The 57239-nt window shown below is 69.8% G+C and carries 52 protein-coding genes (1 of these 52 running past the window's edge); 40 read left to right on the top strand and 12 right to left on the bottom strand.

From position 1 onward, the window contains the following. From ACYVKI_RS06505 to ACYVKI_RS06520, 4 genes are all read right to left on the bottom strand, one after another. Positions 1 to 167: alpha-amylase family glycosyl hydrolase (locus ACYVKI_RS06505; protein WP_460689736.1), on the bottom strand; the 167-nt coding region annotated here is incomplete at its 3' end. Positions 168 to 200: 33 nt separating this feature from the next. Next, positions 201 to 1091 carry a carbohydrate ABC transporter permease gene (locus ACYVKI_RS06510; RefSeq protein ID WP_460689535.1) on the bottom strand — a complete coding sequence of 297 codons (891 nt, stop codon included), beginning with the start codon at positions 1089 to 1091 and terminating at the stop codon, positions 201 to 203. A gap of 2 nt (positions 1092 to 1093) precedes the next feature. Further along, a complete protein-coding gene (locus ACYVKI_RS06515) occupies positions 1094 to 2035 on the bottom strand; it encodes a carbohydrate ABC transporter permease (RefSeq protein WP_460689536.1) in 942 nt (313 codons plus the stop codon). A gap of 25 nt (positions 2036 to 2060) precedes the next feature. After that, a complete protein-coding gene (locus ACYVKI_RS06520) occupies positions 2061 to 3329 on the bottom strand; it encodes an ABC transporter substrate-binding protein (protein WP_460689537.1) in 1269 nt (422 codons plus the stop codon). A gap of 118 nt (positions 3330 to 3447) precedes the next feature. Between ACYVKI_RS06520 and ACYVKI_RS06525 the strand changes: the two genes are divergently transcribed. The 7 genes from ACYVKI_RS06525 to ACYVKI_RS06555 all read left to right on the top strand — a co-directional run bounded on the left by ACYVKI_RS06525 (position 3448) and on the right by ACYVKI_RS06555 (position 12103). After that, a complete protein-coding gene (locus tag ACYVKI_RS06525) occupies positions 3448 to 4683 on the top strand; it encodes an ROK family protein (protein ID WP_460689538.1) in 1236 nt (411 codons plus the stop codon). After that, positions 4680 to 5621, top strand: a complete 942-nt coding sequence (locus ACYVKI_RS06530; RefSeq protein WP_460689539.1) for an SMP-30/gluconolactonase/LRE family protein — start codon at positions 4680 to 4682, stop codon at positions 5619 to 5621. The genes ACYVKI_RS06525 and ACYVKI_RS06530 overlap by 4 nt, the downstream gene beginning before the upstream one ends. Before the next feature lie 151 nt (positions 5622 to 5772). Beyond that, positions 5773 to 7068, top strand: coding sequence for an extracellular solute-binding protein (locus ACYVKI_RS06535; protein WP_460689540.1), 1296 nt, complete (start codon positions 5773 to 5775; stop codon positions 7066 to 7068). Positions 7069 to 7081: 13 nt separating this feature from the next. Further along, positions 7082 to 8002, top strand: coding sequence for a carbohydrate ABC transporter permease (locus ACYVKI_RS06540; RefSeq protein ID WP_460689541.1), 921 nt, complete (start codon positions 7082 to 7084; stop codon positions 8000 to 8002). Beyond that, positions 7999 to 8937, top strand: coding sequence for a carbohydrate ABC transporter permease (locus ACYVKI_RS06545; protein WP_460689542.1), 939 nt, complete (start codon positions 7999 to 8001; stop codon positions 8935 to 8937). The genes ACYVKI_RS06540 and ACYVKI_RS06545 overlap by 4 nt, the downstream gene beginning before the upstream one ends. A gap of 61 nt (positions 8938 to 8998) precedes the next feature. Further along, entirely contained in the window at positions 8999 to 11392 is a 2394-nt protein-coding gene (locus tag ACYVKI_RS06550; protein ID WP_460689543.1) for a glycoside hydrolase family 3 N-terminal domain-containing protein, read from the top strand. Between the two features lie 210 nt (positions 11393 to 11602). Then, positions 11603 to 12103 (top strand): Dps family protein, encoded by a 501-nt coding sequence (locus tag ACYVKI_RS06555; RefSeq protein ID WP_460689544.1) that lies wholly within the window; start codon positions 11603 to 11605, stop codon positions 12101 to 12103. A gap of 54 nt (positions 12104 to 12157) precedes the next feature. Here the strand turns inward: ACYVKI_RS06555 and xylB are convergent, their stop codons facing one another. Both xylB and xylA read right to left on the bottom strand, forming a co-directional pair. Continuing rightward, positions 12158 to 13618, bottom strand: a complete 1461-nt coding sequence (xylB, locus tag ACYVKI_RS06560; RefSeq protein WP_460689545.1) for a xylulokinase — start codon at positions 13616 to 13618, stop codon at positions 12158 to 12160. A 37-nt stretch (positions 13619 to 13655) separates the two neighbouring features. Beyond that, a complete protein-coding gene (gene xylA / locus ACYVKI_RS06565; RefSeq protein ID WP_460689546.1) occupies positions 13656 to 14831 on the bottom strand; it encodes a xylose isomerase in 1176 nt (391 codons plus the stop codon). Positions 14832 to 14949: 118 nt separating this feature from the next. On the opposite strand from xylA, the gene ACYVKI_RS06570 reads away from it, so the two are divergent. Next, the gene (locus ACYVKI_RS06570; RefSeq protein WP_460689547.1) at positions 14950 to 16431 is read left to right on the top strand and encodes an ROK family transcriptional regulator; all 1482 of its coding nucleotides are present in this window, start codon (positions 14950 to 14952) and stop codon (positions 16429 to 16431) included. A 29-nt stretch (positions 16432 to 16460) separates the two neighbouring features. Here ACYVKI_RS06570 and ACYVKI_RS06575 read toward each other — a convergent pair whose 3' ends face one another. Further along, the gene (locus tag ACYVKI_RS06575) at positions 16461 to 17387 is read right to left on the bottom strand and encodes an aldose epimerase family protein (RefSeq protein ID WP_460689548.1); all 927 of its coding nucleotides are present in this window, start codon (positions 17385 to 17387) and stop codon (positions 16461 to 16463) included. 188 nt (positions 17388 to 17575) lie between these two features. On the opposite strand from ACYVKI_RS06575, the gene ACYVKI_RS06580 reads away from it, so the two are divergent. Continuing rightward, complete coding sequence (locus ACYVKI_RS06580; RefSeq protein ID WP_460689549.1) at positions 17576 to 18454, top strand: HAD family hydrolase; 879 nt, start codon at positions 17576 to 17578, stop codon at positions 18452 to 18454. 12 nt (positions 18455 to 18466) lie between these two features. Here the strand turns inward: ACYVKI_RS06580 and ACYVKI_RS06585 are convergent, their stop codons facing one another. Genes ACYVKI_RS06585 through ACYVKI_RS06595 form a run of 3 tightly spaced genes read right to left on the bottom strand, consistent with a single transcriptional unit; the run spans position 18467 to position 21565 of the window. Next, entirely contained in the window at positions 18467 to 19543 is a 1077-nt protein-coding gene (locus ACYVKI_RS06585) for an ArsA family ATPase (protein WP_460689550.1), read from the bottom strand. Positions 19544 to 19557: 14 nt separating this feature from the next. Continuing rightward, the gene (locus ACYVKI_RS06590; protein WP_460689551.1) at positions 19558 to 19836 is read right to left on the bottom strand and encodes a cory-CC-star protein; all 279 of its coding nucleotides are present in this window, start codon (positions 19834 to 19836) and stop codon (positions 19558 to 19560) included. 10 nt (positions 19837 to 19846) lie between these two features. After that, positions 19847 to 21565 carry a carbon starvation CstA family protein gene (locus tag ACYVKI_RS06595; protein ID WP_460689552.1) on the bottom strand — a complete coding sequence of 573 codons (1719 nt, stop codon included), beginning with the start codon at positions 21563 to 21565 and terminating at the stop codon, positions 19847 to 19849. Between the two features lie 127 nt (positions 21566 to 21692). On the opposite strand from ACYVKI_RS06595, the gene ACYVKI_RS06600 reads away from it, so the two are divergent. Both ACYVKI_RS06600 and ACYVKI_RS06605 read left to right on the top strand, forming a co-directional pair. Continuing rightward, the gene (locus ACYVKI_RS06600) at positions 21693 to 22457 is read left to right on the top strand and encodes a GNAT family N-acetyltransferase (protein ID WP_460689553.1); all 765 of its coding nucleotides are present in this window, start codon (positions 21693 to 21695) and stop codon (positions 22455 to 22457) included. Between the two features lie 233 nt (positions 22458 to 22690). Then, positions 22691 to 23995: a DNA glycosylase AlkZ-like family protein gene (locus ACYVKI_RS06605; RefSeq protein ID WP_460689554.1), complete on the top strand. Its 1305-nt coding sequence runs from the start codon at positions 22691 to 22693 to the stop codon at positions 23993 to 23995. Between the two features lie 120 nt (positions 23996 to 24115). Here the strand turns inward: ACYVKI_RS06605 and ACYVKI_RS06610 are convergent, their stop codons facing one another. Beyond that, positions 24116 to 24673 carry a GNAT family N-acetyltransferase gene (locus tag ACYVKI_RS06610; protein WP_460689555.1) on the bottom strand — a complete coding sequence of 186 codons (558 nt, stop codon included), beginning with the start codon at positions 24671 to 24673 and terminating at the stop codon, positions 24116 to 24118. A gap of 71 nt (positions 24674 to 24744) precedes the next feature. On the opposite strand from ACYVKI_RS06610, the gene ACYVKI_RS06615 reads away from it, so the two are divergent. The 29 genes from ACYVKI_RS06615 to ACYVKI_RS06755 all read left to right on the top strand — a co-directional run bounded on the left by ACYVKI_RS06615 (position 24745) and on the right by ACYVKI_RS06755 (position 56351). Further along, the gene (locus tag ACYVKI_RS06615) at positions 24745 to 25734 is read left to right on the top strand and encodes a F510_1955 family glycosylhydrolase (RefSeq protein WP_460689556.1); all 990 of its coding nucleotides are present in this window, start codon (positions 24745 to 24747) and stop codon (positions 25732 to 25734) included. Positions 25735 to 25803: 69 nt separating this feature from the next. Further along, positions 25804 to 25947: a hypothetical protein gene (locus ACYVKI_RS06620; protein ID WP_460689557.1), complete on the top strand. Its 144-nt coding sequence runs from the start codon at positions 25804 to 25806 to the stop codon at positions 25945 to 25947. 202 nt (positions 25948 to 26149) lie between these two features. Continuing rightward, entirely contained in the window at positions 26150 to 26629 is a 480-nt protein-coding gene (locus ACYVKI_RS06625) for an inorganic diphosphatase (protein WP_460689737.1), read from the top strand. 163 nt (positions 26630 to 26792) lie between these two features. After that, positions 26793 to 28076, top strand: a complete 1284-nt coding sequence (locus tag ACYVKI_RS06630; protein ID WP_460689558.1) for a zinc-dependent metalloprotease — start codon at positions 26793 to 26795, stop codon at positions 28074 to 28076. A 1-nt stretch (position 28077) separates the two neighbouring features. After that, a complete protein-coding gene (tilS, locus tag ACYVKI_RS06635; RefSeq protein WP_460689559.1) occupies positions 28078 to 29097 on the top strand; it encodes a tRNA lysidine(34) synthetase TilS in 1020 nt (339 codons plus the stop codon). Between the two features lie 85 nt (positions 29098 to 29182). Further along, positions 29183 to 29734 (top strand): hypoxanthine phosphoribosyltransferase, encoded by a 552-nt coding sequence (gene hpt, locus ACYVKI_RS06640; protein ID WP_460689560.1) that lies wholly within the window; start codon positions 29183 to 29185, stop codon positions 29732 to 29734. 256 nt (positions 29735 to 29990) lie between these two features. After that, positions 29991 to 30626 carry a GntR family transcriptional regulator gene (locus ACYVKI_RS06645; protein WP_460689738.1) on the top strand — a complete coding sequence of 212 codons (636 nt, stop codon included), beginning with the start codon at positions 29991 to 29993 and terminating at the stop codon, positions 30624 to 30626. Between the two features lie 328 nt (positions 30627 to 30954). Continuing rightward, positions 30955 to 32424 carry a 2-hydroxycarboxylate transporter family protein gene (locus ACYVKI_RS06650; protein WP_460689561.1) on the top strand — a complete coding sequence of 490 codons (1470 nt, stop codon included), beginning with the start codon at positions 30955 to 30957 and terminating at the stop codon, positions 32422 to 32424. Positions 32425 to 32506: 82 nt separating this feature from the next. Further along, the gene (locus tag ACYVKI_RS06655; RefSeq protein WP_460689562.1) at positions 32507 to 33748 is read left to right on the top strand and encodes a FecCD family ABC transporter permease; all 1242 of its coding nucleotides are present in this window, start codon (positions 32507 to 32509) and stop codon (positions 33746 to 33748) included. Then, positions 33745 to 34557 carry an ABC transporter ATP-binding protein gene (locus ACYVKI_RS06660; protein ID WP_460689563.1) on the top strand — a complete coding sequence of 271 codons (813 nt, stop codon included), beginning with the start codon at positions 33745 to 33747 and terminating at the stop codon, positions 34555 to 34557. Before ACYVKI_RS06655 ends, ACYVKI_RS06660 begins: the two co-directional genes overlap by 4 nt. Before the next feature lie 74 nt (positions 34558 to 34631). Then, complete coding sequence (locus ACYVKI_RS06665; RefSeq protein WP_460689564.1) at positions 34632 to 35696, top strand: ABC transporter substrate-binding protein; 1065 nt, start codon at positions 34632 to 34634, stop codon at positions 35694 to 35696. Between the two features lie 180 nt (positions 35697 to 35876). Further along, positions 35877 to 38003: an ATP-dependent zinc metalloprotease FtsH gene (gene ftsH, locus ACYVKI_RS06670; protein ID WP_460689565.1), complete on the top strand. Its 2127-nt coding sequence runs from the start codon at positions 35877 to 35879 to the stop codon at positions 38001 to 38003. After that, complete coding sequence (folE, locus tag ACYVKI_RS06675; RefSeq protein ID WP_460689566.1) at positions 38000 to 38602, top strand: GTP cyclohydrolase I FolE; 603 nt, start codon at positions 38000 to 38002, stop codon at positions 38600 to 38602. Before ftsH ends, folE begins: the two co-directional genes overlap by 4 nt. A gap of 96 nt (positions 38603 to 38698) precedes the next feature. After that, entirely contained in the window at positions 38699 to 39640 is a 942-nt protein-coding gene (gene folP / locus ACYVKI_RS06680; protein WP_460689567.1) for a dihydropteroate synthase, read from the top strand. A gap of 289 nt (positions 39641 to 39929) precedes the next feature. Then, a complete protein-coding gene (locus ACYVKI_RS06685) occupies positions 39930 to 41465 on the top strand; it encodes a hypothetical protein (protein ID WP_460689568.1) in 1536 nt (511 codons plus the stop codon). Between the two features lie 222 nt (positions 41466 to 41687). Further along, positions 41688 to 42647 carry a 2-amino-4-hydroxy-6-hydroxymethyldihydropteridine diphosphokinase gene (folK, locus tag ACYVKI_RS06690; protein WP_460689569.1) on the top strand — a complete coding sequence of 320 codons (960 nt, stop codon included), beginning with the start codon at positions 41688 to 41690 and terminating at the stop codon, positions 42645 to 42647. After that, the gene (locus ACYVKI_RS06695) at positions 42644 to 43300 is read left to right on the top strand and encodes a DUF3180 domain-containing protein (protein ID WP_460689570.1); all 657 of its coding nucleotides are present in this window, start codon (positions 42644 to 42646) and stop codon (positions 43298 to 43300) included. The genes folK and ACYVKI_RS06695 overlap by 4 nt, the downstream gene beginning before the upstream one ends. Positions 43301 to 43308: 8 nt before the next feature. Beyond that, positions 43309 to 43818 (top strand): PH domain-containing protein, encoded by a 510-nt coding sequence (locus tag ACYVKI_RS06700; RefSeq protein ID WP_460689571.1) that lies wholly within the window; start codon positions 43309 to 43311, stop codon positions 43816 to 43818. Between the two features lie 11 nt (positions 43819 to 43829). Continuing rightward, positions 43830 to 45578: a PH domain-containing protein gene (locus tag ACYVKI_RS06705; RefSeq protein ID WP_460689572.1), complete on the top strand. Its 1749-nt coding sequence runs from the start codon at positions 43830 to 43832 to the stop codon at positions 45576 to 45578. Then, positions 45562 to 46482: a Rossmann-like and DUF2520 domain-containing protein gene (locus ACYVKI_RS06710; protein WP_460689573.1), complete on the top strand. Its 921-nt coding sequence runs from the start codon at positions 45562 to 45564 to the stop codon at positions 46480 to 46482. Before ACYVKI_RS06705 ends, ACYVKI_RS06710 begins: the two co-directional genes overlap by 17 nt. Before the next feature lie 172 nt (positions 46483 to 46654). After that, positions 46655 to 47104, top strand: a complete 450-nt coding sequence (locus tag ACYVKI_RS06715; protein WP_460689574.1) for a hypothetical protein — start codon at positions 46655 to 46657, stop codon at positions 47102 to 47104. Positions 47105 to 47268: 164 nt separating this feature from the next. Beyond that, positions 47269 to 48660 carry a hypothetical protein gene (locus ACYVKI_RS06720; RefSeq protein ID WP_460689575.1) on the top strand — a complete coding sequence of 464 codons (1392 nt, stop codon included), beginning with the start codon at positions 47269 to 47271 and terminating at the stop codon, positions 48658 to 48660. Between the two features lie 2 nt (positions 48661 to 48662). Then, complete coding sequence (locus ACYVKI_RS06725) at positions 48663 to 49331, top strand: ABC transporter ATP-binding protein (protein ID WP_460689576.1); 669 nt, start codon at positions 48663 to 48665, stop codon at positions 49329 to 49331. After that, positions 49324 to 50541, top strand: a complete 1218-nt coding sequence (locus ACYVKI_RS06730; RefSeq protein WP_460689577.1) for an ABC transporter permease — start codon at positions 49324 to 49326, stop codon at positions 50539 to 50541. Before ACYVKI_RS06725 ends, ACYVKI_RS06730 begins: the two co-directional genes overlap by 8 nt. Positions 50542 to 50598: 57 nt before the next feature. Beyond that, positions 50599 to 51579 carry a pantoate--beta-alanine ligase gene (gene panC / locus ACYVKI_RS06735; RefSeq protein WP_460689578.1) on the top strand — a complete coding sequence of 327 codons (981 nt, stop codon included), beginning with the start codon at positions 50599 to 50601 and terminating at the stop codon, positions 51577 to 51579. 97 nt (positions 51580 to 51676) lie between these two features. Further along, the gene (locus ACYVKI_RS06740; RefSeq protein ID WP_460689579.1) at positions 51677 to 53710 is read left to right on the top strand and encodes a M13 family metallopeptidase; all 2034 of its coding nucleotides are present in this window, start codon (positions 51677 to 51679) and stop codon (positions 53708 to 53710) included. 79 nt (positions 53711 to 53789) lie between these two features. Beyond that, the gene (gene lysS, locus ACYVKI_RS06745) at positions 53790 to 55406 is read left to right on the top strand and encodes a lysine--tRNA ligase (RefSeq protein WP_460689580.1); all 1617 of its coding nucleotides are present in this window, start codon (positions 53790 to 53792) and stop codon (positions 55404 to 55406) included. 65 nt (positions 55407 to 55471) lie between these two features. After that, entirely contained in the window at positions 55472 to 55696 is a 225-nt protein-coding gene (locus tag ACYVKI_RS06750) for a hypothetical protein (RefSeq protein ID WP_460689581.1), read from the top strand. A 352-nt stretch (positions 55697 to 56048) separates the two neighbouring features. Then, entirely contained in the window at positions 56049 to 56351 is a 303-nt protein-coding gene (locus ACYVKI_RS06755) for a histone-like nucleoid-structuring protein Lsr2 (RefSeq protein WP_460689739.1), read from the top strand. A gap of 207 nt (positions 56352 to 56558) precedes the next feature. Here the strand turns inward: ACYVKI_RS06755 and ACYVKI_RS06760 are convergent, their stop codons facing one another. After that, positions 56559 to 57239, bottom strand: the end of a protein-coding gene (locus tag ACYVKI_RS06760) for a proline dehydrogenase family protein (RefSeq protein ID WP_460689582.1). It continues 2928 nt past the right edge of the window; 681 of the gene's 3609 nt are visible here — the last part of the coding sequence; its start codon lies beyond the right edge, outside the window — the gene reads right to left on this strand; the stop codon is at positions 56559 to 56561.

Raw genomic sequence — 57239 nt, forward strand, 5'->3', positions numbered from 1 at the left:
GGGCTGAGCCAGACGGCGTCGATGCCGAGGTTCTGCAGGTAGGGGACCCGGGAGGTGATGCCGGCCAGGTCGCCGATGCCGTTGCCGTCGGCGTCGGCGAAGCTGCGGGGGTAGATCTGGTAGACGGTCGCCTGACGCCACCAGGTCGGGTCCTGGGTGAGACTCATGCAGGTGATTCCTTTCGAACGAGGCGGAGTGCGTCACTTCACCGCACCCTGGGTGACCCCGGAGAGCACCCAGCGCTGCGTGAAGACGAAGACCAGGATCGACGGCGCCAACGCCATCAGGTAGGAGGCGAAGGAGACGTGGTAGTTGCTGCTGAACTGGCTCTGGAAGAGCTGGTTCACCACAGGCAGCGTCTGCAGCGCGGGATCAGAGATGATCATCGACGGCATCATGAAGTCGTTCCAGGAGAACAGGAACGCGAAGATGCCCACCGTCGCGCTCATCGGGGCGAGCACCGGGAAGATGATCCTCCAGAAGGTCTGCCACGTGCTGGCGCCGTCGATGCGCGCCGCCTCCTCCAGCGCCGGAGGCATGTTGCGCAGGAAAGTGGTCAGCAGCAGCACGTTGAAACCGAGGTGGAACATGATGTGCAGGATGCCCACACCCAGCGGGGTGTCCAGCCCCACCATGCCGCTGAGCTTGATCTGGGACAGCGCCAGCACCGGGAAGGGCAGGAACATCGCCGCCAGGATGTAGAAGAAGGCGAACTTGAAGAACTTGCGCTCCCAGTTGGCATAGATGGCGTAGGCGGCCATGGAGCTGATCAGCACCGCCCCGGCGACGGCGATCGCCGAGACGAAGATCGAGATGGCGAAGCTGACCGGGAAGTTCGTCAGCTGCCAGGCCTCGATGAAGCCCTCGATGCTGACCGGATTGGGCAGCGTGAACGCCTCGCCCTGGACCGCCTGGGGTCCGCTCTTGAACGCCATGGAGACGGTGACGAAGAACGGCACCAGCACGGTGAGCGTGCAGACGGTCAGCAGGATCGTCAGCCGGAGATCGAACCGGCGTCGGGGCCGGATGATCGGCCGAGAGCGCCGAGTGGGGACGGTGCTGGAGGTCGAGGTGAGGTCCGGAGTGGACATGATCACTTCTCCTTTCGGCGCATCAGGCGCAGCTGGACGAGGGCGATGGCCAAGGTGATGAGGAAGAAGATGGTGGCCGTGGCCATCTGGTAGGCGTAGTCGCCGTCGGTGAATCCGGAGAAGATCGTCATCGCCACCGAGCGTGTCGAGGTGCCCGGCCCGCCGTCGGTCAGACCGACGATGATGTCGTAGGCGTTGAGGAAGTTCTTGAAGGTGAGGATCACATTGATGACGATGTAGCCCGCCATGAGGGGGATGGTGATGGTCAGCAGCTGCTTCCACGGTCCGGCCCCGTCGATGGAGGAGGCCTCATAGACGTCATGGGGGATGGCCACCAGTCCGGCGATGTAGATCAGCATCGTGCCGGGGATGGCCTGCCAGGCGGTGACGATCACGATCGAGATCCAGGCGAGGTCCGAATCGGCGAGGATGCTCGATTCCAGCGGGCCGAAGCCGACCGCCTGGGCCGCGGCCGGCAGCGAGCGGGCGAACAGGAACTGGAAGACGAAGGCGATGATGATCGGGGAGACCACCATCGGGATCACGAAGATGGTGCGCAGCACCACGCGGCCCCGGATCTGCGAGGTCAGGCCGACCGCGAGCAGGAAGGCGATGATGTTGGTCACCACCACGGTCACGGCGGAGAACCCGAGGGTGAAGCCGAAGGACCACATGATCGCCGGGTCGGTGAACATCAGCTGGTAGTTGGCCAGTCCCACGAAGTCCCAGTCGCCGTAGCCGACCGAATTGGTGAAGCTGAAGAAGATGCCCATCACCGCCGGCAGAGCGATGCACAGGGTGAAGACGACGAGCGTGGGCAGCAGGAAGAGCCAATGCGTCCGGTCCGGTCCGCGCTGGCGGGTCGACTTCGGCGAGACCGGCACAGTGGACCGTGTGGCGTCGGCGGAGGTGGACGTCGAGTTCTCAGACGTGGTGAGAGACATGATGCTCCTTGATCAGTCGGGCCGGTCAGCTGCGCTTGGCCAGGCGGGCCCAGTCGGCGTCGAGCGTGCTGAGCATGGTCTCGAGGTCAGCCCCGAACACGAGGTCCTGGCAGTAGCTCTCGAAGGGGATGGTCAGCGGAATGCCCTGGGACACTCCCTGGTAGATCGCTCCGCGGTCCACGTAGGGCTGCATCTCGGCGATGCGCTCATCGGTGACATCGGGCGCATCGGTGCGGACCCCGAAGCCGAGGGCGTGCTCGTTGTAGGCATCCTGGATCTCCGGCCGGGCGAAGAACTGGAGCAGCTCGCGGGCCTCCTCCTGATGTCTTGAGCCCTCGGGGATCCACAGGGCGAGGTCCAGGTTCACCCGGACCTTGTTGTCGGCGGGGTCTTCGGTCATGGGCAGGGGGAACGTGCCGACCTCGAGGTCCGGATTGATCTGTCCGATCTCGATCAGCGCCCAGGGACCCTGGAAGTACATGGCTGCCTCGCCGTTGGCGAAGGCGTTGTTGCCGTCGCCGTAGTTGCGGCCCAAGGCGTCGGACTGGGTGTACTGCGCGATCTGCAGCATCTTCTCCAGCGGCTCGCGCAGGACCTTGCTGAAGGAGACCGGTGAGTCGGGGCCGACGTCCGGACCCTGGGCGCGTAGCTGTTCGAAGAAGTCGAGGACGTCGACCATCCCGCCGACCGCATAGTCGACCAGTCCCTGCTTGACCGTCCACGCGTCGCCGTAGGTGCCGTAGACGGGTGTGACGCCGGCGTCCTGGAACGTCTCACAGGCGGCGATGAACTCGCTGTAGGTGGTGGGGACCTCGACGTCGTGCTCGGCGAAGATCTCCCGGTTGTAGATGACCGAGGCCGCCATCATGGAGTACGGCAGCACTGAGGTGCGTCCCTCGTACTGCGGGTAGATGTTCACCTGCTCCATGACCGGGGCGGCGATCTTCTGCGTCTCCGGCAGGTCCGAGAGGTCGCTGAGCTCTCCGCGCTCCACGAAGCGGGCCATCTCGAAGTTATAGAGCTGCAGGGCGAGGTCCGGCGGCGAGCTGCGCACGAACATGCCGTTGAGGGTGCCCTCGCTGGTGTCGTGGATGGGCCGGATGTCCGGGAACTCCTCCTGGAACTCCTGCAGCAGGTTCCGGACGTAGGAGATGACCTCGCGCTTGGTCTGGTAGAAGCGGATCTCGGTGGCGTCACCGCCGCTGCCGGCACAGCCGGCCAGGGAGAGGGTGGCGAGGCCGGCGGCTCCGGCGATGAGACTGCGCCGTGACACCGATGGTGGGGGTGCGCCCATGCGTGCCTCCTGAGGATCGAGTCGGGAGAAGTGAGGTGTGGAGAGGTGCAGTGACGCGCACCACACCATGTGGTGCCTAAATTTATCAGGTAAATCTAAGGGAGTCTATAATTTGTGCGTGAACGACGTCACAGAACCTCAGGCACTCGCAGCTCAGGCCTCGCAACGCACGATCAATGCCCGACGCCTGCTCGACGTCGCCTGGTCCGGGGAGCCGCTGACCGCCACCGAGTTCATGGAGAAGACGGGCCTCACCCGAGCCACGGTGCTCTCCGTGTGCCGGGAGCTCGTCGAGGCCGGATGGTTCCAGAAGGTGGCCGACGCCCGAGCCGCCGGCCGATACGCGAAGGGGCGACCGGCGCTGCGTCACGCGTTCCGCCCGGACGCCGCCTTCGTCGTGGCCTGCGACGCCGATGAGGACCTCTTCACGGTGGCAGTGGCCGACCTCCACGGGACGGAGCGCAGCCGGGTGACCCGCGAGGTCAGCTCCGTGCGAGAAGCACCTGCGCGACGTCGGGCCCTGGAGCTGCTGGTGGACGAGGCCCTGGAGGCCTCAGGCGTCGCCGCCGCACGTATCGCCGCCGTCGTCATCGGCGTGCCGGCTCCGGTGGACCCGTACGGGGTCTCGCCTCCTCCGGACGACGCCGAGGACTACTGGCCGGCGATGAACCCCGACTTCGCCAGCCTGTTCCAGGAACGCGGCTGGGCCGTCCGGCTCGACAACGACGCGAACCTGGGAGCGCTCTGCGAAGCCTCCGCCGGCGCCGGCGTCGGCGTGCGCTCCTTCGCCACGCTGCTCTCCGCCGAGCGCTTCGGCGCCGGCATCGTGGTGGACGGCCGGCTGCTGCGCGGCGCCCGCGGTGCCGTCGGCGAGATGCGCGTGCTGGACATGGTCATGGGTGTGGAGGCGCCGCACGGCGTGGAGCGCCGCGCGCGGTGGGAGCTGAGGCGCCTCTCCGAGGAGGGTCGGCTCACCGGTGAGCTGGCCGAGCTCCCCGCCGAGGAGCGTGGCGCCCTGGCGGTCTTCCGGGCGGCGGAGCGGAACGATCCCACGGCGCGGCAGATCGTTGACGCCCTCGCCCGACGCCTGGCGCCGGTGGTTCAGCTGCTCTCCGGCCTCCTGGACCTGGACCGGATCATCATCGCCGGCGACTTCGCCTCATCGGCGGAGCCGGTGCTGCGGCGGACCCGCGAGATCCTGGACCGCCATCCCACCCACCGGTGGGCGGAGCTGGTCTCCTCCTCCCACGGCGCCGACGTCGTGCTGCGTGGCGCCATCTCCGCCGCGATCGACGACGTGCGCGAGCGCGCACTGCTCGCACCCGACGACCTCCGTGGCGCAGTGGGCGGATGAGCCCGTCCCAGAGACTCGACCATCTGCTCGCACCCGGCTCCACACTGCGCCAGGTCGGCGACGGCGCCACCTGGTCAGAAGGCCCCTGCTGGGTGCCCGACGCCGGCGTCGTGCGCTGGTCCGACATCCCCGGGAACCGCATCCTGCAGTACGACCCGCGCACCGGGGAGACCACAGTGCACCGGGATGGTGTGGAGTTCACCAACGGGCGCACCCTGCGGTCCGACGGAGCAGTGGTGCAGTGCTCCCACGGGCTGCGCCGGGTGGAGGTTGAGGCCCCCGGGGAGCAGGGCGCCGTGGTCGCTGCGCTGGTGGAGCGCTGGGCGGGTGGACGGTTCAACTCGCCCAACGACGTCGTCGTCGCCTCCGACGGGGCCATCTGGTTCACCGATCCGCCCTACGGGATCGTCAACCCGGAGGAGGGTCACCCCGGGGAGATGGAGTACGGCGGCTGCCACGTGTTCCGCGTGGATCCGGTCACCGGGGAGGCCGAGTCCATGATCACCGATATGGGTGATCCCAACGGGCTGGCGTTCTCCCCGGATGAGACGGTGCTCTATGTCAGCGACACCCTGGCCGTTCGGACGCCGGGGGAGGGGAGTCCGCACCATGTGCGCGCCTACCCGGTGATCCGCGACGCCGAGGCCGCGCGGGCCGGCCGGGCTGTGCGCTGCGGGGAGGGCTGGACGGTCTTCGAGATCGCCCAGGGGGTGCCGGACGGCATCCGGGTGGACGAAGCCGGGCGCATCTGGAGCTCCGCCGGGGATGGAGTGCATCTGTACTCGCCGTCGGGTGAGCACCTGGGGCACCTGCCGGTCCCGGAGGTGGTGTCGAACCTGTGCTTCGGCGGACCGGACGGGCTCGACCTGTACCTCACCGCCACGACCGGGCTGTATCACCAGCGGGTCACCGTCCGCGACGCCGCCTGGCGCGGCTGAGCGTCCCTCCCTCCGCACTCGTGACCTGTGGCGCTTGACACCCTCCTGTCCGCTATTTAGTCTTTCGGTAAGACGAAATATGGATCACATCCCGGTAGGGCCCTCGACGGCGTCGGGGCCCCACCACCTCGCACCGAAGGGAAGGACCCTCATGATCCGCAGAACCCCGCTTCGCATCGCCACCGCCGGCGTCGCGGCCACCTCCCTGCTCGCCCTCTCCGCCTGCGACGGAGGGAGCGGCGGAGACGGCGCCGATGCCTGGATCCTCACCGGCGGCGGCTGGCCCACTGTCGCCGAGGACTTCGAGAGCTGGAACGCGCAAGCAGAGGAGGGCGAGCAGATCTCCGTCGAAGAGTTCGAGAACGACGCCTACAAGGAGCGCATCCGCACTGTGGTCGGTTCCGGGGAGGCTCCCACGCTGATCATGTCCTGGACCGGCGGCGCCCTGAACGAGTACGTCGCCCAGGACCGGGTCGTCGACCTCACGGAGCACGTCGGGGAGCTCGAGTCCCGCATCCACGAGTCCGTCTGGCAGAACGGCGAGGTCGACGGTGCCCAGTACGCGGTGCCGATGAACGACGTCCAGCCGGTGGTCCTGTACTACAACCAGGAGCTCTTCGACGAGGTCGGCCTGGAGGTCCCGCAGACCTGGTCCGAGGTCGAGGAGGCCATCGAGGTCTTCACCGAGCATGACGTCACCCCGTTCTCGCTGGCCGGCGGATCCGTCTGGCCGGCGCTGATGTGGCTGCAGTACCTCACTGACCGCCACGGCGGCGAGGAGGTCTTCCAGGCTGTCGTCGACGGCGAGGCCGAGGCCTGGAGCGACGAGTCCATCCTCTACGCGCTGGAGACCATCCAGGAGCTGGCCACCGAAGGCGGCTTCGATGCCGACACCTTCACCGGAGTGGACGCCGGGCAGAACGAGGACGCTCGCCTGCTCGCCGACGGCGAGGCCGCCATGCTGCTGCAGGGCTCCTGGGTCTACGCCACCGTGCACTCCGACTTCCCGGACTTCGCCACCTCCGGGGACTTCGGCTTCGCCGAGTTCCCCGTGCTGGAGGACGGCGCCGGGGACCCCAGCAACATCGTGGGCAACCCGGCCAACTTCTGGTCGGTCTCCGCGGACGCCTCCGAGGAGGAGCAGCAGGTCGCCCTCGACTACCTCACCGAGCACCTCTACAACGAGGACACCGTGGACACCATGGTCGACGGCGGCGGCCTGCCCCCGCTGAACGACATCGACGGCCTCATCGCCGAGACCGCGGACGCCGACTTCCTGCAGTTCGCCGACGAGATCGTCGCCGGGGCGAACCACTTCCAGCTCTCCTGGGACCAGGCGGTCGACCCCGAAGTGGCTCAGCCGCTGATGGAGAACCTGGAGAACATCCTCCTGGGGGCCATCACCCCGGAGGAGTTCGCTTCAGCCATGAACGTCTACCAGGACTGAGCCGGACACCGTCATGACTCAGACCGCTTCCCCCGTCCGCCAGGACGGGACCTTCGGGCGGCGCCAGAAGGGCCCCTCGTTCCTGATGGCGCTGCCCGCGGTCCTGTTCTTCGGCATCTTCGCCCTCATTCCGTTGGGCGGCGTGATCGTGCTGTCCTTCATGAACTGGGACGGCCTCGGCGCCCCCAGCTTCGCCGGGCTCGACAACTGGATCCGGATCCTGGAGCGGGACCACACCCACAACGCCCTGTGGCTGACCTTCGTCTTCGTGGTCGTCTCGTTCCTCTTCCAGGCGCCGGTGGCGCTGCTGCTGGGTGTCTTCATGGCCGGCGCGCAGAAGTACCGGGCCTTCCTGTCGGTGCTGTTCTTCCTGCCGCTGCTGTTCTCCTCCGTGGCGGTCGGCCTGACGTTCCAGGCGCTGTTCAGCCCGAACTACGGCATCAGCACGGCCCTGCCCGTCGACTGGCTGCCCGCCCAGTGGCTCGGCAACCCGGACATCGCCCTCTACGTGGTGATCTTCGTGGTGGGATGGTGCTTCATCCCCTTCCACTCGCTGCTCTACCAGGCCGGTGTCCGGCAGATCCCTGCGTCGCTCTACGAGGCGGCGACCATCGACGGCGCCGGCCGGGTGCGGCAGTTCCTCTCCATCACGCTGCCGCAGCTGCGCTACACCGCCATCACCTCGTCCACACTGATGCTGGTCGGCTCGCTGACCTACTTCGACCTGGTCTTCGTGCTGACGCAGGGCGGGCCGGGCAGCGCCACCCGCATCCTGCCGCTGGACATGTACATCACCGGCTTCCGCAGCTTCGACATGGGCGGTGCCTCGGTGATCGCGGTGATCCTGGTCGCCGTCGGACTGACCCTCTCCCTGGCGCTGAACAAGATCTCCGGATCCAGCCGCATGGAGAGTGACAAGGCAGGTATGGGATGAGCATCGACGCCGTGAACACCTTCGAAAGAGCCCCGATGAAGACCTCAGAGCGCACCGCCGAGAAGGCCATCACCCCGCCCGGGCGCCCGAGCCCGAACGGCCGGAAGGCGCGCAAGCCCACCGAGCGGCCCAACATCCTGGCCGGGGTCTCCGGCTGGCTCTGGCTGGCCGTGATCATCCTGCCGATCTACTTCATCGTCATCACCGCGTTCCGTGACCGGACCGACCTGGCGCAGTCGAACCCGCTGGTGCCCTCGACGGAGCCGACGCTGGGCAACTTCGTCCGGGTCATCGAGAACGACTTCCTCCACTTCTTCGCCAACTCGGTGATCGTCACCCTGGCCACAGTGGCCGTGGTGCTGGCCGTCTCGCTGATGGCCTCCTACTACATCGTGCGGTCGGTCAGCGCCGGCGGGCAGCGGCTGTTCGGCGTCATCCTGCTGGGCATCGCAATCCCGGTACAGGCGACCATCATCCCGGTCTACTACCTGATCCGTCAGCTGGGCCTCTATGACACCCTGTGGGCGCTGATCCTGCCGCAGATCGCCTTCGCGATCCCGCTGAGCGTGCTGATCATCGTCAACTTCGTCCGCGACATTCCGGCGGAGCTGTTCGAGTCCATGCGCGTGGACGGGGCCGGGGAGTGGAAGATCCTCTGGCATCTGGTGGTGCCGATGTCGATTCCGGCACTGATGACGGTGGGCATCTATCAGGCGCTGCAGGTGTGGAACGGGTTCCTGTTCCCGCTGATCCTCACCCAGTCCCGGGACGTGCGCGTGCTGCCGCTGTCCCTGTGGGAGTACCAGGGTCAGTTCGCCATCGACGTGCCCGCCACGCTGGCCGCCGTCGTGCTCTCCGCGCTTCCGTTGCTGGTGGCCTACATCTTGGGTCGCCGGTACATCGTCGCCGGCCTGACCGCCGGCTTCGGCAAATGAGCCGCAGGACCGACGACGCCGCCGGCCCCTCGACCTCGACGACCATCCCGAAGGAGCTCCCGTGAGCGATGTGACCACCCAGAACGCCCCCGCCGGGGAGCGGATCACCGGCCCCTGGAACGACGCCGCGCTGCCGGTGGCCGAGCGGGTCGAGGCGCTGTTGGCCCAGATGACCCTGGAGGAGAAGGCCTCCCAGCTGGGCTCCCACTGGGAGATGCGTGAGGACGAGGAGGCGCAGGGGGAGGTGGCCCCCATGGAGGATGCGATGTCCGCGGGCAAACTGTCCTTCGCGCAGGAGATCGTCGACGGCGAGGGGCACCTGACCCGCACTTACGGCACCGTGCCGCTGACCGTCCCCGAGGGCGCCAAGGACCTGCGCGAGCGGCAGGCCGCGGTGGTGGCCGCCAACCGGTTCGGCATCCCTGCGATCGCCCATGAGGAATGCCTCACCGGTTTCACCGCCTACCAGGCGACCGTCTATCCGACCTCTCTGGCCTGGGGCGCGACCTTCGACCCCGAGCTGATCGAGGAGATGGCCGCGGCCATCGGCCGGGACATGGCCGCCGTCGGCGTCCACCAGGGGCTCTCTCCGGTGCTCGACGTCGTCCGGGACGCCCGCTGGGGACGGGTCGAGGAGACCATGGGAGAGGACCCGTATGTGATCGGCACTCTCGGCACCGCCTATGTGAAGGGGCTGCAGCGTGCGGGGATCATCGCGACGCTGAAGCACTTCGCCGGATACGCGGCCTCCCGGGCGGCGCGGAACCACGCCCCGGTGCATATCGGCACCCGTGAGCTGGAGGACCTGATCCTGGTGCCCTTCGAGATGGCGGTCCGTGAGGGGCAGGTCGGCTCGGTGATGAACTCCTACGCCGACATCGACGGCGAGGCGCCGGCGGCCTCCGTGCGGCTGCTCACCGAGGTGCTGCGCGATCGGTGGGGCTTCGAGGGCACCGTGGTCGCGGACTACTGGTCGGTGGCCTTTCTGTCGACGATGCACCGAGTCGCCGAGGACGAAGCGGAGGCCGCGCGGCTGGCGGTGACCGCGGGTCTCGACGTCGAGCTGCCGCACACCGGAGGCTACCGCACCCTGGCCCAGCAGGTGCGCGACGGGAAGCTGGAGGAGGCGATACTGGACCGCTCCGTGCGCCGGGTGCTGCGCCAGAAGATCGAGCTCGGTCTGCTCGACGCCGCCGAGGGCGAGACGTATGAGCCCGCCGTGGAGGAGAGCATCGACCTGGACTCCCCGGCCAATCGTGCTCTGGCGCGGAAGGTCGCCGAGCGCTCGCTGGTGCTGTTGGCCAACGACGGCGTCCTGCCGGCTCGGCCGCAGTCCCTGGTCGGGAAGCGCATCGCCGTCGTCGGGCCCTCCGCCGACGAGCCGCGCACCATGATGGGCTGCTACTCGTTCCCCAACCACGTGCTGGCCAAGTACCCCGCCGGGACCTTCCCGCACCAGGGGATCGGCGTGCCGATGCCCACCATCCTCGCCGCGCTGCGCCAGGCCTACGACGGCGCCGAGGTCACCTATGCCGCCGGCGCGCCGATCCTCGATCATGACACCTCCGGCATCGTCGAGGCCGCTCAGCGCGCGGCGGAGGCGGACCTGGCCGTGGTGACGGTGGGCGACATCGCCGGCATGTTCGGTGCCGGCACCTCCGGAGAGGGCTGCGACGTGGAGGATCTGCGGCTCCCCGGCGCCCAGCACGAGCTCGTGGAGGCCGTGCTGGACGCCGCTGAGGCCTCCCGGACCCCGGTGGTGCTCGTGGTGGTCTCCGGGCGTCCCTACGCGCTGGGTGGCTTCGCCGAGCGCTGCGCGGCGATCGTGCAGGCATTCTTCCCCGGAGAGGAGGGCGCCCCGGCCCTGGCCGGGCTGCTCACCGGCGCGGTGGAGCCGGCCGGGCGCCTGCCGATCGGCGTGCCCGCGCTCCCCGGAGGCCAGTCGGCAGGCTATATCGCCGCCCCGTTGGGACAGAACAGTCAGGGGGTCTCCACCCTGGACCCGACGCCGCTGTATCCCTTCGGCCACGGGCTGAGCTATTCGACCGTAGAGTATCGGGATCTGCGCGTGTCGGCCGAGGAGATCGCCGTCGACGGCACGGTGGAGGCCACCGTCACCGTCGCCAACACCGGGGGCCGACCGGTGGACGAGGTCGTCCAGCTGTACTTCGGTGATCCCGTCGCGCAGGTGGCTCGTCCGGTCCGTCAGCTGCTGGGCCACGCCCGCGTGGCGCTGCAGCCTGGCCAGTCCCGCGAGGTGACGTTCTGGGTGCACGCCGACCGGTTCTCCTTCACCGGGGTCCAGCTGCGCCGGATCGTGGAGCCGGGGCGCATCGACCTGTGGTCCGGTCCCTCGGCCGGGGACCTGCCTCTGGAGGCCTCCGTGCGGCTGACCGGCGAGATGCGCGAGATCACCGGCGCCCGGGTGCTGACCACTCCGGCCCGGGTGAGCTGAGGCGGCTCGACTGCGGTGTCCCCGTCGTCGGACCCCGTCAAGATTCTGGAACCTCCTGCATATCGGAGGGGCTTCCAGCATCTTGACGGGGTGTCATGCGTCATGGCGTCCGTGGGGCTCCATCGGATGACCGTGTCCCCGGCTCGGGCATAGGATGCGGGTACGACCAGTCGACGGGCGGGCTGCGGCCTGCCGCGAAAGGAGTTCCCGATGGCAGAAGACCAGTACTCCGACTACACCGTGCCGGGCCTGGCCCGCGAGAACGGGCATGAGATCGCCGGGCTCCTCCAGATTCGTCTCCACGCGCTGAACGACTTGCAGCTGTGTCTGAAGCATGTGCACTGGAACGTGACCGGTCCGCACTTCATCGCCGTCCACGAGATGCTCGACCCCCAGGTCGACGTCGTGCGCGGCTTCGTGGACGAGACCGCCGAGCGTATCGCCACCCTCGGCGGGACTCCCAGCGGCCGCACCGGCGAACTCGTGGAGCGCCGCCACTGGGAGGACTACCCGCTCGGCAAGGCTGACGCCCTGGTGCACCTGGCCGAGCTGGACACGGTCTACACCGGCGTCATCGAGGATCACCGTGACGTGCTGGCCAAGGCTGGACAGGTGGACCCCATCACCGAAGACATGCTCATCGGTCAGGTCAAGGAGCTCGAGCTGTTCCAGTGGTTCATCCGCTCCCACGTGGAGCGCGCCGGCTCCTGACCAGGGCGCTGCCGACCAGGCTGCTCCTGACCGGCCCGCTGCCGGTCGGGGTGCTCAACTGCGTGCGGCGAACAGTCCTCGCCGGTCGGCGTAGGCCCGGCGCACCTGAGGGGTCGGCTCCGCGGCGAGCGTGCGGACCGCCGAGGTGGTCCACGACGGCGGCTCCTGCGCTCCGGAGAGCACCCAGGCGGCCTGCCGAGCTGCGCCGTCGGCCACATACTCGCCGGGCTCGGGCACCTGCACCTGTCGGCCCAGCACCGCCGGAGCGATCTGCTGCACCGCCGCTGAGCGTGCCGCCCCGCCGATCAGTGTCACCGACTCCACCGGGACGCCCAGGGTCGTCATGGCTTCCAGGCCGTCCGCCAGGCCGCACAGCAGGCCTTCCACGGCGGCGCGGGCCACGTCCTGCGGGGTCATCGACGCCAGGGAGAGTCCGATGAATGAGCCGGTGGCTCGCGGCAGGTTCGGGGTCCGCTCACCCTCCAGGTAGGGGATGAGGGTCAGTCCGTTCGCGCCAGGCTCCGCGGCCAGCGCGAGCTCGGCCAGCCCGGCGTGGTCCACGCCCAGCATCCGGGCCGCGCCGTCGAGCACGCGGGAGCCGTTCAGGGTGACCGCCAGGGGCAGGAACTGGCCGGTGGCGTCGGCGAAGCCGGTGACCAGCCCGGTGGAGTCCTGGATGGGTTCCGGGGAGATCGCGGAGACCACCCCGGAGGTGCCGATGCTGATCGCCACGTCTCCGGGCCGCATGCCCAGTCCCAGGGCGGCGGCGGCGTTGTCTCCGGCGCCCGGGCCGAGCACCAGGTGGCCCCAGCCTCGGGAGGCGTCGCCGGTGGCGGCCTGCTCGTTGGCCGCCACCACGCGGGGCAGTGCGATGCCCCGGGCGTGGTCTTCGGAGATCCGCAGGGCGCGGGCCAGCAGGTCATAGCGGTACTCGCCGGCCGCCGGGTCGTAGTAGCCGGTGCCGGAGGCGTCGGAGCGGTCGGTGGTCAGGTCGCGGATGTCGGAGGATCCGGACAGCCGCCAGGTCAGCCAGTCGTGGGGGAGGGCGACGGCGGCGACGCGCCGGGCGTTCTCGGGCTCGGCGTCGGCGAGCCAGCGCAGCTTGGTCACCGTCAGCGACGCCACGGGCACCGAGCCGGTGGCCGCCGTCCAGGCGGCCGCTCCCTCGGTCTCGCCTCCGAGCTCCTCGATCAGTGCGGCCGCGGCCTCGGCGCTGCGCGTGTCGTTCCACAGCAGGGCGTCGCGGATGACCTCACCGTCGGCGTCGAGCGCCACCAGGCCATGCTGCTGGCCGCCCACTGCCGCGGCGGCGACGTCGGCGAGCCCGCCGGCCTGCTCCAGCGCCTCCAGCAGCGCCTCCCACCAGGCGGCAGGATCCACCTCGGTGCCCGCCGGATGCTTCGCCGAGCCGCTGCGGACGTCCGCGCCGGTCTCGGCCTCACGGATGATGACTTTGCAGGACTGGGTCGAGGAATCGATTCCGGCTACGAGAGTGGGCACCGAGGTCTCCTTCATCGGGGGTGGGATGCCGCCGTCGGGGTGATGAGCAGCGTCATCCGATGAGGTGACGCAACGCCAGCTGGTTGAGCTTCACGAAGCCGAAGTTCCGCTGTGCGGCGGCCTCCGGGTCGAAGTCCTCATAGGCTGAGCGGTCGGCCAGCAGGTCACGGATCGACTCTCCGTCCGCCAGGGTCGGCTCGCCCAGCTCGAAGATCCCTGCGGTGCGGAAGGCCTCCTGGACCTCGGGGTCCGCACGGTAGGCCTTCGCCTTCTCGGCGAGCAGGGTGACCATCTCGATGTTGGCCCGTGCGGAGTCCCAGATGCCGTCCACGTGGTCGGTGCGGGAGGGCTTGTAGTCGAAGTGCAGCCAGCCGTCATAGCGGGGGCCGCCGTTGGGGAAGCCGTTGACCAGCAGGTCCACGGTGAAGAAGGCGCTGATGAGGTCGCCGTGGCCGAAGACCAGGTCCTGGTCGTACTTGATGGAGCGCTGCCCGTTGAGGTCGATGTGGAACAGCTTGTCGGCCCACAGGGCCTGTGCGATGCCGTGAGTGAAGTTCAGTCCCGCCATCTGCTCGTGGCCGGTCTCCGGGTTCAGTCCGACGATGTCGCCGTGCTCGAGCTGCGCGATCAGGCCCAGGGCGTGGCCGATGGTGGGCAGGAAGATGTCGCCGCGCGGCTCATTGGGCTTGGGCTCCAGTGCGATCCGCAGATCGTAGCCCTTCTCCTTGATGTGGGCGGCGATGGTGTCGATGCCCTCGGCGTAGCGCTGGTGGGCCGCGTGGAGGTCCTTGGCGTTGTCATACTCGGAGCCCTCACGCCCGCCCCACATCACGAAGGTCTCGGCGCCGAACTCAGCGGCGCGGTCCACGTTGCGCAGCAGCTTGCGCAGGCCGAAGCGGCGGACGGAGCGATCGTTGGAGGTCAGTCCGCCGTCCTTGAACACCGGGTGGCCGAAGGTGTTGGTGGTGACCATCTCCACGGTCAGGCCCACCTCGTCGGCGACCTCCTTGAACCGGGAGAACCAAGTCTCTCGGGCGGCCTCGTCGGTACCGAAGGGGGCGACGTCGTCATCGTGGAACGTCACGCCGTCGGCGCCGGCCTCCTTCAGCTTCGGCAGGTATTCCCACGGTTCGAAGGCGGGGCGGGAGGCGGAGCCGAACTGGTCCTGGGCGGTCCAGCCCACGGTCCAGAGGCCGAAGGAGAACTTGTGCTCCTGAGGGGTGGTCATGCGGTCCTCCTGAGGGAAGGGAAGGCGGGCGAGCGCGTAGGGTGGGGTCACTCTGTGACCCGGCGCTCATTTTGTATCTAGATGAAACATAAATGCTTTGGAGGCTAAGATCAAGTCCGTGACGGATCCGACTCGCAGCCCAGCACAGCCGGACGGCACCGGCACCACCGCCTCCGGCACCGGCGTCCCCGGCGGCGCCCGCCTCGGCGGCGTCGGCCCCGGCCCCATCGCCCGCCTGGGCCGCCGCGGCATCAGCCGAGGCCTCAACGGCAGCGGCCCCCGGCGAGGCGCACCCGAGACCGAACCCGGACGCCGCGAACGCCCGCCCCATGATCAGGCCCAGCGCCCCGGGGCTCGTCAGGAGACCCTGCGTGAGTCCAACCTGCTGCTCATCACCGAGGAGATCTTCTCCGCCGGCGAACCGCTCTCCCGGGCGGACCTCTCCATCCGCACCGGGATGACCCGCTCCACAGTCTCCCGGCTCGTGGACGACCTGCTCGCCGCCGGCATCGTCCGTGAAGGGTCCCCCATCATCGGCGGCACCCGCGGTCGCCCCGCCGTCCCACTGCACCCGGCCCGGTGCACTCTGGCCGGCCTCGGAGTGGAGATCAACGTGGACTTCATGGCCGCCCGCGTCATCGACCTCACCGGAGAGGTGCTCGCCGAAGAGACCATCGAAGGTGACTTCAGCGCCTCGGACCCGCAGGTGGTCATCCCGCAGATCGGTGAGCTGGCCCTGCGGGTGGCGCGCGGCGCCGCCGAGGCCGGAGCACGGGTGGTCGGCACCGTGATGGCCCTGCCCGGGCTGGTCACCGCCGAGGAGGACCAGCTCATGCTGGCCCCCAACCTCGGGTGGCACGATCTCGACGTCCCGCGTCTGATGTGCCGCTCACTGGGAGGTCCGGAGCGGCTGCGGGGGCTTCCCGAGGGCAGCCCCCGACTGGGAGAGTTCGGTGACTTCTTCGTGGTGGCCAACGAGGCCAAGCTCGCCGCCTTGGCGGCGGCCCAGGAGTTCAGCGCCCAGGATCAGCAGGAGCAGACCTTCTTCTACGTCTCCGCGCAGATGGGCATCGGGGCGGCTGTGGTGATCGACGGGATCGTCGACGCCGGTCCGCGCGGCTGGGCCGGGGAGATCGGCCACTTCGCGGTGGAGCCCGGCGGGCCTGAGTGCGGCTGCGGCGCCTCCGGATGTCTGGAGGTCTTCGCCGGCAAACGTGCGCTGCTCGAAGCGGCCGGACTGGAGCCCGCCGCGACGGCCGAGGAGCTTGTCGCGCTCACCGAGTGGGAGGACGAGCCCGGCCAGCGGGCCCGCCAGGCGATCGACCGGGCCGGCTGGGCGCTCGGCGTCGCGCTCTCCGGGGCGGTGAACCTGCTCGACGTCGATGACATCGTCCTCGGCGGAGAGTTCGGCCCGCTGGCGGATCTGCTGCGGCCGCGCATCGAGGAGCAGCTGCGCCAGCGCGTGCTGGCCGCCCGGTGGAGCCGCTTCCGTGTGCGGGAGACCGCCGACGGCGTCGCCCCAGCCACCACCGGCGGTGCGCTGCGTGCGCTGCGCGCCGTGGTCGACGACCCGCTGCGCTGGGTGCCGGAGGTGGGCTGAGGGGCAGGGCCGGTGGTGACCGGCGCCGCTCAGTCGCGGTGCCTCACCTCGATGCTGTATCCCACGCGGTGCCACTGGCCCGGGGCCAGGTAGATGACGTCCTCGCCGGAGTTGAAGGCGTCCGGCGGGCAGGTCATCGGTTCCACGGCCACCCCGGCACGCTCCAGCTGGTCGCCGGTGTAGATCTGCGCCCACGGGGTGTCGGCGATCATCCGGACCACGAACCCTGACGGGCCGTGGAGCAGCTCCGCGGTCCAGCCCTCCTCCGGGAGTCCGGTGTAGGCGTGATCGATGCTTCGACCCACCAGCAGCGGGCCGTTGGTCAGGTCCAGGTCCCCGGCGACGGTGCTGCGCCCGGTGATCTTCCCGGAAGGCTCCATGGTGGCGACGGTGTGCGCCGGCAGCCTCAGGCGGCATTCGTCCAGCGGCGCGGAGCCGGCCCGCAGGTAGGGGTGGAAACCCGCGCCGAAGGGTGCAGGTGCCGCCGCGGCGGCCGCGTAGGCGTCCTGGGCCTCCTGGGCGGGCTCCGCCGGGTGGCGGGCCATCAGCGTGGCGGCCAGGCCGACGTCGGAGGACACCCGATAGAACAGCACGAACTCCAGAGCGAAGGGATACCCGTCGGAAGCCTCGAGACGGGCGGAGAGCTCGACGCCCGCCTCCTCCTGCTTGACCACGTCGAAGTCGACCTCCGTCAGCAGACCGTGCAGGGCCGCTCCGGTGTCCTCCTCGGTGATGGGAAGCTCATAGAGCGTGTCGTCGTGGACATAGGTCGCTCCCGCGAGGCGGTTGGGCCAGGGGGCGAGCACGGCCCCGGCGTAGGAGCCCCCAGCATCCGCAGCCGGCACCACGAGCTCGTCCTGGTCGTGGCGCAGGCTCAGCAGTCGCCCTCCACGCAGGCCGATCTCCGCGACGTAGCCGCCGCCGGTGATGGTCACGCTGCTCAGTGACGCGTTCATGTGTCCTCCCGTGGTCTCCGGCCGCTCTCGACTCGGCCTTCCGCGGCGGGACGTCGCCCGACGTCCCTCGTCCGTTCACCTGTCATTCTGCCTGTCCTGTCACGATCCGGCATAATGGACCATTCCCCGTGAGCGGAAAGATGCCACATCAGGAGACGGACCACACTCGAGACATTACAGGCAGCGACATGAACTCAAGCATCCGGATCGACGACACCACCGACTTCTCCCTGCCGGCCGCAGGCCTGGGCGGGGCCTTCGTCCACCAGCGAGGCAAGGCGATGGTCTGCCTCGACGTCGACGGCACATTGGTCAATCACGATGGTCACATGTCCGAGGCGGTGCGGCAGGCTGGACGCGCCGTCGTCGCCGACGGACACACTGTGGTGGTCTCCACCGGCCGCTCATTGCCGGCGACGCTGCCGATCATCGAGATGCTCGGCGTCACCCACGGGTACGCGGTCTGCAGCAACGGTGGGGTGACGGTGAGGATCGACATCGCGCTGGAGGACGGCTACGAGGTCATCGACCGGCGCGTCTTCGACCCCGCTCCCGCCCTGGATGCGCTGCAGCGTCGACTGCCCCACGCCAAGTACGCGATCGAGACCTCAGCCGGCACGTTCCTCTCCACGGAGCGGTTCCAGGACATGTCCTTCGGGCTGCGGGCCGAAGGTACCAGCCTGCATCAGATGCGGAACACCGAGGCGGTGCGTCTGGTCGTCAACTCGGACGACTCCACCTCCGAGGAGTTCGCCGCCGCCGTGGCGGGTATCGGGCTGCAGGGCGTCACCTACTCGGTCGGCTGGTCCGCCTGGTTGGACGTCGCCGCCGCCGGGGTGACCAAGGCCTCCTCGCTGGAGACCCTGCGGGAGAAGCTCGGCGCGCCCCCCGAGGACACCGTGGCCTGCGGGGACGGGCGCAACGACATCGAGATGCTCGCCTGGGCGGAGCGCGGCGTGGCGATGGGACAGGCCCCCGAGGAAGTCAAGGCCGTGGCCGATGAGGTCACGGGCCATGTGGACGAGGACGGCCTGGTGGACGTGCTCACCAGCATCCTCGCCGACTGAGGCCCGCCGGCGTCAGCGCAGCCGGGATCCCATCCGCTCCAGCGCCGCGGTGCCCACCAGATCCCCGCTGAGCATCGGCAGAGTGTCGACGACGACGCCCGGCACCCGCCGGGACAGCTCCGTCAGATGCCGCTCCTCCCGCTCCCTCTGCTGGGCCAGGAACTCTCCGGCGTCGCGCGGGGCGAGCCGGTTGACCACGAATCCGCCGACCTCGACCCCGGTCTCGGTCAGCTGAGCGTGCAGCTCCGCAGACTCCAGCACCGGCAGCCGCTCGGCGGTCAGCACGATCACGAAGCTGCAGCGCCTGGCGTCGGTCAGGACCTCACGCATCGCCTCGAAGCGCCGCCGACGCCGGGTCAGCACCTGCCGGATGCGCCGGTCCCTCGCTGCCTGGGAGGAGCCGTCGGGGGCGTCGTCGGCATCCAGGGCGCGCACCGCGGCACCGAACCGCTCTGCGCGCGTCCGCCGGTCCAACAGTGCCGAGGTCCAGACGCCCATGATCTCCGGCAGCGCCATCAGCCGCGCGGTGTGCCCGGAAGGGGCGGTGTCGAAGACGATCAGATCGAACGCCCCGTCACCGTCAGATGTCCCGCTGTCAGATGTCCCGCTGTCAGATGTCCCGCTGTCAGTCGCCCTGCCGTCGTGACCTGCTGAGACGTGCTCCTGCAGCACGGTGGCGATCCGCTCCAGCACGGCGGCCTCATGGGTGCCGGGGGACTGGGCCGCCAGCCGCAGATGCTTGTCCACCTCCGGATGCAGATGATCCGGCATCATGCTGCGCAATGTGGCGCCCACGTCGCGGAGGTGGGCCGCGGTGGTGGCCTCCGGGTCGATCTCGATGCCGAACAGCCCAGCACCGGACGGGACCGGGGCGCCGTCGTCGGGAAGCCAGAGGGGGACGATCTGATCCCCCACCTCCCGCTCCCATAAATGCCCCAGATTGTGCGCCGGATCGGTGGAGACCACCAGCACCCGGGCGCCCTGTTGGGCGCGGTGCAGGGCCACCGCCGAGGCGACCGCGGTCTTGCCGACCCCGCCCTTGCCGCCGATGAACAGGACACGGCGGCTCCGGGCGAGATCGAGCAGCATCGGTGAGGGTCCTTTCAGCAGCAGCGCAGGTGCTCGTCGAACGGGGAACGGTCCATCCCCATCCGCACGTGCCACTCGTGCATCCGGTCCAGCATCTCAGGCAGCAGCTCCAGCGTGGTCCCGGCGGCAGGGTTCGGCAGGCCGAGGGCCTCGGAGAGGACCAGCATCATGAACAGATCCTCCTCATCGCGCCGGGCGCGCGCGAAGGTCCGCCGGTAGGGGGCCACGTAGAACTCCCGCAGTCCGGCGTCGATCCGTCGGATCCGGGAGCGCAGCTGCTCGAACAGGGTCATCGGCCGGAGCTCAGCGGTCCAGCGGGAGCTTCTGGTCGTCGGTCAGGGAGACGTCGTCCTCCGGCTCCTTCTCCCCGCGCCGGGCCTGGCCCATGGCGATGACGGCCTCCACCAGCACCCAGACGGCGGCGACGATGATCACCACGTCGATGGTGAACAGCAGCCATTCGGCGTCGCGGAAGAAGCCGACGAGCTGCACCAGTGCGGCATAGATGCTCATCGCCAGCACGAACATCATGGGGATCAGCACCGGCAGGAACGGGCGTCCCTTGCGGATCAGCATCACCACGATGATCGACATGGTCAGTGCCGCCAGCAGCTGGTTGGTGGTGCCGAACAGCGGCCAGATCAGCATGCCGCCGGAGCCGTCGGCGCCCTGCGAGAACGTCAGGGACACGCCGATGACCAGCACGATCACCGTGGCGGCGATGATGGGGATCCGGATCTTCGCCAGTTCGCCGATCTCCTGGACCACGAAGCGCATCAGGCGCACCCCGGTGTCCATGGTGGTCGCGGCGAAGAGCACCGCCATCGTGGCCAGGATCGTCGCCGACAGGCCCGTGGGCAGGCCCAGGCCGGCGTTGACGATGGTCGCCCCGCCCTCGACGAAGGCCGTGACCCCGCCGGAGCCGAAGGACTCGTAGACCTCCTCCCACTGGGCCAGCGTCTGGAAGCCGGCGGTGGTGGCGATGATCGCCCCCAGAGCCAGCAGACCCTCGCCGACGGCGCCGAAGTACCCCACGAAGCGGGCGTCGGTCTCCCGGTCCAGCTGCTTGGAGGTGGTGCCGGTGGCTACGGTGCCGTGGAACCCGGAGATCGCCCCACAGGCGATGGTCACGAACAGCAGCGGGACGATGCCCGGGGTCCCCTCGGGGACGTTCTGGTTGTAGGCGGGAGCGACGATGGTCGGGGTGGCGATGAGCACCGCCCCGTAGACGATGATCAGGCCGATGAACAGCTGGATCCCGTTGATGAAGTCGCGCGGCTGCAGCAGCACCCACACCGGCAGCAGGGAGGCGATGCCGGCGTAGAGGAACAGCAGCACGATCCACTGGCCCTCCGGCGCCAGGCCGAAGACCTGCTCCGGCAGCTCCACCGGGAACCGGTTGCCCAGCAGGATGAGCCCGTAGAGGGCGGCGACACCGACCAGGGTCACGGCCAGCAGGTTCCAGCGCAGACGGTAGATCGCCTGGCCGACCAGCACGGCGACGATGAGCGTCCCCCAGGTGGGGATCACCGCGCCCGGCTGGGCCACCAGCAGTCCGGAGATGACGACGGCGAAGGCGGCCACCACCATCAGCAGCAGCAGGAAGACCACCACGAGGAACAGGTTGCGTCCGCGGGGGCCGATGTAGCGTCCGGACAGGGTGCCGATGGACTGGCCCTTGTTGCGGGTGGAGGACCACAGGGCGCCGAAGTCGTGCATGCCGGCGATGAACACCGTGCCGACGGTGACCCAGATGACGGCCGGCAGCCAGCCCCAGATCACGGCGATGGCCGGGCCGACGATGGGGGCGGCTCCGGCCACCGAGGTGAAGTGGTGTCCCCAGAGGATATAGCGGTTGGTGGGGACGAAGTCGACGCCGTCGTCGAACTGGTGGGAGGGGGTCTTGAACTCGGCGTTGAGCTTGTAGACCTTCGTGGCGAGGAACTTCGAGTACAGGAAGTATCCGGCCAGCATCATGGCTACGCCGATGACAGCCAGGATCAGTGAATTGGGTCCGTCCATGATCTTCCTCTTTCTCGGGCGGGCTCCGCGTCGAACCCCCGGGACGAAGTACGTGTGATGCCTGTCATGGTACTCGCGCTGGAGGGTCGTCACGATGACCTCGGGCCGGGTACGGCAGGATGGGGTGATGACACGCTTCACCATCGGTGCCGACGACCCTGACCAGCCTCTGGAGCAGATCTGGCCGCCCTTCGGTCTGCGCATCGACGCTCCGCGACTGGCCCTGCGTGTGGTCCGGGAGGATGACTTCCCGGACTATGTGGCCGCCGCGACCTCCGGAGTGACGCGGACGGAGCGGAACCCGTTCGCGCACGCCTGGAACGAGAAGCCGCCCGAGGAGCTGGTGCGTGCCTCCCTGCCCTGGCTATGGTCCAGCCGGGCGAAAGTGGGCCCCGAATCCTGGATGCTCATGCTCGGGGTGTTCCTGAAGCCGGCCGACGACGACGCGGTCGCCTCTGAGGCCGCCGACGGCGCGGTCGCTTCTGACGCCGCCGGCGTCGTGCGTGACGGGGAGCGGCTGATCGGCATGCAGGACTGTGTGGCCGAGAGCTGGCCGGTGCTGCGGACCATCAGCTCCGGTAGCTGGCTGCGCGCCGATGCCCAGGGCCACGGCTACGGCCGGGAGATGCGTGCCGGGATGCTGCTCTGGGCCGTCGACCACTTCGGGGCGGAGTACGCGGAGTCTGGAGCCTACGAGTGGAACGAGCGTTCACGGCGAGTCTCGCTCGGGCTGGGGTATCGGGTGGTCGGCCGGACGCGGGTGCCGGATGCGCACGGCGAGCACGCCGACTGGCAACAGGAGTATCGGCTGGCCGCCGAGGAGCTGGTGCGCCCGGACTGGGACGTGCAGGTGCAGGGCTCGCAGCGGCTGCAGGAGTTCCTCGCCGGCTGATGCGGGGCTGATACGGGGCTGATACGGGGCTGTCGCGGGCGGTGCCCGGGCCCCTCCGAGAATCGTCTCCCCGTGAGAGATCGTCGCTCAATCCGGAGGCGATCTCTCACGGAGAGGCGATCTGTGGCAGAGGGATGCGGCAGGATGATGATGTGCAGACATCCACTGGCTCTTCCGTCCGGACGTCCCCCTCTCTGCGGCCCTCGAGGGGGCCCACGACGTCGGCCCATCCGGTGAGCGTCTCCCAGGCCTGGGTGCGCCGCGCTGTCGTCGCCGCGCAGCGGATCCCGTCTGCCGACGCTGCCGCCGACGCTGACGCCGCCGACGTGCTGCGGGACATCGGCCTGATCCAGCTGGACCCACTGATGCGGGTCTCCACCGCCCAGCGGCTCACCTGCCTGACCCGTCTGCCCCGCACGTACCGGGCCGAGGACGTCGACGGCTCCCTGTGGCCCCCGGGACGGGTGGCCTCCTTCGAGTCCTTCACCAAGGTGGCCTGCGTCTTCCCCATCGAGGACTGGCCGCTGCTGCGGCTGCGCAGGGAACACCAGGCCTTGGGGCACCGCCGCGAGATGCCGGCCGCGATGGTGGAGCAGATCCGCCAGGTCGTCTCCGAGGCGGGGTGCGGCGTGCAGATCGGGGCCATCGAGTCGCAGGTGGGCGACGGCGAGCGGACCACCGGCTGGAACTGGACGCAGGTCAAGCAGGTCGCCGAGCTGATGGTCCGCACCGGCGAGCTGGTGATCACCGCCCGGGACGGCACCACCCGGCTGTTCGACCTCCCCGAGCGGGCGCTGCCCGCCGAGGTGCGGCAGGCCGCGGACCTGCCCGATGACGAGCTGCGTGCGGCCTTGGCCCGCCGTGCCGCCGCCAACCTCGCGGTGATGACCCGGGCGGACTTTGCCCACCACTACCACCTCACCGCCGAGGACGCCACGGCCGGCATCGCACTCGCCGGGCTCGTACCCCTGGAGGTCGAGGGGTGGGGTGCCCGGCATCAGGCCTTCTGCCTGCCCGAGCTGCTCGACGGCGTGCTGCCCGACCCCACGGCCCAGGGCGTGGTGGCCGCACCGGCCGCGCACTCCGCACCGGCCACGCACGCCGCACCGGCCGCGCACGCCCCCGCCGTCGACGTCGGCCGTCACAGGGGGCAGGACGTCGTGCGCGCTGGTGAGGACACCAGCAGTGTGAGCGGCGCCCGCCAGCAGTGGGGTGATCCGCGGGAGGCGCGACTGATCGGCCCGTTCGACCCGCTGCTGCGGGACCGTGGCCGAGCGCGCCGGGTGTTCGGCTTCGACTACCTGTTCGAGGCCTACGTCCCGCGGGCGAAGCGGGTGTACGGGCACTATGTGATGGGCGTGCTCTCCGGCGGGCGGATGATCGGCCGGGTGGACATCCAGCGGGTGGGTGCTGAGCTGCGCATCAACGGGGCGTTCCCGGAGCCCGGGGTGCCGCGCCGGGTGCTGCTGCCGCGGGTCCGCGGGGCCGGGAAGACCCTGGCCCGGCAGTTGGGCACGCAGCTGGTGATGCCGGACTGAGCCTCGGTCCCGTCGCCTTGGCCGAGGCGGTCGGACGGTGGGGAGACTCGAGTGGATCGAGCCGAGTGGTGGAAACGTCGGAGCAGCTCGGCGCACCGTATGCCGCCGGGCATGGGGAGGTCAGAGCGTGAGGGTGAACAGCTCGCAGATGGTGTCGTAGTACCGGTCGGTGGTGCCCTGGTGGACCATTCCGATCCGTTCGGCGACGCGCTGCGAGGCCTGATTCCGCCGATGGGTCACCGCGACCACCTCTGTGAGCCCGCTCCGCCGGGCGTGGGCCAGCAGGGCGCGCGCCGCCTGGGTGGCGTATCCGTGTCCCCAGGCGTCGGGGTGCAGATGCCAGCCGATCTCGGTGTCCTGCGGCAGGCCGTCCTGTGCACCGGCGTCGACCAGACGGGCGGACCAGGGGATCGGCTTGAGCAGCGCGAACCCGAGCGGCCGCCGGTCCTCCAGGGCCTCGATCAGCCAGATCCCCGACGCCCTGCCGGCAGCGGCCCGGTACCGGTGGATCCGGGCCAGCGCCTGGTCCTGGGTGGTCTCCACCCACTCGGTGGTGCCGATGAACTCGGTCACCTCCGGGCGGGAGTACAGGTCCTGGACGAACGCGGCATCATCTTCGGTCACGGCGCGCAGTCGCAGGTGCGTGCTCAGCAGGGTCGGCAGGTCGGGGGAGGCCATCATCCCAGCGTAGCGCGCATCACATCTACTACTCTGCGTAGAAATCAAGGGCAGGGAGAGGGAGTGAGGTCTTGCGCCATCGAGCAGATCTGGGAGCGCGAATCGCCGGGGCAGGTGATACGCGGGTCCGCCGATGGACGGTGCTGCTGATCGTGGCGGCGCTCGTCGTGGCTGCCGTGCTGGTCGCAGTGCTCGGCGGTGACGAGGAGGAGGCCCCGGAAGCCGACGCGGAAGCCGACGCGGAAGCCGACGCGGAAGCCGGGCACGACGCCGGACATGACGCCGATGCCGACGAGGCGTCTGAGGCCCGGATGGAGCACATCCACGGCCTCGGCGTGGACCCCTCCGACGGCGCGCTGCTGATCGCCACCCACTACGGCCTCTTCCGGATGGGCGACGGCGCCCCAGAGCGGATCTCCGAGGTCCAGGACTTCATGGGCTTCACCGTGGTGGACGAGGATCGGCTGCTGGCCTCCGGCCATCCGGGCCAGGGGCAGGACGCGCCGTCGAACCTCGGACTGATCGAGTCCACGGACGGCGGTGTCACCTGGGAGGAAGTCTCTCTCGGCGGAGAGGCGGACTTCCATGGGCTCGACGCCGTGGGGGAGCAGGTCTATGGGGTGGACGCCGCCAACGGCGGCCAGCTGATGGTCAGCGACGACGACGGCGAGACCTGGGAGACTCCCGATGTCCCGGCGATGGCCGGCGTCGCCGCCGATCCCCGCGACCCGGACACGATGCTGGCCACCACTCCGGACGGGCCGATGCTCAGCACTGACGGCGGGCAGAGCGTCACGGCCCTGGAGGGCGCCCCGCTGCTGCTGATCGCCGACTGGGCCGGCGACGGCACTCTCTACGCCCTGGACCCGGCCGCGGGGCTGCACCGCAGCGACGACGACGGCGCCACCTGGGACGAGGTCCCCGGGTCCGCGGAGCTGCCGGAGGGGTACCCGGAGGCGGTCCATGGGGTGGATGCCGGTGAGCTGTGGGTGGCCGTCGAGGGGGCGGTGCTGCACAGCACTGATGGCGGGGAGAGCTTCGAGACCGTCCACGCCGAGTGAGCCGAGCGTCTCACGGGATAGGGGCGCAGGAGACCTGAGTGGCGTCGAGGGACAGCGGAGGCCCGCGTGATGGACGATCGGAACCGAGACCGCCGCCTGCCGGGTATGGAAGGCGACGGCGGACGCCCCATGTTCGCCGACCCGAAGACGATCCTGCTCGGCGGGGTGATCCTGGCGGTGGTCCTCGCCGTCTCCATGATCCTCGGCTTCTGAGCCCCACCCGTCGAGCTGGTGCGTTTCGGCCGGTATGCGGCGCGATTCTCCGGCTTTCGGGCGGATACTCACCAGCTCAACGCTCGGGCGGCGGTGCCAGGACGGCAGGCGCCGGCGTCGTCGTGCGCGCACTCCACCCCGGTGATCTGTGTACGCTGGCTTCGAGCAATCCACGTCTTTCCCAAGGAGGCCCCCTGTGTCGCTGACCCGCGATGTGACCATCGAGATCCCCGCCGGCTCCCGGGTGAAGTACGAGATCGACCACGAGACCCACCGTCTCCGCCTCGACCGCGTGCTGTTCACCCCGATGCAGTACCCGACCCACTACGGCTACTTCGACGACACCCTCGGTGAGGACGGCGACCCGCTGGACGCCCTGGTCTACATCCCCGGCGTCGACCTGATCCCCGGCGTGGTCGTGGAGGCCCGCCCGATCGGCGTGCTGAACATGACCGACGACGGCGGCGGCGACGCGAAGCTGATCTGCGTCCCCGACGACAAGCGCTTCGACCACATCCAGGAGCTGGAGGACCTCGGCGAGTTCCTCCAGCAGGAGATCGAGCACTTCTTCACCCGCTACAAGGACCTCGAACCCGGCAAGTGGGTCAAGATCGAGGGCTGGGAGGGCCGCGAGGCCGCCGAGGCGGAGCTGCAGCGGTCCATCGAGCGCTACGGCACGTGACCCCGGCGCACTGACCCCGGCTCAGCCGAGCTGATCCGCCGCCCGCCCGAGGCGGCTCACATGACGACGGCGCGTCGCCTGCACCAGGCGACGCGCCGTCGTCATGCGCGGGGGACCAGCTGCGGCACCGCCGACGCCCAGCCACCTGTGGTGTGATGGATCCATGGAGTACACTGCCGCTGAGTCCTCTCCCGCCGACCTGCTCATCGCCTGGGACGTCGCCGAACGGTCCGCCGCACGGCTGGTGCCCCCTGGACCGCGGCTGGGCGCGCGGGAGGCCGCCGCCGAAGTGGCCGCGCTGCGCCGAGCGGCATGGGAGAGCGTGGAGCACGTCCACCGGATCACCGAGTTGGAGGCGGCGGCTGGCCTGGGCGCCGGTTCCGAGGCAGGCAACTCGGACACGTTCATCGTGGACCGGGCCACCTGGGCCAAGGCCAACGCCGCCTCGTTCCGTCGTCTGCTCACTCCCGCTCTGGAGGAGGCTGTGGCCGCGAAGCCGGAGATGATCCGTCCCGGCAGCACGAGTCAGGTCCTCGGCTCCGGTGTGGCCGGGTCCGAGCTGGGCGCGGTGCTGGGCTTCCTCTCCGCCAATGTGCTGGGCCAGTTCGACCCCTTCGCGCCCGACGGGGGCCGACTCATGCTGGTGGCCCCCAATGTGGTGATGATCCGTCAGGAGCTGAACCTGGAGCCCGAGGACTTCCGCCTGTGGGTGTGCCTGCACGAGCAGACCCACCGGGTGCAGTTCGCCGCCGCGCCCTGGCTGCCGGAGCATCTGCTCGGGCTGATCGGGACGCTCTCCAGCTCCACCCTGGGGGCGGCGGACTCGATGGGCGAGCGGCTGGCCGAGGCGCTGCGCCACCTGAAGGAGGAACTGCAGCGCGGCCGCGGCGACGCAGCCGGTACGCACGATGACGGCGCGGGTCCTGACGGGGGCTCCGGCGGGGACTCCGGCGCGGGTTCCGACACAGGTCCGGACGGGGAATCCGATGGCGCCGGACCGCAGCGCAATCGACTCATCGAGCTCATCGGCAGCGAGGAGGCCCGCGAGGCGTACTCGCAGATCACCGCCGTGATGAGCCTGCTCGAAGGGCACGCCAACCACGTCATGGACGCCGTCGACTCCTCCATCGTGCCCTCGGTGAAGACCATCCGCCGGCGATTCCAGGAGCGCGGCAAGCACCGCAGCGTCCTGGAGCGCTGGGTGCGCCGACTGCTGCAGCTGGACGTGAAGGCCCGCCAGTACACCGACGGGCAGCGGTTCGTCGGCCACGTGGTGGAGGCCGTCGGCATGGCCCGGTTCAACGAGGTCTGGGACAGTGCTGAGCATCTGCCCACGGAGGAGGAGCTGCACGCCCCGGATCGCTGGATCACCCGCATGGGGTTCGACTCCGGCGACGTCGCTGAGGGCCCCGCCGACGCGTCCGCGGACTCCGCCTCCGAGGACTGAGATGGCCGCACTGCCCCCGGTGGTCGGAGCGGCCCGCCGTGCCGTCGCAGAGATGCTGGATGCCGACCGGCTGAACCTGGTCGCCTGTTCCGGCGGTGCCGATTCGCTGGCGCTCGCCGTGGCCGCGGCGCATCATCATCGCCGCGGCGACGCCGCCGTGGGCGCCGTCGTCGTGGACCATCGGCTCCATCCGGACAGCGCCGCGGTCACCTCCACCGCCGTCGATCAGCTGCGCGGGCTGGGCCTGGAGCCGGTGCTGAGCCTCACCGTCGACGTCGACCCGGACTCCCCGCAGGGCCCGGAGGCCGCGGCCCGGCGGGCACGCTATGAGGCCTTCTCCCGGGCGATGGCCCAGACCGGGGCGTCCCGGGTGCTTCTGGCGCACACCCGTGACGACCAGGCCGAGCAGGTGCTGCTAGGGCTGGCCCGAGGCTCGGGGACCCGCTCGTTGGCGGGCATGCCCGCGGTGCGCGGCCGCTTTCGGCGTCCCCTGCTGGGGCTCGGCCGGGAGGACACCGAGGCGATCGGCCGGTGGGCCTCGCTGACCCCGTGGCAGGATCCGGCCAATGAAGACCCGCGGCTGCTGCGCTCCCGGGTGCGCACGGAGATCCTCCCGCTGCTGGAGGAACGGCTGACCCCGGGGGTGCGGCAGGCCCTGGCGCGGACGGCGCAGATCGCAGCCGAGGACGCCGACCTGCTGGATGCCCAGGCCCAGGACCTCTTCGCCCAGCTGATGGAGGACCCCGACGACGTCGGCCGGCTACGCCTGCCGCTGGACCGGCTGGCGTCCGCCCCTGCGGCGCTGCGTCGGCGGGTGATCGCCCTGGCCGTGGTGGCCGCCGGTGGGGCGGCGCCGTCCTTCGAGAGGCTGAGGGCGGTGGAGTCGCTGCTGGCCCGGCAGGGGTCGGCGGGGCCCATCCAGCTGGAGGGGCACGTCTCGGCCCACCGGGGCACGCACGATTCGCCCGACTATGGAAAACTGGTCCTCGTTCCTCGGGGCGCCGCCGCGCCGGAGTCCTGAGGGCCCGGCACTGCGCCGGAGAAGCCGACTGCCGACCGGGTGCATCGCCCGGCACCTGCCCAGACTGAGGAGCGCATCAGCACTCATGGACGCCCAGGACGTCACTGCAGACCTGACCGAGGTCCTCTACACCAAGGAAGAGATCGACGCGCGCATCACCGAGCTCGCCGCGCAGATCGACCGGGACTACGAGGGCAAGGACATCTTGCTCGTGGGCGTGCTGAAGGGAGCCTGCATGGTCATGGCGGACCTGTCGCGGGCTCTGACCAGCCACGTCACCATGGACTGGATGGCGGTGTCCTCCTACGGCTCCGGCACCAAGTCCTCCGGTGTGGTCCGCATCCTCAAGGACCTCGATGCCGACCTGATGGGCCGTCATGTGCTCATCGCCGAGGACATCATCGACTCCGGGCTCACCCTGTCCTGGCTGAAGTCCAACCTGGAGTCCCGCGGGCCGGCCTCGGTGGAGATCTGCACCCTGCTGCGGAAGCCGGAGGCGGTGAAGGTGGACATCGACGTCAAGTACGTCGGCATGGACATTCCCAACAAGTTCGTGGTCGGCTACGGCCTGGACTTTGCGGAGAAGTACCGCAACTTGGACTGCGTGGGCATCCTCGCCCCGCACGTGTACCAGTGAGTGGCTGCCAGTGAGCCGCTGAACCCGGGCTCCTGTCCGCCCCCTGGGTCGGCGTCGCGCCAGGTGCCGCAGCATGGCCGGGGCCGCGAGACCGTAGACTGTCAGGCGGATCACGCCGCACCGCGGTTCCCTCGGGGAGTGCTTCCGACGGCGGCGTGGTGTGCATTCTGCTGTCGAAGGGGTGAGGTGAGCTGTGGCGTCGTCGGAGGCACGATCGCCCGGCTCGGGGCTCGGACTGGGAGCCGGATCAGGCTCGGTGCGACCGGTCAGCAAAGCGGCGGCGGCGTACGCCTCCCTGCGCAAGAGTATCCGCGTGGGCGACCTGGAGCCCGGCGAGCGGGTCACCCTCAAGCGGCTCTCGGAGCATCTGGGGATGAGTTTGACGCCGGTGCGGGAGGCGTTGAACCGGCTCGAATCCGAGGGGTTCGTTGTCCATGACCCCCACCGGGGGACCTCGATCGCCGAGCTGACGCCGGCCCGCATCGAGCAGGTCTACCGGTTGCGCGGCGTCCTGGAGCCGATGGCGGTCCGGCTGGCGGGGGAGCGGGCGGCGTCCGCCGACATCGGCCGGCTGAGGGAACTCGTCCTCGCCTGCGACGAGGCCACCACCCCGTTGGAGGTGGTGGAGAACAATGAGGATCTGCACCTGGCCATCTACCGGCTCAGCGGAGACTCCCTGCTGCTGGGGTTCATCGATCAGCTCTGGGCGGGTATGCCCTATCCCTCGTTGGGGCTCTACGGATCCCAGTCCCGGGTGAGCCAGTCCTCCCAGGAGCACCACCGCATCGTGGAGGCGATGGCAGAGGGTCGGCTCGACGACGCTGCGGAGACGATGCGTCTGCACATCGATCACGGTCGCGCGGCCGCGCTGAAGAACCTCGACGCGGACTGAGCGCCGGGGTCTGGGGAGACCCGTGCTGTGGACTCCTTCTCGGGCCGCCCACTCATCGAGGAGTCACTTTCCGGCATGTCTCCCTGTAGGTGACGCGCGTCAGTTCGACGGGGTGTACGGGATATTGACCCCTGGATGCCGAGAGGCCCTACTGGAATCTTCTTCACGTGGCGTGATCCCATCCTCTTGGTTGATATTTTATAAAACACTGGCTAGTGTCATCTCCGTCACAGTGTGTGAGATGCATGGCAGGATCGCGCGAACACGCCCGCCCATTCACCTGTGCGGGTCGGGCTGCGGGTGCGCGCATGACGATGGGGAGACATCCATGGACCAGGCACCGGGTAGGACGCCGCGCACGATGCCGCCGTCGACACCGCTTCCGGCGGATGGGCCTCAGCCCGAGGATTCCGTCGACGAGCGCCGGGAATCGGCCGAGACTGCCGCCGGAGCGGGGGAGCCCATCGCCGCTGACAGGCTGGCCGCTGAGTTCTCCCGCCCGGAGAGCTGGACCCGCATCATGGGACTGCCCATCGGCTGGTTCGGGGTGCTCTTCGCCGTCGTGGCCGCCTGCGCCGCTCTGGGTGCACTGCCGGCCACGATGCTGGGTGGATTCGCCGTGGTCATCCTCATCGGCGCGCTGCTGAACTGGATCGGCGGCCGCGTGCCGGTGCTGCGGAATTACGGACTGCCCACGGTGCTGTGCATCCTGGCTCCGGCGGTGCTGCTGCATCTGGGCCTGTTCCCCGCCTCCTTCGCCGAGACCATGGAGGTCTTCACCGACGGCGGGCAGATCGGATTCATCGATCTCTACATCGCCAGTCTCATCGCCGGCTCCATCCTGGGGATGCCGCGGGCGCTGTTGCTCAAGGCCGGTGCGCGCATCGCGGTGCCGCTGCTGGGTACGATCATCGCGGTGCTCACCGTGGTCGGCCTGGTCGGCACGGTGCTGGGCTTCGGCCTGCGGGAGTCGATGCTGTTCATCGCCGCGCCGATCATCGGTGGAGGTGTTGGGGCCGGAGTGGTCCCGATGTCCGGGATCTATGCGGACCAGATGGGCGGCGACGCGGGCTCCTATGTGGCGCAGCTGATCCCGGCAGTGATCATCGCCAACGTGCTGACCATCTTCTGCGCCGGCATCTTCAACGGCATCACCTACAAGGGTCAGCAGTTCTTCCTGGGCTTCAACGGCAACGGGCAGATCGTCCGCGTGCAGGGTCGTGCGGACCAGTTCCAGGCCAAGCCGAAGGCGACCTCCGGCGCCTTCCCGGTGTTGCTGGTCGGCCTGACGATGGCCTGCACGCTGTTCCTGGTCGGCACCTTGGTGGCTGAGTTCGTTCCCGGGATCCACGCCTATGCCTGGACGATCCTGCTGGCTGCGCTGATCAAGATCTTCGGCCTGGTGCCCGAGTCCTTCGAGGACGCCGTCTCCACGTGGTTCGCCTTCGTCTCCTCCACGCTGACCCCCGCCCTGCTGGTGGGCATCTCCATCACCTACTTCGAGTTCGACGAGCTGGGCGCGCTGCTCTCCGACTGGCGCTACCCCGTGCTGGTGGTGCTCGCCGTCGTCGTCGCGATCCTCGTGGCGGGCACGCTGGGCTGGTTGGTGAAGATGTACTTCGCGGAGACCTCGGTGGCCATCGGGATGGGAATGACGGACATGGGCGGCACCGGAGACGTCGCCGTCGTCTCGGCGGCCAACCGGCTGGAGCTCATGCCCTTCCTGCAGGTCAGCTCCCGGATCGGCGGGGCGCTGGTGCTGCTGACGGTCTCGGTGCTCATTCCGTTCCTGAGCTGAGCCGCGAGCCGGCCTCCCTGCCCGAGGCGTGCGTACCTCTCCTCAGTGTTGAGAATAATTCGCAACAGCGTACTATGGCGGAGTGCCCCAGCGACCTCCCGTGCTCTCCGTCGATCCGCGTCCTGGCCCTCTGCCCGCCGCCGACGTCGGCCCAGCCCCCTGCGCCGGGCCTGCACCGGTTGCGGCGGAGGCCGCTGAGAGCCACCCGCTCGCCAGCACCGGCCGACGTGTGGCCGCCACCCGTCGCGGGGTGCTGCGCGTCCAGCGTGCCGTCGTCGCCGCCCTGGTCCTCGGGATCCTCGGGATCGTGCTGCTCTCGGTCTCCACCGGGCCGATCAGCCTGAGCATGTTTGACGCGGGGCGGCTGGTCCTCGGGCATCTGATCCCCGGCATGCCGTGGATGAGCGACGGCACCTACACCGGCTTGGAGGATCAGGCGGTCTGGCAGTTCCGCCTCCCCCGAGTCCTGCTGGCCCTCTTCGGCGGCGCCGGACTCGCGTTGGCAGGGGGCCTTATGCAGGCGGTGGTGCGCAATCCGTTGGCCGAGCCGTACCTGCTCGGGGTGTCCTCGGGGGCGGGGCTGGGTGCGGTCGCTGTCATCTCCTTCGGCTCCGCGGCCCTGGGTGGGGTGTCGATCTCGCTGGCCGCCTTCGTGGGCGCCTTGGCGGCCACCGGGGCCGTGTTCCTCTGTGCCCGGCAGGATGGTGTGGTGGTCCCCACCCGGCTGATCCTCGCCGGGGTGGCGCTGGGCTCACTGCTCAGCGCGGTGACCAGTTTCCTCACCCTCACCGGGGACGCCCACCAGGTCTTCTCCGTGATGTTCTTCCTGTTGGGCAGCCTCTCGGCGGCCTCCTTCGGCCAGCTGGCGCTCCCGGCGATCGTGCTGGGTGCGGTGCTGGTCTTCGCCGCGCTCAACGCCCGCGGCCTGAACGCGCTGATGGCCGGGGATGAGACCGCCACAGCTCTGGGCGTCAACGTCCATGCCCTGCGGCTGGGGTCGTTGGCGTTGGCCGCCCTGCTCACCGCCTCGGTGGTGGCGGTCTGCGGCGGCATCGGCTTCGTCGGGCTGATCATCCCGCACACCGCTCGGCTGCTGGTGGGCTCGGACCACCGCATGATGCTGCCGGTCGCAGTCCTCGGCGGGGCGCTGTTCCTGGCGTCCGCGGACCTGGCGGCCCGCACCGCCGCCGCGCCCACGGAGGTGCCCATCGGGATCTTCACCGCCGCCGTCGGGGCCCCGTTCTTCCTGTGGCTGCTGCGCCCTGGCCGCACCCGTGGAGGTCTGACCGGTCTGCTGCGCCGACGCCGGACGGCGGCGGCGTGAGCGCCCGGCAGAGAGGTCCGGGGGAGGGGCTCCGCTTCGACGGCGTCACCGTGGCGCGCGCCGGGCGGAGACTGGTCGACGACGTCGGCTTCACCGCGCCTGCGGGTCAGGTCACGGCCCTGGTGGGCCCCAACGGCTCGGGCAAGTCCACTCTGCTGAAGACGGCCTATCGGCTCGTGCGCCCCGACGCCGGAACTGTGAGCCTCGACGGCGAGGACCTGTGGCAGCTGCCGCGGCGGCAGGTGGCCCGGCGGGTCGCCGTCATGGCGCAGGAGGCCCAGGCCGTGGTGGACAGCGCCGGAATGGGTCAGTCCGTGCTGGACATCGTTCTCATGGCCCGCTCAGTGCACCATTCCGGCTTCAGCCCGGACACCGACGTCGACCTGGACGTCGTCGTCCGCAGTCTGGAGACGGCCCGGGCGGGGCATCTGGCGGACCGTGGCTTCGCTGAGCTCTCCGGTGGGGAGAAGCAGCGGGTGCTGCTGGCCCGGGCGCTGGCCCAGGGTGCCGGGACTCTTCTGTTGGACGAGCCCACCAATCACCTCGACATCGCCTTCCAGCTGGAGCTGCTGCACATCGTCCGGGGTCTCGGCCGCACCGCGGTCGTGGCGGTGCATGACCTGAACCTGGCGCTGGCCTACTGCGACCACGCCGCTGTCCTCTCCTCCGGGCGGTTGGTGGACCACGGACCGGTGGACCAGGTGCTGACCGCGGGGCAGGTTCGCGATGCGTTCGGCGTGCAGGCCACCACGATGAGACTTCCCGGCGGAGACCAGACCCGCCTGGCCCTCGAGCGCCTGGAGGCTTGAGCCCTGACACGGCCGTGATGCGGTCTCGCAGTACGGCCCGACCACCCCTGATTGAAAGGACACCCATGCCGCTGATGACACCGACCCGCCCGACCCTCCTGCAGGCCTCGCCTGCGTTGCCCGCTGCGCTGTCGAGCACCCGTCTGGGCATCGCCGTGCTCGCCGGCGCGGGCCTGCTGCTGACCGCCTGCGGGACCGGGGTACAGGATCCCGGCGACGGTGCCGCCGGGGCTGACGACGGCGGCGCGGCGGCCGTGGACGTCGCCCTGGAGAACTGCGGGCAGGAGCTGGAGTTCGACGCCGCTCCGCAGCGGGCGGTGGGGATGAGTCCGGCGCAGACCGAGCTGCTGGTGAGGCTGGGGCTGGCGGACCAGGTGGTCGGTGTCGCCCAGACCTCCTCCTCCGAGCTGCCCGAGGACGTCAGGACGCAGCTGGGGGAGGCTGAGGAGCTCAGCGATGACGTGCCGCCGTCGCGGGAGGTGCTGCTGCTGGTGGAGCCGGACTTCGTCTACGCCCCCACCAGCTACGAGTTCAGTGCGGACCAGGGTTTCGCCAGCATCGAGCAGCTCGACGAGGCTGGGGCGGCGTCCTACATCGCCACCGGCGGCTGCTTCGAACGCCGCTCCGAAGGCACGGTGGAGGACCTGTTCACCGACATTGAGAACTTGGGGGAGATCTTCGCCGTCGAGGAGGCGGCCGAAGAGCTCATCGGCGACGGCCGGGAGCGCCTCGAGGACACCGCTGAGCTGAGCGACGGCGCCGATCCGCTGAGCGTGGCGCAGGTCTACGTCGAAGGAGACACGCTCTCGGTGGTCGGCGGGGGTGTGGAGTACGACATCATCGCCCAGGCCGGCGGGGAGAACGTCTTCTCCCCGGACGAGGACCAGTTCGACTCCTTCGTGTTCGCCCAGATCAGTGCGGAGGAGCTGGCCGCCCGGGACCCGGAGGCGATCGTCTTCGGGGTCGAGGACGCCGCGCACGAGGAGGCCACTCGGGAATATTTCGCGCAGAACCACCCGGAGGTCGAGGCGGTCCGGGAGGAACGGCTGATCCCGGTGCCGAACCACCACCTGTTCCCCGGATCGCTGCAGAACATCGACGCTGTGGAGCGGGTCGCCGAGGGGCTGTCCGGGGGCTGAGCTGTCCAGGGCCGTCCGGGCAGCCGGGCAGCCGGATGGTGGGATGGTGAGTCGATCGGACCAGATCTCGCCGCTCTCCCATTCCACCTGTCGCGAACGTGACCACGCCGCAGGTGCCGTTGTCAGGCACTGGCAGTACCCTGGTGCGCTAGGTGTACCCCCTGTGTCTGACGGAGCTGCATGAACTTCAAGAAGATCTTCACCGGTCCGCTGTTCTGGATCCTGCTGGCGGTGGCGGCGCTGCTCATCGTGGTGCCCATGCTGTTCTCCTCGGGCCAGGCCGGCTCCCGAGTGGACACCAACATCGGCATGGAGCTGATCCAGGACGGCCAGGTGGCTGAGGCGCGGATCGACGACGGCGACCACCGGGTGGATCTGCATCTCACCGAGCCCTATGTGCAGGACGGTGAAGACCTCGGTGAGGTCGTGAACTTCCACTTCTCCCAGGCGCGGGCCGAGACGGTGGTCGAGGCGATCGCCGACGCCGACCTGGAGGGGTACACCGACGAGCCGGAGCAGTCGAACTGGCTGCTCTCGCTGCTGAGCTTCATGATCCCCTTCCTGCTCATCGCCCTGCTGTTCATCTGGCTGATCACCCGCATGTCCGGCGGGAACTCGCGGGTGATGCAGTTCGGCAAGTCCAAGGCGAAGATGTTCGACAAGGACATGCCGCAGGTGACCTTCCATGACGTCGCCGGTGCGGAGGAGGCCGTGGAGGAGCTCCACGAGATCAAGGATTTCCTCTCTGAGCCGGAGAAGTTCCAGCGGCTGGGGGCGAAGATCCCCAAGGGCGTGCTGCTCTATGGCCCGCCCGGCACCGGCAAGACGCTGTTGGCCAAAGCTGTCGCCGGGGAGGCCGGCGGCGCGTTCTACTCCATCTCCGGCTCTGACTTCGTGGAGATGTTCGTCGGCGTCGGCGCCTCCCGTGTGCGTGACCTGTTCAAGCAGGCCAAGGAGAATGCCCCGGCGATCATCTTCGTCGACGAGATCGACGCCGTCGGCCGCCAGCGTGGCGCCGGTGTGGGCGGCGGCAACGACGAGCGCGAGCAGACTCTGAATCAGCTGCTGGTGGAGATGGATGGCTTTGAGGCCAACGCGAACATCATCGTCATCGCCGCCACCAACCGGCCCGATGTGCTCGATCCCGCGCTGTTGCGCCCCGGCCGCTTCGATCGGCAGATCCCGGTGGAGCCCCCGGACTTCGCCGGACGCCGGTCGATCCTGGAGGTCCACGCCAAGGGTAAGCCCATGGTGGAGGACCTGGACCTGGAGTCCATCGCCCGCAAGACCCCGGGGTACACGGGTGCCGACCTGGCCAACGTCCTCAACGAGGCCGCGCTGCTGACCGCTCGCTCGAACGCCGATCTCATCGATGATCGCGCTGTGGACGAGGCCATCGATCGGGTCATGGCCGGACCGCAGAAGCGCACCCGGCTGATGAAGGACCACGAGCGCAGGGTCACCGCCTACCACGAGGGCGGCCACGCGTTGGTGGCGGCGGCGCTGAACTACTCCGCGCCGGTCACCAAGATCACCATCCTTCCCCGGGGCCGGGCGCTGGGCTACACCATGGTCGTCCCGGAGGATGACAAGTACTCCACCACCCGCAACGAGCTGCTCGATCAGATCGCCTACGCCATGGGCGGCCGGGTCGCCGAGGAGGTCGTCTTCCACGACCCCTCCACCGGGGCGGCCAACGACATTCAGAAGGCCACCGACACCGCCCGGAAGATGGTGACCGACTACGGCATGAGCGCCAAGGTGGGCTCAGTGAAGCTCGGCTCCGGGGACACCAACCCGTTCCTCGGCAAGGAGATGGCCACCGGCAAGGAGTACTCCGAAGAGCTGGCCGCGATCGTCGACACCGAGGTCCGCGCCATCATCGAGGAGGCGCACGATGAGGCCTACTGGGCGCTGACCGAGAACCGCCACGTCCTGGATCGGCTGGCGGAGGAGCTGCTGCGGGTGGAGACCCTCAACGCCAAGGAGGTCGCCGAGATCTTCCATGACGTGACCAAGCGGCCCCGCCGGCAGGTCTGGGAGTCCTCCCCGGAGCGGCCGATCATCGTCACCTCGCAGACGGTCCCGGACTCTCCCGATCCGGCTGACGGCGAGTTCATCGGCACCGAGCCGGGCGAGGCGGCCGGCGAGACGGTCGATGATGCGGCCGGTGATGCGGCCGGTGATACGGTCGGCGAGACCACTCCCGCCGCAGCGCCCACCCCATCCGGCGGGAACGTCCGGACTGATCGTCAGGCCGACTCCCGCACTGACTCCCGCACTGAGGCCGGGGAGGAGACCCGATGAGCACTTCACCGAGCCCAGCGGGCCCCCAGGACACTCCGGTGGATCTGCCCCGTATCGAGTCCGCCGTCCGCGAGATTCTGGTGGCCGTGGGGGAGGACCCCGAGCGCGACGGGCTGAAGGACACTCCGGCTCGTGTGGCGCGTGCCTACGAGGAGGCGTTCCGGGGCCTGCACGAAGATCCCTCGGAGCTGCTGGAGACCACGTTCGACATCGGTCACGAGGAGCTGGTGCTCGTCCGCGACATCCCCTTCTATTCGATGTGCGAACACCACCTGGTGCCGTTCTTCGGGCACGCGCACATCGGGTACATCCCCTCGGCGGACGGCAAGGTCACCGGGTTGAGCAAGCTGGCCCGTCTGGTCGACATCTTCGCCAAGCGCCCCCAGGTCCAGGAGAACCTCACCACACAGGTGGTGGAGGCGCTCATGGCGAACCTGGAGCCGCAGGGTGCGATCGTCGTCGCCGAATGCGAACACCTCTGCATGTCCATGCGCGGGGTCTCCAAGCCCGGCGCGAAGACCATCACCTCAGCGGTGCGCGGACAGCTCCGCGACGCCGCCACCCGATCGGAGGCCATGAGCCTCATCCTGCACCGCTGAGCCGGTGCTGATTCCGTCGGCCCACAGGCGGTCCGACGGCGGCACGGAGAGCCCGCACCCGGGCCCCAGCGGCACGACCCCTCAAGGAGGACCCTGATGGACACCATGGGCGCAGCCCCGGGCACAGGCCCGAACACCGGCCCCGTGAGCGTGGTCCGACGCGTTCCGAAGAAGAAGACCGTCGCCGACCTCCCGACGGACCGCACACTGGTCATGGGCGTCCTCAACGTCACCCCGGATTCCTTCTCCGACGGGGGTCGGTTCGTGGCCCCGGAGCACACTGTGGTGAACCATGAGGCGGCGATCCACGCCGGGCTGTCACTGCACTATGCGGGTGCGGACCTCGTCGACGTCGGCGGAGAGTCCACCCGGCCCGGTGCGGATCCGGTGGACCCCGAGGAGGAGCAGCGCCGCATCCTGCCGGTGCTCGAAGCGCTGTTCACCGGCGGTGCGGTGGTGTCTGTGGACACCCGGCATCCCTCCACCGCGGCCGCAGCGATCGAGCGCGCGCCTGGCCCGGAGCACCTGATCATCAACGACGTCTCCGGTCTGCTCACCGCCGAGAAGATGCCTCAGGTGGTGGCCCAGGGCGGGGTCCGTGTGATCGTCACCCACAATCGGGGCGACGCCCGGACGATGCAGGAGCGGGTGGACTACGCCGACGTCCTCGCCGAGGTCCTCGCCGAGCTGGAGCAGATCCGCGACCGCTATCTGCAGGCAGGGGTTCCGGCCGAGCGGATCATCCTTGATCCCGGCATCGGGTTCGCGAAGACCAGCGAACAGAACTGGGAGCTGCTGCGCGCCCTGGATCGGATCGTCGCTCTGGGGCACCCGGTGCTCCTGGGTGTCTCACGCAAGGGGTTCCTCGGCGAGCTGCTCGCCGTCGACGAGGCTCCACGGGAGGCTGAGGGGCGCGACGCCGCGACTTTGGCCTTGAGCACTCTGGCCGCACAGGCGGGCGTGTGGGCGGTACGCGTCCACGATGTCGCGCCGACCCTGGATGCGATGAAGGCGGTCAGCGCCCTGCGTCAGGGCTGAGCCCGGCCTGTTCCTCCCCCAGGAGGTGCAGGACCCTCAGCCCGGAGAGGACGTTCGCCGGGGTCATTCTCCAGATCCCCGACGCTACTGTCGAGTCATTTCCGAACCCCTTGACTGTCATGTCGATGGTTGCATAGCCTCACCATCAGGGCTTCGCCTTTTCTGGCAGAGCTTCTCTGAAATGAGTGTTTCACGTGTGTCGAGACCGTTGATCTCGATGACGGCGCATCACATCGGACATGCAGGATCCTTTTTGGTGTCCTGGAAAAGTCAAAGAAAGGGCCAAGATATGACTGGCAGCTTGGCGGGGGAATCCCGCAAGTGGCTGAAGGCCGTGACGACGACGGCGGCCGCCTCGGCGCTCGTCCTCGGTGGAGGGATCGCGACGGCTGCGGCCGGACATGCCTCCAACGGGCACGACGGGCACGATGGGCATGACGGACACGAAGGCGGTGACGCCTGCGAGTTCTTCCTGGAGCACATGTGGGCCAATGAGGACGGCATCCCGCTGCTCGGAAGCTTCGCGCACCTGAACGAATACCACACGGATCCGGTCTATGAGAACCTCGTGCTCTCGTTGGCCAGCGGCGCCATCGGGAACTCCGAGATGCCGATCATCGATATCTACGGTGGTCCTCTCGGGTGGATCCCGATCTTCAATCCTTCGCACGTGAAGGGCCACAACACGGACTACGTCACGCTGCTCACCTCCTGCGGCGGGATCGGCATCCCGCTGGACAGCAATGACCTGACCACTCTGGACGTGCCCTCGGCGGACGAGCTGGCCGATCTGTCGGACCTGATCGTCCCCGGACTGCCGACTCCGGAGATGCTCACGGACCCTGACTACCTGTGGGAGACCACTGACGCCTCGGCCATCCTGGATCGGGTCACCCCGGAGACCCTGCTCAATCTGGAGGAGTACGTCGGCTTCGCCGGTGACCACTTCGACACCTGGCGGCTGCTCTGGGAGACCGCGCTGGACGATGTGACCAGCGGCAATCCCACCGGGACGCTCGAGCTCCTGCAGATCACCGAGAACATCAACACCCTCGAGTCGCTGGCCGACGTCGTCGGCGACGATGCCCTGGGTGAGGTCCTCGGCGAGGACGACCTGGGCGGTCTTCTCGACGCCGGTGACCTGGACAGCCTGTTGGAGCTGGACGGCCTGCTGGACGAGAGCGGCCTCGGCGGTCTGCTCGACGCCGGTGACCTGGACGGTCTCCTGGAGCTCGAGGGCCTGCTGGATGACGAGGGTCTCGACGGCGTGCTCGACGAGGGCGGTCTGGACGGTCTCCTCGACGGCGGTCTGGACGATGCGCTGAACCAGGACGGGCTGGACGGGCTGCTGGAGCTCGAAGGTCTGCTGGATGACGATGGCGTGGACGGTCTGCTGGACGGGCTCGGCCTGGACGGCCTCCTCGGTGGGGGCGGACTGCTCGGTGGTCTCCTCGGCGGCGGCGACTCTGACGCTGACTCCGGCGGCGACGCGGACGTCACGACCGAGTACTCCGTGCTGCTCAACGGTACGGAGTCCTCCGGCGTGGGCCAGTGCGACGGCACGTTGACGGGCAGCTCCCTGACCATCAACTGCCTGTACGCCGGCACCACCTCTGAGGTGACCGCGGTGACCCTGCACACCGGTGGCAGCGACCTGGAGCTCACCGCCAGCGGTGGCACCAGCGGTGCGGCCAGCGGAAGCTTCGAGCTGAGCGATGAGCAGGCCGCCGCGCTGCAGGCGGGCGATGCCACGGTCACCATCACCACCAGCGGTTCCGCCGGCGGCGAGCTCAGCGGCGCGGTGAGCCCGTGCAGCTGTCACTGAGCCCAGCGCGACTGGTCACGTCCACTGGTCACGTCCACTGGTCACGTCCACTGGTCACGTCCACTGGTCACATCGAGGTGACGTGACGACGTGACCTGACGGGTGGACAAGGGGGTGGAGCCCTGGGGGAATCCCAGAGTTCCACCCCCTTTCCTCTGCGTTCTGCCGGGGGACGGCGATGCGCGGGTTCAGGATCAGCGCCGAATGGGAGAAGGTAGAGGCATGCGCAGTGACACGATCCGCCTGACCGGCATCGCGGCCGTGGGCCGCCACGGAGTCTTCGAGTTCGAGAAGCGGCAGGGCCAGCCCTTCCGGGTGGACGCCGAGTTGGCCGTCGACCTGCGCCCCGCCGGCCGATCCGACGCCTTGGAGGACACCGTCTCCTACGCCGGCATCGCGGAGCAGATCGAAGCTGCCATCACCGGGGAGCCCTATGATCTCATCGAGGCGCTGGCCGAGCGGATCGCAGCCGAGGTCCTCTCCGCCGACCCCCGCATCACGGCAGCGACCATCACCGTGCACAAGCCCCAGGCCCCGCTGCAGCAGAGCGTCGCCGACGTCGCGGTGACCGTCCACCGCACGCGCGGCGAGGCCGCGGACGAGCTGGCACAGGCGGCGGGGGAGAGCAGGAAGCCGCCGCACTCCGACCTGCCGCACTCCGGCCTGCGGGACCCCGACCTGCCGGCGACCTTCCCGGTCCGGGCGGTGCTGGCGCTCGGCTCCAATCTGGGCGAGTCTGCGCAGACCCTCGACGCCGCCGTCGCCGCCCTGGAGGAGTCCGAGGAGGTCGACGTCGTCGCCGCCTCTCCGCGGGCCCGCACCGCACCAGTGGGCGGGCCGGCGGGCCAGCCCGACTTCCTCAACCAGGTGGTGGAGGTGGAGACCTCGCTCTCTCCGCACGGGCTGCTGGACCTGGCCCAGCAGATCGAAGCCGCCCACCATCGCACCCGTGAGGTCCGCTGGGGCCCACGCACCCTCGACGTCGACCTCATCACCTATGCGGGGGCGCGCATCGCCTCCCCACGGCTCACCATCCCGCATCCGCGCGCCGCAGAACGGGCCTTTGTGCTGCTGCCCTGGTCATGGATGGACCCGATCGCACTGCTCGACGGCCTCCCGGTCCGTGATCTCGCAGCCCGAGCCGCCGACGTCGCCGGCGTCCGCCCGGAGGTGGCCCCATGACACGCCTTCTGCCCATGTGGCTGCTCATCATCGCCGCCAGCGCCGCGCTCACCGGCTTTCTGGTGACCGTGCTGATGGTCTCGAACGGCTACGGCTCCCCAGTGCTGGCCCCGATCTCCCTGATCACGCTCAGCGGTGTCGGGCTGGTGGTCCTCGGACTCGGTATTGTGGTGTGGTGGGACCAACGGCGCGTGGAGAAGAACGCTGACCAGGCGCGACGCGATGCCGACAGGACGAACCGGTCTGCCGAGGACGGGCAGCCGCCGCGTCGCGGACCCCGCCCGTCCCGCCGGCTGCACCCGTTGGAGGCGGCCCGTGTCGTGGTCGCAGCGCAGGCCTGCGGCTATGCCGGGGCGGTGATCGCCGGGTGGCACGGCGGCGTGCTGATGGACCTGGGCCCCACCGCGGGGCTCGCGGCCCCGAACGCCCAGGCCGCGCTGCTGATGATCATCGGTGGTCTGGTGTGGGTGGTCATCGGGTTCGTGGTCGAGCAGCTCTGCCGCCTTCCCCCGGATCGCGGCGACGACGGCGCGGAACGGCGGAGCCCCTACCGAGACTTCGGGCAGGAGCCGGGGGCCGCCGGCGGCACTGCCGCGCGTCAGGCCACTCGGGCGCCACGAGGTGCTGCCGAGGCACGAACTACGCGAACCTAAGGAGGCACATGCCGGCCGAACCCATTGACCCGGCGGGAGTGACCTGGACCCGGGTCGACGAGCGGTACATCACCGTCCGGATGATCACCGGGGTGATCGGCTGGATCGTGACGCTGGCGATCATCGCCGTGCCGATCGTGCTGGACGCGCTCGGGGCCATCAGCCTGCCGCTGTGGCTCGTGGTGCTGGTCGCCACCGGTGGGCTTCTCTGGGCCACAGTGGACATCGTCCTCATTCCGCGGCGGATCCGCGCCATCGGCTACAACGAACGCGCCGACGATCTGCTGATCCGCCGAGGGCTGCTCTTCCAGAGAGTGGTGGCCGTGCCGTACGGTCGGCTGCAGTATGTGGACATCGAGGCGGGTCCGCTGATGCGCCGGTTCCAGCTGTGTACAGTCCAGCTGAAGACCGCCTCGGCCGGCACCGACGCCGTCATCCCCGGGGCCCACCGGGATGAGGGCGCCCGGCTGCGTGAGGAGCTCTCCGTCCGTGGCCAGGCTCGCCTGGCCGGTCTGTGAGGCCGCCGGTGATGACACAGCCCGAGGCGGGACCGACCGCCGAACGGTGGTTCGACGAGACGTGGACCAGAGTGCATCCGCTGAGCCCCTTCGTGCGCGGATGGGTGACCGTGATCGCGGTGCCGGGCATCATCTTCGGCTACAACTGGGAGATCTGGGCGGACCTGTGGGAGATGTACCGCTCCGGGGAGCTGTGGACGCAGGTGGATCGTCATCCGCTGGCGTTCCTGGCCGGCGCCGGCGGCATGCTCCTGCTGGTGCTCCTGGTGTTCGGCGGATTCGCGCTCTCCTGGTGGTTCACCCGATACAAGATCTCCGACGAGCATGTGATGGTGAAGTCGGGGATCTTCGTGCGCCAGCACCGCCAGGCCAGGATCGACCGGGTCCAGGCGGTGGACCTACGTCAGCCGCTGCTGGCCCGGCTGACCGGCCTGGCCGAGCTGAAGTTCGAGGTCGCCGAAGGTGACGGCACCGCGGCGACACTGGCGTTCCTGCGGCGGGCCGAGGCCGAGCAGCTGCGCGCCGACATCATGGATCGCGCCTCCGGGAAGGCGCAGTGGCGGCACCAGCAGGCCGGAGCCGCCAGCCCGCCCCAGGTCGACCCGGCCCAGGCGGGGGAGGGACCTGCGGGTGATCCCGGACTCCGGACGGCCCCGCCGCCAGAGGGGCCGCACCGGCCGCACCACCCACACCAGCCGCACGGGGCGCAGGGACTCCAGCCCCCCGGGCCGGCACCGCTGTTCCCCGAGGTTCCCGACCGAGAGATCACACGCGTTCCCGTCGGTCGGCTGGTCGGCTCCGTGCTCATGGGCTGGGGGACGGTCTTCCTGCTGGCCATCGCATGCTTCGGGCTGCTGGGCGGCCTCGTCGGCGGCCTCGTCTCACTGGCGATGGGCACGGAGGACCCGCTCGGACAGGTCGGCGCGGTGTTCAGCCTGATCGGTGCGGGCATCCTGCCCAGCCTCATCCCCGTGGGCCTGGTGGTCATCACCATGTACTACCAGCAGTTCAGCGGAGGCTTCCGTTTCACCGCGACGATGACCGGGGCCGGGCTGAAGCTGCGCTACGGCCTGCTCGAGACCACCACCCAGACCGTCCCGCCCGGGAGAGTGCAGGCGCTGCAGGTGCATCAGCCTCTGCTGTGGCGACCGTTCGGCTGGTTCCGGGTGCTCGTCGTCGTCGCCGGCTACGGGTCCGGAGAAGGTCGCTCGGTGCTGCTGCCGGTGGGCCGTCGGCAGGACGTCATGGCGGTCACCGCGGAGATGTTCCCGGACCTGCGGGTCCCCTACCCGGAGCAGGTGTTCACCGAAGGCCTCACCGGTGCCGGGACACAGGCCGGCTTCACCGAAGTGCCGCCTCGGGCGCGCATCTTCGACCCGCTGGTGCGTCGGCGGCGGGGATTCTTCGTCACCCCGACGGTGCTGATGTTCCGCGACGGACGCCTCGCCCGGCGGCTGACGATGGTGCCGCACGAGCGGATCCAGTCGCTGTCGCTTCACCAGGGGCCGTGGCAGCGGGTCACCCGCCTGGCCGACATCCAGATCCATTCACCGGTGGGGCCGTTCCAGGCGCAGCTGTCCAACCAGGACCTCGATGCCGCCCACTGGCTGTTCGAGAACGAGGCCCGGCATGCGGCCTTCGCCCGCCGTATGAGCGACCGCAACCACTGGATGCTTCCCGAGGAGCTCTACGAGTTCGAACGCATGATCAGCCAGCTGGGCGACCGCCCGGAGGAGGAGACCGATGAACGTCGTGGCTGACCCCTACCCCAGTGAGAGCGACCCGTCCCAGCGGGACGGCCGGCTCGGCATCGGCATCATCTCTGCCGGGAAGGTCGGGGTGGTGCTGGGCGCGGCCCTGCGGGGCGCGGGCCACCAGGTGGTGGGCGTCCACGCGGTCTCCGAAGAGTCGCGCAGCCGTGCCGAGTCGCTGCTCGACGGTGTGCCGATCCTGCAGATCCCGGAGATCCTGCGCCGCTCGGAGCTGGTCCTGCTGGCGGTGCCCGATGATGCGCTGGCCGAGGTCGTCGCCGGGGCCGCCGAGGCCGGGCACGTCCAGCCCGGGCAGCTGATCATCCACACCTCCGGCCGATACGGCACCGGGGTCCTCGCCCCCGCCCAGCGGGCCGGGGCGATCACCCTGGCCATCCACCCCGCAATGACCTTCACCGGGCTGAGCATGGACCTGCAGCGACTCACCGCCTGTGCCTTCGCCGTCACCGCCCCGGCGCCGGTGCTGCCCATCGCCCAGGCGCTGGCCGTGGAGATGGGCGGCGAGCCGGTCGTCGTGGCCGAGGGCGACCGCGGCACATACCACGCGGCGTTGACGCATGCGGCGAACCACCTGAACACCATCACCGGTCAGGCCGCCGAGATGCTCTCCGGCATCGGCGTCGAGCGCCCCGACCGCGTGCTGGGCCCGCTGATGCAGGCCTCGCTGGACAATGCGCTCTCCTCCGGCGAGGGCGCGCTGACCGGACCGGTGGCCCGCGGCGACGTCGGCACGGTGACCGAGCACATCCGGCTGCTGGAGGCCTCCGAGCTGCCCGAGGACGTGCGCACCGCCTATGTCTCCATGGCCCGGGCGACTGCGCAGCGCGCCGCGGCGCGCGGGCTGCTGGACGAGGCGACGGCCGCGCGGCTACTCGGGGTGCTCGGCGGCTGACGCGTCGCCCGGCAGCCTCCGAGTCTCTGCCATTCAGGCTTAATCCTGTTGTGAATGGTGATATGCCGTCCAGCTGTTATTGAGATGTCCCTTCAGCCAGTACGGTGGTGACGTCGATCTCGTACCGACGTGTTGTTCACCACCATGCACCGCCCTGAAGAGGGGGAAGACGATGAAGAAGCTGCTCGGAACGGCGGCGACGGCAGTCATGCTGGGATCGGCGCTGCTGGTCGAGGGCCAGCCGGCGCATGCCACCAGCGACTCCGGGAACGCATACTTCGACAATGGAGAGCGCCTGACGGCCAACATGTGGATCCAGCCCGTGGCGGAGGGCGGATGCGGAAGCTTCCAGTCCAGCGCGGTGGCGACGACCACCACGAACTGGATCCGCAACAACACCGACTTCTACCAGTACGGCATCGGCAGCGTCACCGTGAAGGGCGTGAGCATCGACAACAGCCGGAGCGGGGACAGCTCGCTGGTCTGGACGAACACCAACGCCTCGGGCTCCTACCTGAGCGGCACCGTCTGCGGCGGCTGGGGCTCGGTGTACGTCGGGGCGGATGTGACCGCCACGGCCTACCACTACGGCAACGTGCGGGTGGCCAGCGCGCGCGTCTGAGCCGCCGGGCGTCCCACGACGGGAGCCGCGCAGGAACGACGAGGGCGACGAGGGCGACGAACGGGGCGACGATGAGATGGTGCCGGGTGCTGGCCCTGGGAGCGGCGGTGGTGTTCGCGGCCGCTGGATGCTCCGCGGGGAGCCTCGACCCGAGGAGCGGCAGCGTGGGCGAGGACGTGCTGGACGAGGTCCGTGCGTGGCGCGGCGAGGACGGGCTCTTCCGAGCGCCGGGGGCCGCGGAGGCCGCCGAGACGGCCGCTGAGCGGTCCGGCGACCCGCTGGTGACCGCGACCGTCGTCCAGGTCCTCGGCGAGGACGCCGGCGTCGACGCGGTCCCGTCGGTCGAGGACGTCGACGCCGAGATGGACCTCATGGACGTCTATGCGGCGACGGTCCTCGCCGACCAGGCCGACCGCGAGCCTCCGGAGGAGGCGACGGCCGCCGTCGAGAGGCTCTCGGCGGAGGAGCTCGCCGACGCCCCGTACCTGTTGCACGGTCTCCGGGAGATCCGGCGGAACCTGTCGCTGGGCGCGCCGGAGGCGCTGGAGCGCCGCTGGCGCGAGCTCGCCCAGGAGCCGGTCCCGACGCCGGAGGACCACCGCTCCCTCTCCGACGGGTTCGCCCTCCTGCGAGCTCAGGCCGATGCCGGCGTCGAGGTCTCGCTGGACGAGGAGCTCCGGACGCGGCTGCTGCGGATCGCCGAGGACGAGGCCGTCGACGTGCAGATGCGCGGCCTCGCCGTCGCGATGCTCGACGTCGGCGGAGCCGGTGCTGAGCACAGCCGGGACCTGGAGGCGCTGCAGGCGCGACGATCCGCGGAGGACGGGCTGTACCTGCCGACGGTCGACGACGGCGGCGGGCCCGATGCGGTCGCCGCCACCTACCAGGTCGCCCGGCTGCTGGGGCCCGAGCAGTTCCCCGAGGTCGTCGACGACGCCACGCTGGAGTCGCTGCACGAGGCCGTCGAGGACGACGACGCCGGCCCCGCGAGCCGGCTGCAGGCCGCCGCGGCGCTGACCCGCGCCGGCGGAGAGCCGGCCGACGCCGAGCTCCGGGAGCTCCTCGACGCCGCCGCCGAGATGCTGCCCGAGCGGGTGGGCCTCGACGGCCTGGCGAGCTATCTCGCCACGGCGGCGCCGCTGGCGCTGCTGGAGCCCGACTTCCCAGCCGCCGCGCTGCAGGAGTTCGACGTCGACGACGAGGTCATGGCCCAGCGGCTGGCGCTCACCGTGCTGCGCGAGCATCACCTCTTCGCCGACGGCGAGGCGGTGCAGCGGATGTTCCCGGACCTGCAGCGCCGGCTGCCCGAGCTCGCGCTCGACGAGGACCAGCCGTTCGAGAAGCGGCTGCTGGCCGCCGCCGCGCTGTCCGGAGGAACTGTGGTCGACGAGGACCGCGAGACCCTCCGGGAGGTCGACGCCGCGATCTCCGCCGGCCGGGGATGCCGCGACTCCGAGTTCCTGTACTCGGTCGACGGCAGCGACGACGGCGCCTGCAGCCTGCGGCTGACCGTCGACTCCCTCGGCGTCGTGCCCATGGAGGAGGAAGGAGAGTGAGCATGTCCGGATCCGTCGACCTCGGCGCCTCGACGGCGCTCGAGCTCGCCGACGTCTCCGCCGGATTCGGCGGCCGGGACGGACGGGTGGCGGTGCTCGAGGGCGTGAGCCTGCGGGTGGAGGCCGGCACGGTCACCTGGCTCTCCGGCCCCTCGGGCTCCGGGAAGTCCACGCTGCTGCGCATCGCCGGCGGGCTCTCCTCCCCGGGCGCCGGGGCCGTGCGCATCGCCGGCGTAGACCCCTACCGGGGGAGGGCGGCCTACCGGGTGCGTCGCGAGCAGGTCGGCATCGTCTTCCAGGCGGCCAACCTGCTGCCCGACTTCACCGTGGAGGAGAACCTGGCGGTCGCCGCCGCCGACGAGCACCGCGGCCGGATCCCCGAGCTGCTGGAGACGTTCGGGCTGACCGGGATCCGCCGCCGGCGGGCGACCGAGGTCTCCGGCGGCGAGGCTCAGCGCACCGCCTTCGCCCGCGCACTGGTCAACCGGCCGACGCTGCTGCTGGCCGACGAGCCGACGGCCGGCCTCGACGCCGACCGGGTCGACGTCGTCCTCGACGTGATCCGCGGCGCCCGCGACCAGGGCTGCGCCGTGGTCGTGGCCAGCCACGACGACGCCGTCTCCGCGGTCGCCGACCGCACCGTCACCATCCGGGAGGGCCGCTGTGCGTGATGTGACCACCTTCCTCCGGCGCGACCTCCGCGGCTCGGCCGGACGACAGTCGGCGCTGCTGGGCATGCTCGCCCTGATGCTGATCGGGCTGCTGGTCGTCTCCGGCGTCGTCGCCGGCGGCATCGCCCGCTACTCCGAGCAGGCGCGCAGCGGTTCCTCGCTGAACTTCGTCGAGGTCTCGGAGAGCGTGGGCTCCGGCCAGCACGTCCCGCTCGACGAGGTCGCCCTGGAGACGGTGCGCGGCGTCGACGGCGTCGAGCGGGCCGATTCGTGGTTCCAGACCTTCCTCGAGCTTCCCGAGGAGCGGTGGCCCGACGCCGACGCCAACCCCGGGGGGCTGGCGGCGACGCCGCAGATCCCCGGCCGCACGCCCGACGTCGTCGCTGGCGCGATCCCCGCCGACGGACTGGCCCCCGACGAGATCGCGGTGCCTCACCAGGTCGCCGGCGGCACGCTCGACGCGCTGGTCGGCGAGACGGTGACGCTGACCTACACCGAGGTCACCGGGCCGAACCAGGGGACGCCGGCCCCGATCGAACTGGAGGTCGTCGCGACGGTCGACAATGCGGTCCCCGGCACCGACGGGCCGCAGCCGGCCTATATGGACGCCGAGGCGCTCTGGAGCCTGATGCGGGACTCCGGCGTCGCCTCCGGAGGCGGCTACGGGAAGATCTTCGCCTACGTCTCCGACCCGGGCGAGGTGCCCGCGGTGCAGGCTCGGATCGCCGACGAGGGCTTCTCGGTGCAGAGCGTCGCCGGGCAGATGCCCGGGCTGGACCAGATCTTCCGCGTGCTGGAGAAGAGCACCTGGCTGCTGCTGGGCGTGGTGGTCCTCCTCGGCCTGCTGCTCGGCTCGGCGGTGGGCTCGACCTGGGTGCGGCAGCGCACCCGCGACATCGGCCTGCTCAAGGCCGTCGGCTGGAGCGCCCGGCGGATCCTGGCGGCGCTGACCGCCGAGTTCCTTGTCCTCGGGGCCGTGGTCGGGGCGGTCGGCACTGCCGCCGGCGTGCTGCTCTCCCTGGGCGTGACCGCCGGGCTGTCGGGCGGCGGCGGGGCGCTCGCGGTGCAGGCGTGGACGCCGCCCGAGCCGACGACGATCGTCGCCGCCCTGCTGGTCGTGCCGGTCTGCCTGGTCCTCGGCGGGCTGCCCCGGGCGCTGAAGGCCGCCCGGATCGACGCCGACGCCGCGCTGCGCGACCTGGGCGGCTGACGGGGCGGCCGACCGGCGCGCGAGGCGTCGACGGCGCGCAGGTCATAGGATCGACGCGTGAGCACTCCAGAAGTTCTGACCACCGTCGCCGGCTTCCGCGCCGCGCTCGCCGAGGCCGTCTCCGTCCGGGAGGCGTCGGTCTCCGGCTCCGGCTCCGGCGCAGACTCCGGCTCCGCCGCCCCGACCGTCGCGCTGGTGCCCACGATGGGCGCGCTGCACGACGGGCACGCCGCCCTGCTCGACGCCGCCCGGGAGTCCGCCGACATCGTCGTCGCCTCCGTCTTCGTCAATCCGCTGCAGTTCGACGACGAGGACGACTACCGCCGCTACCCGCGGACGCTTCAGGCCGACGTCGCGCTGCTCGGCGAGCATGGGGTCGACCTGGTCTTCGCCCCGGAGGTCGAGGAGATGTATCCCGGCTACCCGGACGCGCCGCTGATCCGCGTCACCGCCGGCGAGCTCGGGGGCCGCTTCGAGGGCGCCTCCCGCCCCGGACACTTCGACGGCGTGGTCACCGTGGTGGCCAAGCTCTTCCACATCGTGGCGCCGCCGCTGTCCGCCGACGCCGCCACGCGCTTCCACGCCTGGTTCGGGGAGAAGGACGCTGAGCAGCTGGCGATCCTCCGCCGCATGGTCACGGATCTGGACTTCGAGGTCACCATCCGGTCGGTCCCCATCGTCCGCGACGACGACGGCTTGGCCCTCTCCAGCCGGAATCAGCGGCTGTCCGCCGAGGACCGGCCGGCGGCGCTGCGGCTCTCGGCGGCGCTGCGCACGCTCGCCGAGCGGGCGGCGGCCGGCGAGCCGCTCGCCGTCGCCGCGGTGCGTCACGAGCTGGCCGCCGCCGCGGGCGTGGAGCCGGACTATCTGGAGGTCGTCGACCCGACGACGCTGCGCCCGCTGGAGCTCTCCGCGCCGGACGGCGATGCGGGCGACGGCGTGCTGGACCGCGAGGCGCTGGCGCTGGTCGCCGCCCGGGTGGGCCCGGTCCGGCTCATCGACACCATGACGCTGTCGCCCCCGAGCGAGCAGGCGTGACACAGATCGCATCAAATGTGAAACAGTTGCTTCATACAGGGATCGACCGATCCCTGATGATCCGCCCCTCCCGCCCGAGACGAAGGAGCCGGCTGACGTGACCGACACGGCCCATGACACCACCCACAGCACCATCCATAGCACCGCCGATGACAGCACTGCCCTGACGGCGACCCCGACCTTCCCCTACCTGGACCTCGCCACGCGCCCCCAGGACGACCTCCAGAAGCACGTCAACGGTCAATGGCTGAAGACCGCCGAGATTCCCGCAGACCTCGACGCCTATGGTTCCTTCCTCGAGCTCCGTGACAAGTCCGAAGCCGACGTCCGGGCGATCCTTGAGGACGCCGCCGCCGGCTCGAAGGACCTGGGGGACGAAGTCGTGGCCACCCGCATCGGGGACTTCTACGCCGCGTTCATGGACGCCGAGCGCGCCGAGGAGCGGAAGCTCGCCCCCATCCAGTCCATGCTCGACGCCCTCGACGCCGTCTCCTCGCCTGCCGAGCTGCTCCGCCTGTCCGCCTCCTGGCAGAGGTACGGCATCGACGGCCTCCTCGCCGCCGGGGCCAGCCGAGACGCCGGGGACCCCGAGCGGGTCCTGTGGCACATCATCCAGGACGGCCTCGGGCTGCCCGATGAGTCCTACTACCGCGAGGAGCAGCTCGCCGAGACCCTCCAGAAGTACCGGGAGCACCTGGGCCGCTTCCTAGCGCTGGGCGGAGTCGACGACGCTGAGCAGGCGGCCGCCGACGTCGTCGCCCTGGAGGCCGTGATCGCCTCACACCACTGGGACCGGGTCGCCACCCGCGACGCGCAGAAGCGCTACAACCTGCGCACGCGGGAGCAGGTCATCGCCGAGATGCCGCTGATCACCGAGGCGTTGGCGGGCTGGCAGCTCACCGAGGCGCAGTCGGCAGAGATCGTCCTGGCCCAGCCGGACGTGCTGCCCGCCATGCAGGCCGCGCTCACCGAGCAGCCGCTTCAGCACTGGAAGCACTGGCTGCGCGCCCAGCTGCTGCGCTGGGCGGCCCCGCTGCTGCACCGCGAGCTGGTGGACGAGCACTTCTCCTTCTACTCCCAGGTGCTCGGCGGCGCCCAGGAGCTCAAGGAGCGGTGGAAGCGCGGGGTCGCGCTGACCAACTCCTGCCTGGGGGAGGATGTGGCCCGCATCTACGTGCAGCGCCACTACCCGCCGCAGGCCAAGGCCGCGATGGACGAGCTCATCGACGCGCTGATCGAGGCCTACCGACGTTCCATCTCCACCCTCGAGTGGATGGGGGAGGAGACCCGCGCCAAGGCCCTGGAGAAGCTCGAGGCCTTCCGCCCCATGGTCGGATACCCGGCGCGCTGGATCGACTACAGCGACGTCACCGTGGACCGTGGTGACGTCGTGGCCAACGTCATCAGCGCCGCCGTCGCCGAATGGAACCGGGACGTCCAGGAGATCGACGAGGGCCCGGATCCGGAGAAGTGGCACATGACCCCGCAGACGGTCAACGCCTACTACCACCCGCTGGAGAACGTGATCTGCTTCCCGGCGGCGATCCTGCAGCCCCCCTTCTTCTCCGCGGAGCGGGACATGGCCACCAACTTCGGGGCCATCGGGGCGGTCATCGGCCATGAGATCGGTCACGGCTTCGACGACCAGGGCTCTCGGTACGGGGCCGACGGCTCGCTGACCGACTGGTGGACCGCAGAGGACCGCGCCGCCTTCGAGGAGCGCACGTCCGCACTGGTGGACCAGTACTCCGCCCTGACGCCCTCGGCGGCCCCGGAGCACCACGTCAACGGGGAGCTGACCCTGGGGGAGAACATCGGGGACCTCGGCGGCCTCGGGATCGCCCACCAGGCGTACCGGATCTGGTTGGATCAGAGGGGCATCACCGAGGCCGAGGACGTGGTCGAGGGCCTCACCGGTGATCAGCGGTACTTCTACTCCTGGGCCCAGGCCTGGCGGCAGATCGTCCGGCCCGAGCGGGCGATCACCCTGATCAGCATCGACCCGCACTCCCCGGCGGAGATCCGCGCCAACCAGGTGGTGAAGAACCTGGACGCCTTCCATGAGGCCTTCGGCACCTCTGCGGGTGACGGCATGTACCTGCCGCCGGAGCAGCGCGTCACGATCTGGTGATCCGCTCCTCTGTCCGGGCGGCGGCGTGGCTCTCGCCCGGGCAGACGGTCGGCTGGCACGATGCGTAGAATGGGGCACCGTGAGTGCACAGAACCCCGCCGCATCCGGTCCGAAGGACATCGACACCAATGACCAGCGCGCCGTGCGCGCGGACAAGCGCGCCCGCCTGCTTGCCGAGGGCGTCCAGCCGTATCCGGTGACGGTGGAACGCACCGCCTCCCTGGCCGAGGTCCGTGACCGGTTCCCGGATCTGGAGCCCGGTGCCTCCACCGGGGAGACGGTCTCGGTCACCGGCCGGGTGATGTTCATCCGCAACACCGGCAAGCTCTGCTTCGCCACCTTGCAGGAAGGCGGCCCCGAGGGGCGCGGCACCCGGCTGCAGGCGATGATCTCCCTGGCCGAGGTCGGCGAGGACGCGCTGGCGAGGTGGAAGTCCCTGGTGGACCTGGGCGACCACGTGCAGGTCACCGGTGAGGTGATTGCCTCCCGCCGCGGAGAGCTCTCCGTGATGGTCTCCTCCTTCGAGATCGCCTCCAAGGCGATCCGTCCGTTGCCGGTGCTGCACGCCGAGCTCAATGAGGAGACTCGAGTGCGCCAGCGCTATGCGGACCTGATCGTGCGGGATGAGGCCCGCGAGATGGTCTACCGGCGGGCGGCCATCACGCGGTCCATCCGGGAGACCCTGCACGGGCGCGGCTACGTCGAGGTCGAGACGCCGATGCTGAACCTCATCCACGGCGGAGCCCAGGCGCGGCCATTCGAGACGCACCTGAACGCCTTCGACCAGGACATGACCCTGCGGATCGCCACCGAGCTGTATCTGAAGCGTGCTGTGGTCGGCGGCATCGATCGGATCTTCGAGATCGGCCGGGTCTTCCGCAACGAAGGCGTGGACTCCACCCACTCTCCGGAGTTCACCACCCTGGAGTCCTATGAGGCCTGGGCGGACATGTACACCATGGCCGAGCGGATGCGGGAGATGATCCTCCACGCGGCCGACGCCGTCGGCGCGGGTCGGCAGATCGAGACCGAGCAGGGAATGGTGGACCTCGACGGCGAGTGGGCGTGGGTCAGCGTGTACCCGGGGCTCTCCGAGGCGGTGGGGCAGGAGATCACCCCGGAGACTGACGCTGAGACGCTGCGGGCGATCGCTGAACGCCACGACGTGAAGATCGACCCCGCCTGGGACGCCCAGAAGCTGGTCATGGAGTTGTTCGGCGAGATCGTCGAACCGACCCTGATCCAGCCGACCTTCGTCTGCGACTACCCGCCGGCGGCTCAGCCACTGGCCCGCGAGCACCGCGAGAAGCCGGGCGTCATCGAGGCCTGGGATCTGATCATCGGCGGCATGGAGCGTGGGACTGCCTTCTCCGAGCTGATCGACCCGGTGGTCCAGCGCGAGCGGCTGATGGAGCAGTCCCGCAAGGCGGCCGGCGGCGACGAGGAGGCCATGCAGTTCGACGAGGACTTCCTCCGGGCGCTGGAGTATGGTGCCCCACCCATGGGCGGCATCGGGCTGGGGATCGACCGTCTGGTGATGCTGTTCACCGGTTCGGGGATCCGCGAGACGATCCTCTTCCCGCTGCTCAAGCCTGAGGCCTCCGAGATCGGTGCATCCGCGGCCGCCGGTGGTGCCGGTGGCGCCGCTGATGGCGTCCCGGATCAGGCCCCCGAGAGTGTCTCGGTGGAGCAGTGATGAATTCCCGGGTGACAGACTGTGTCACATCCGTGGATCGAACCTGAACATAGGCAGGGAATGACATGGAGAGTTTCTGGACCTACTTCGAGGTGCTGGCGCCGTCCATCGGTGTCGGGCTGATCTTCTGGCTGGCGATCCGCGCCATCTTCCGGGCTGACCGCAAGGAGCGCGCGATGGAGGCCGAGGTCCGGCGAGAGCTCCTCGCAGAATCCGCCGATCCGCGCCAGAAAGCGGATCGTGCCGAATCGGCGGCCTCTCCTGGGTCGACCGCCTCGCCCCGCTCCTGAGCTGATCCACTCGAGACCCGGCAGTACCGAGAGGCTGCCGGGTCTTGTCATGTCTGCGTGGCGCACCCTGAACGATGCATTCTTTTCTGGACTTTACTGAGAATAGCCTGACAGCTGGTCAGTTGACGGGAATTGTGTTTTCTTGAAACACTTGAAGGGACATGAGCGTTCCCCGTGGGACAGTTTCAGCGGAGAGTGCATCACGCACTCCGAGGTGCCTCTGAGGTCACCTGCTTCACCGGCTTCAGGCGAAGTGTGACGTCGGGGAAATTGCCGAGAATCAGAGCAGTCGGTACGTGAGAGCGCAGTACAGGTTCTCGTGTTCGACGATGAGCAGCGCAGTGAGGTGCATATGGCCCAGAAGGTGGAAGTCGTCCTGGTGGATGATCTGGATGGTAGCGAAGCAAAAGAGACTGTGACTTTCGGTCTGGATTCTCGGTTCTACGAGATCGACCTGAGCGATGAGCACGCCAAAGAACTGCGTGAGCTGCTGAAGAAGTACATCCGCAAGGGTCGGGCGGTCGCCCCGCCGTCCCCCCAGAACGAGGCGCGCAAGATCCGTGAGTGGGCGGTGAAGAACGGCTACCAGGTCTCGAGCCGCGGGCGCCTGCACCGCGACATCGTCGAGGCCTACCGCAACGCGAAGAAGCGCTGAGCCGAGCCCTCAGCGACGTACGACGACGGGGGGCCGCCGACCCCCGGGAACCTCGGGATGGTCGGCGGGCCGCCGTCGTCGTGCCCTGCACCGGTCACGTCATCGAGTGGCCACGAATCCTGGCATCTGGGCCCCACGCATGGCGTGTCACCAGTCAGATGCCGTCAGCCGCGGCCACTCGACGCAGGGCCTCAGCCCGTGAGCTTCTCAGCTCGTGAGCTCCTCGGCCAGCTGGTGGAAGGCCGAGCTCGGGTTGCCGAAGCGGTGCAGCGTCATCGACACCGCCTGCTCCTTGACCCAGTGCCGCAGCTCCACGCGCCCCGAGGCGGTGACCGCATCGTCGAGCAGCGCGACCTCGGGCCGCGGAGCCAGGGCTTCCTGCACCGCCCGATCCAGGGAGCCCAGCACCCGGACCCGCACTCCGACTCCGGTGTCATGGGAGCCCGCGGCCAGGGCGGCGGCGAAGGCGTCGACGTCCTCCCGGTGGGTGCGCAGCTCCAGCTCGGAGGCCAGCGTCTTCACCGTCTTCTTCACGTCCTTGGGGACCTTCGGGTCATAGGAGACCGACACCGCGGAACCGGCGGCCGCGGCGGCGGCCAGGGCGCGCGCCACCTCACGAGCCTCCGCATCGGAACCGACCCGCAGCAGCGCCGCCTCGGGCAGATACCGGAAGATGTTGGCCTCGGCCGTCAGCCCGGTCCTGTCCACCCCGACGCCGAACTCTCGGTCCCACCAGCGGGCGTCATCGGCGACGGCGGTGCGCAGCCAGCCCAGCTCGTCATCGGAGAGCAGCCCCTTGTCCTCCATGGCACCCAGCACTGAGGCCACCGCACCGTTGACGGCCTTCGGAGTCTCCACGGCGGCACCTGAGGCGCCGGGGGCCGCAGC

Source organism: Nesterenkonia suensis (genome assembly GCF_054782935.1).

Bases quoted from the DNA above. Each gene is read 5' to 3' on its own strand.
- ACYVKI_RS06510 (WP_460689535.1), bottom strand. From the start codon at position 1,091: ATGTCCACTCCGGACCTCACCTCGACCTCCAGCACCGTCCCCACTCGG.
- ACYVKI_RS06515 (WP_460689536.1), bottom strand. From the start codon at position 2,035: ATGTCTCTCACCACGTCTGAGAACTCGACGTCCACCTCCGCCGACGCC.
- ACYVKI_RS06520 (WP_460689537.1), bottom strand. From the start codon at position 3,329: ATGGGCGCACCCCCACCATCGGTGTCACGGCGCAGTCTCATCGCCGGA.
- ACYVKI_RS06530 (WP_460689539.1), top strand. From the start codon at position 4,680: ATGAGCCCGTCCCAGAGACTCGACCATCTGCTCGCACCCGGCTCCACA.
- ACYVKI_RS06535 (WP_460689540.1), top strand. From the start codon at position 5,773: ATGATCCGCAGAACCCCGCTTCGCATCGCCACCGCCGGCGTCGCGGCC.
- ACYVKI_RS06540 (WP_460689541.1), top strand. From the start codon at position 7,082: ATGACTCAGACCGCTTCCCCCGTCCGCCAGGACGGGACCTTCGGGCGG.
- ACYVKI_RS06545 (WP_460689542.1), top strand. From the start codon at position 7,999: ATGAGCATCGACGCCGTGAACACCTTCGAAAGAGCCCCGATGAAGACC.
- ACYVKI_RS06555 (WP_460689544.1), top strand. From the start codon at position 11,603: ATGGCAGAAGACCAGTACTCCGACTACACCGTGCCGGGCCTGGCCCGC.
- xylB (WP_460689545.1), bottom strand. From the start codon at position 13,618: ATGAAGGAGACCTCGGTGCCCACTCTCGTAGCCGGAATCGATTCCTCG.
- xylA (WP_460689546.1), bottom strand. From the start codon at position 14,831: ATGACCACCCCTCAGGAGCACAAGTTCTCCTTCGGCCTCTGGACCGTG.
- ACYVKI_RS06575 (WP_460689548.1), bottom strand. From the start codon at position 17,387: ATGAACGCGTCACTGAGCAGCGTGACCATCACCGGCGGCGGCTACGTC.
- ACYVKI_RS06580 (WP_460689549.1), top strand. From the start codon at position 17,576: ATGAACTCAAGCATCCGGATCGACGACACCACCGACTTCTCCCTGCCG.
- ACYVKI_RS06585 (WP_460689550.1), bottom strand. From the start codon at position 19,543: ATGCTGCTCGATCTCGCCCGGAGCCGCCGTGTCCTGTTCATCGGCGGC.
- ACYVKI_RS06590 (WP_460689551.1), bottom strand. From the start codon at position 19,836: ATGACCCTGTTCGAGCAGCTGCGCTCCCGGATCCGACGGATCGACGCC.
- ACYVKI_RS06595 (WP_460689552.1), bottom strand. From the start codon at position 21,565: ATGGACGGACCCAATTCACTGATCCTGGCTGTCATCGGCGTAGCCATG.
- ACYVKI_RS06600 (WP_460689553.1), top strand. From the start codon at position 21,693: ATGACACGCTTCACCATCGGTGCCGACGACCCTGACCAGCCTCTGGAG.
- ACYVKI_RS06610 (WP_460689555.1), bottom strand. From the start codon at position 24,673: ATGGCCTCCCCCGACCTGCCGACCCTGCTGAGCACGCACCTGCGACTG.
- ACYVKI_RS06620 (WP_460689557.1), top strand. From the start codon at position 25,804: ATGGACGATCGGAACCGAGACCGCCGCCTGCCGGGTATGGAAGGCGAC.
- ACYVKI_RS06630 (WP_460689558.1), top strand. From the start codon at position 26,793: ATGGAGTACACTGCCGCTGAGTCCTCTCCCGCCGACCTGCTCATCGCC.
- tilS (WP_460689559.1), top strand. From the start codon at position 28,078: ATGGCCGCACTGCCCCCGGTGGTCGGAGCGGCCCGCCGTGCCGTCGCA.
- hpt (WP_460689560.1), top strand. From the start codon at position 29,183: ATGGACGCCCAGGACGTCACTGCAGACCTGACCGAGGTCCTCTACACC.
- ACYVKI_RS06650 (WP_460689561.1), top strand. From the start codon at position 30,955: ATGGACCAGGCACCGGGTAGGACGCCGCGCACGATGCCGCCGTCGACA.
- ACYVKI_RS06665 (WP_460689564.1), top strand. From the start codon at position 34,632: ATGACACCGACCCGCCCGACCCTCCTGCAGGCCTCGCCTGCGTTGCCC.
- ftsH (WP_460689565.1), top strand. From the start codon at position 35,877: ATGAACTTCAAGAAGATCTTCACCGGTCCGCTGTTCTGGATCCTGCTG.
- folE (WP_460689566.1), top strand. From the start codon at position 38,000: ATGAGCACTTCACCGAGCCCAGCGGGCCCCCAGGACACTCCGGTGGAT.
- folP (WP_460689567.1), top strand. From the start codon at position 38,699: ATGGACACCATGGGCGCAGCCCCGGGCACAGGCCCGAACACCGGCCCC.
- ACYVKI_RS06685 (WP_460689568.1), top strand. From the start codon at position 39,930: ATGACTGGCAGCTTGGCGGGGGAATCCCGCAAGTGGCTGAAGGCCGTG.
- folK (WP_460689569.1), top strand. From the start codon at position 41,688: ATGCGCAGTGACACGATCCGCCTGACCGGCATCGCGGCCGTGGGCCGC.
- ACYVKI_RS06695 (WP_460689570.1), top strand. From the start codon at position 42,644: ATGACACGCCTTCTGCCCATGTGGCTGCTCATCATCGCCGCCAGCGCC.
- ACYVKI_RS06700 (WP_460689571.1), top strand. From the start codon at position 43,309: ATGCCGGCCGAACCCATTGACCCGGCGGGAGTGACCTGGACCCGGGTC.
- ACYVKI_RS06705 (WP_460689572.1), top strand. From the start codon at position 43,830: ATGACACAGCCCGAGGCGGGACCGACCGCCGAACGGTGGTTCGACGAG.
- ACYVKI_RS06710 (WP_460689573.1), top strand. From the start codon at position 45,562: ATGAACGTCGTGGCTGACCCCTACCCCAGTGAGAGCGACCCGTCCCAG.
- ACYVKI_RS06715 (WP_460689574.1), top strand. From the start codon at position 46,655: ATGAAGAAGCTGCTCGGAACGGCGGCGACGGCAGTCATGCTGGGATCG.
- ACYVKI_RS06725 (WP_460689576.1), top strand. From the start codon at position 48,663: ATGTCCGGATCCGTCGACCTCGGCGCCTCGACGGCGCTCGAGCTCGCC.
- ACYVKI_RS06750 (WP_460689581.1), top strand. From the start codon at position 55,472: ATGGAGAGTTTCTGGACCTACTTCGAGGTGCTGGCGCCGTCCATCGGT.
- ACYVKI_RS06755 (WP_460689739.1), top strand. From the start codon at position 56,049: ATGGCCCAGAAGGTGGAAGTCGTCCTGGTGGATGATCTGGATGGTAGC.